Origin of the sequence: Streptomyces sp. NPDC005863, assembly GCF_042871345.1 — a bacterium.
GTDB lineage: Bacteria > Actinomycetota > Actinomycetes > Streptomycetales > Streptomycetaceae > Streptomyces.
Genome location: NZ_JBIAII010000012.1, coordinates 166776 through 223381, shown reverse-complemented (window position 1 = coordinate 223381; position 56606 = coordinate 166776). Strand labels below are relative to the sequence as shown.

General features: G+C 72.6%; 50 protein-coding genes and 2 pseudogenes (2 of these 52 cut by a window edge). 17 read left to right on the top strand and 35 right to left on the bottom strand.

Annotation, left to right across the window (positions count from 1 at the left end; genetic code table 11):
* From ACFYO9_RS32890 to ACFYO9_RS32855, 8 genes are all read right to left on the bottom strand, one after another.
* Positions 1–1573, bottom strand: partial view of an FAD-dependent oxidoreductase gene (locus ACFYO9_RS32890; RefSeq protein WP_358775647.1) — the 5' portion only. It extends 155 nt beyond the left edge of the window; the window shows 1573 of its 1728 coding nt (coding positions 1–1573); its start codon is at positions 1571–1573; its stop codon lies beyond the left edge, outside the window.
* A gap of 29 nt (positions 1574–1602) precedes the next feature.
* Positions 1603–2517 carry a diiron oxygenase gene (locus ACFYO9_RS32885; RefSeq protein ID WP_358775645.1) on the bottom strand — a complete coding sequence of 305 codons (915 nt, stop codon included), beginning with the start codon at positions 2515–2517 and terminating at the stop codon, positions 1603–1605.
* Between the two features lie 209 nt (positions 2518–2726).
* Positions 2727–3917: an MFS transporter gene (locus tag ACFYO9_RS32880; protein WP_358775644.1), complete on the bottom strand. Its 1191-nt coding sequence runs from the start codon at positions 3915–3917 to the stop codon at positions 2727–2729.
* The gene (locus ACFYO9_RS32875) at positions 3901–4503 is read right to left on the bottom strand and encodes a GNAT family N-acetyltransferase (RefSeq protein ID WP_358775642.1); all 603 of its coding nucleotides are present in this window, start codon (positions 4501–4503) and stop codon (positions 3901–3903) included. Before ACFYO9_RS32875 ends, ACFYO9_RS32880 begins: the two co-directional genes overlap by 17 nt.
* Positions 4500–5729: a type III PLP-dependent enzyme gene (locus ACFYO9_RS32870; protein WP_388666792.1), complete on the bottom strand. Its 1230-nt coding sequence runs from the start codon at positions 5727–5729 to the stop codon at positions 4500–4502. Before ACFYO9_RS32870 ends, ACFYO9_RS32875 begins: the two co-directional genes overlap by 4 nt.
* Positions 5730–5731: 2 nt before the next feature.
* Positions 5732–7051, bottom strand: a complete 1320-nt coding sequence (locus tag ACFYO9_RS32865; RefSeq protein ID WP_358775641.1) for a DUF6271 family protein — start codon at positions 7049–7051, stop codon at positions 5732–5734.
* Positions 7033–8073 carry a phytanoyl-CoA dioxygenase family protein gene (locus ACFYO9_RS32860; protein ID WP_355819742.1) on the bottom strand — a complete coding sequence of 347 codons (1041 nt, stop codon included), beginning with the start codon at positions 8071–8073 and terminating at the stop codon, positions 7033–7035. The genes ACFYO9_RS32865 and ACFYO9_RS32860 overlap by 19 nt, the downstream gene beginning before the upstream one ends.
* A 513-nt stretch (positions 8074–8586) precedes the next feature.
* Positions 8587–10065: an esterase gene (locus ACFYO9_RS32855; protein WP_358775638.1), complete on the bottom strand. Its 1479-nt coding sequence runs from the start codon at positions 10063–10065 to the stop codon at positions 8587–8589.
* Positions 10066–10453: 388 nt separating this feature from the next.
* Here ACFYO9_RS32855 and ACFYO9_RS32850 point away from each other — a divergent pair, with 388 nt between their 5' ends.
* Positions 10454–12262: a choice-of-anchor A family protein gene (locus ACFYO9_RS32850; protein WP_358775636.1), complete on the top strand. Its 1809-nt coding sequence runs from the start codon at positions 10454–10456 to the stop codon at positions 12260–12262.
* A gap of 50 nt (positions 12263–12312) precedes the next feature.
* On the opposite strand, the gene ACFYO9_RS32845 is transcribed toward ACFYO9_RS32850, so the two are convergent.
* Complete coding sequence (locus ACFYO9_RS32845) at positions 12313–12990, bottom strand: L,D-transpeptidase (RefSeq protein ID WP_358775634.1); 678 nt, start codon at positions 12988–12990, stop codon at positions 12313–12315.
* 131 nt (positions 12991–13121) lie between these two features.
* On the opposite strand from ACFYO9_RS32845, the gene ACFYO9_RS32840 reads away from it, so the two are divergent.
* Both ACFYO9_RS32840 and ACFYO9_RS32835 read left to right on the top strand, forming a co-directional pair.
* Entirely contained in the window at positions 13122–13532 is a 411-nt protein-coding gene (locus tag ACFYO9_RS32840) for a DUF779 domain-containing protein (RefSeq protein ID WP_358775632.1), read from the top strand.
* A gap of 47 nt (positions 13533–13579) precedes the next feature.
* On the top strand, positions 13580–14869 hold the full coding sequence (locus ACFYO9_RS32835) for a phosphodiester glycosidase family protein (protein WP_358775631.1): 1290 nt from the start codon (positions 13580–13582) through the stop codon (positions 14867–14869).
* A 35-nt stretch (positions 14870–14904) separates the two neighbouring features.
* Here the strand turns inward: ACFYO9_RS32835 and ACFYO9_RS32830 are convergent, their stop codons facing one another.
* From ACFYO9_RS32830 to ACFYO9_RS32775, 12 genes are all read right to left on the bottom strand, one after another.
* Positions 14905–16473 (bottom strand): hypothetical protein, encoded by a 1569-nt coding sequence (locus ACFYO9_RS32830; RefSeq protein ID WP_358775629.1) that lies wholly within the window; start codon positions 16471–16473, stop codon positions 14905–14907.
* Between the two features lie 80 nt (positions 16474–16553).
* A complete protein-coding gene (locus tag ACFYO9_RS32825; protein WP_355812679.1) occupies positions 16554–16748 on the bottom strand; it encodes a hypothetical protein in 195 nt (64 codons plus the stop codon).
* A gap of 140 nt (positions 16749–16888) precedes the next feature.
* Positions 16889–17749 carry a phosphatidylinositol-specific phospholipase C/glycerophosphodiester phosphodiesterase family protein gene (locus ACFYO9_RS32820; protein WP_358775627.1) on the bottom strand — a complete coding sequence of 287 codons (861 nt, stop codon included), beginning with the start codon at positions 17747–17749 and terminating at the stop codon, positions 16889–16891.
* A gap of 174 nt (positions 17750–17923) precedes the next feature.
* Positions 17924–18592, bottom strand: coding sequence for an ATP-binding cassette domain-containing protein (locus ACFYO9_RS32815; protein WP_358775625.1), 669 nt, complete (start codon positions 18590–18592; stop codon positions 17924–17926).
* Entirely contained in the window at positions 18585–19538 is a 954-nt protein-coding gene (locus ACFYO9_RS32810; RefSeq protein WP_358775675.1) for an ABC transporter ATP-binding protein, read from the bottom strand. Before ACFYO9_RS32810 ends, ACFYO9_RS32815 begins: the two co-directional genes overlap by 8 nt.
* A 44-nt stretch (positions 19539–19582) precedes the next feature.
* Complete coding sequence (locus tag ACFYO9_RS32805; RefSeq protein WP_358775673.1) at positions 19583–20476, bottom strand: ABC transporter permease; 894 nt, start codon at positions 20474–20476, stop codon at positions 19583–19585.
* A gap of 37 nt (positions 20477–20513) precedes the next feature.
* Entirely contained in the window at positions 20514–21479 is a 966-nt protein-coding gene (locus tag ACFYO9_RS32800; RefSeq protein ID WP_358775672.1) for an ABC transporter permease, read from the bottom strand.
* Between the two features lie 59 nt (positions 21480–21538).
* Positions 21539–23131: an ABC transporter substrate-binding protein gene (locus ACFYO9_RS32795; RefSeq protein ID WP_358775623.1), complete on the bottom strand. Its 1593-nt coding sequence runs from the start codon at positions 23129–23131 to the stop codon at positions 21539–21541.
* Positions 23132–23294: 163 nt separating this feature from the next.
* Positions 23295–24386: an acyl-CoA dehydrogenase family protein gene (locus tag ACFYO9_RS32790; protein WP_355812690.1), complete on the bottom strand. Its 1092-nt coding sequence runs from the start codon at positions 24384–24386 to the stop codon at positions 23295–23297.
* Positions 24383–25570, bottom strand: a complete 1188-nt coding sequence (locus tag ACFYO9_RS32785) for an acyl-CoA dehydrogenase family protein (RefSeq protein WP_358775621.1) — start codon at positions 25568–25570, stop codon at positions 24383–24385. Before ACFYO9_RS32785 ends, ACFYO9_RS32790 begins: the two co-directional genes overlap by 4 nt.
* Entirely contained in the window at positions 25567–26565 is a 999-nt protein-coding gene (locus tag ACFYO9_RS32780) for an NADPH:quinone oxidoreductase family protein (protein ID WP_358775619.1), read from the bottom strand. The genes ACFYO9_RS32785 and ACFYO9_RS32780 overlap by 4 nt, the downstream gene beginning before the upstream one ends.
* Before the next feature lie 89 nt (positions 26566–26654).
* Entirely contained in the window at positions 26655–27269 is a 615-nt protein-coding gene (locus ACFYO9_RS32775; RefSeq protein ID WP_358775617.1) for an XRE family transcriptional regulator, read from the bottom strand.
* A gap of 122 nt (positions 27270–27391) precedes the next feature.
* Here ACFYO9_RS32775 and ACFYO9_RS32770 point away from each other — a divergent pair, with 122 nt between their 5' ends.
* Together ACFYO9_RS32770 and ACFYO9_RS32765 are read left to right on the top strand one after the other, a co-directional pair.
* Positions 27392–28474, top strand: coding sequence for an NAD(P)/FAD-dependent oxidoreductase (locus ACFYO9_RS32770; RefSeq protein ID WP_358775615.1), 1083 nt, complete (start codon positions 27392–27394; stop codon positions 28472–28474).
* 43 nt (positions 28475–28517) lie between these two features.
* Positions 28518–29099, top strand: a complete 582-nt coding sequence (locus ACFYO9_RS32765; protein ID WP_358775613.1) for an AAA family ATPase — start codon at positions 28518–28520, stop codon at positions 29097–29099.
* Positions 29100–29111: 12 nt separating this feature from the next.
* Here the strand turns inward: ACFYO9_RS32765 and ACFYO9_RS32760 are convergent, their stop codons facing one another.
* A complete protein-coding gene (locus ACFYO9_RS32760; RefSeq protein ID WP_358775611.1) occupies positions 29112–30020 on the bottom strand; it encodes a LysR family transcriptional regulator in 909 nt (302 codons plus the stop codon).
* Positions 30021–30300: 280 nt separating this feature from the next.
* Here ACFYO9_RS32760 and ACFYO9_RS32755 point away from each other — a divergent pair, with 280 nt between their 5' ends.
* Positions 30301–31191, top strand: a complete 891-nt coding sequence (locus ACFYO9_RS32755) for an SDR family oxidoreductase (protein WP_358775609.1) — start codon at positions 30301–30303, stop codon at positions 31189–31191.
* A 137-nt stretch (positions 31192–31328) separates the two neighbouring features.
* Here the strand turns inward: ACFYO9_RS32755 and ACFYO9_RS32750 are convergent, their stop codons facing one another.
* The 4 genes and pseudogenes from ACFYO9_RS32750 to ACFYO9_RS32735 form a co-directional block, all read right to left on the bottom strand.
* Positions 31329–32162, bottom strand: a complete 834-nt coding sequence (locus tag ACFYO9_RS32750) for an enoyl-CoA hydratase/isomerase family protein (RefSeq protein ID WP_358775607.1) — start codon at positions 32160–32162, stop codon at positions 31329–31331.
* Between the two features lie 55 nt (positions 32163–32217).
* Positions 32218–32976: a PIG-L family deacetylase gene (locus ACFYO9_RS32745; protein WP_358707467.1), complete on the bottom strand. Its 759-nt coding sequence runs from the start codon at positions 32974–32976 to the stop codon at positions 32218–32220.
* Positions 32977–33104: 128 nt separating this feature from the next.
* Positions 33105–34406, bottom strand: a complete 1302-nt coding sequence (locus tag ACFYO9_RS32740; protein ID WP_358775605.1) for an alpha/beta fold hydrolase — start codon at positions 34404–34406, stop codon at positions 33105–33107.
* Between the two features lie 138 nt (positions 34407–34544).
* A pseudogene (locus ACFYO9_RS32735) lies at positions 34545–35228 on the bottom strand (substrate-binding domain-containing protein); the annotation flags it as partial.
* On the opposite strand from ACFYO9_RS32735, the pseudogene ACFYO9_RS32730 reads away from it, so the two are divergent.
* From ACFYO9_RS32730 to ACFYO9_RS32710, 5 genes and pseudogenes are all read left to right on the top strand, one after another.
* Positions 35121–36344, top strand: a pseudogene (locus ACFYO9_RS32730) (rhamnulokinase family protein); the annotation flags it as partial. The pseudogenes ACFYO9_RS32735 and ACFYO9_RS32730 overlap by 108 nt on opposite strands.
* A gap of 133 nt (positions 36345–36477) precedes the next feature.
* A complete protein-coding gene (locus ACFYO9_RS32725; protein WP_358775604.1) occupies positions 36478–37281 on the top strand; it encodes a (Fe-S)-binding protein in 804 nt (267 codons plus the stop codon).
* Positions 37278–38777, top strand: coding sequence for a LutB/LldF family L-lactate oxidation iron-sulfur protein (locus tag ACFYO9_RS32720; RefSeq protein WP_358775602.1), 1500 nt, complete (start codon positions 37278–37280; stop codon positions 38775–38777). Before ACFYO9_RS32725 ends, ACFYO9_RS32720 begins: the two co-directional genes overlap by 4 nt.
* Positions 38774–39421, top strand: a complete 648-nt coding sequence (locus ACFYO9_RS32715) for a lactate utilization protein C (RefSeq protein WP_358775600.1) — start codon at positions 38774–38776, stop codon at positions 39419–39421. Before ACFYO9_RS32720 ends, ACFYO9_RS32715 begins: the two co-directional genes overlap by 4 nt.
* Positions 39422–39443: 22 nt before the next feature.
* Positions 39444–40607, top strand: coding sequence for a betaine/proline/choline family ABC transporter ATP-binding protein (locus ACFYO9_RS32710; RefSeq protein ID WP_358775598.1), 1164 nt, complete (start codon positions 39444–39446; stop codon positions 40605–40607).
* A gap of 142 nt (positions 40608–40749) precedes the next feature.
* On the opposite strand, the gene ACFYO9_RS32705 is transcribed toward ACFYO9_RS32710, so the two are convergent.
* From ACFYO9_RS32705 to ACFYO9_RS32695, 3 genes are read right to left on the bottom strand one after another with little or no spacing between them, the layout of a single operon-like run.
* Positions 40750–41691: an ABC transporter substrate-binding protein gene (locus ACFYO9_RS32705; protein WP_358775597.1), complete on the bottom strand. Its 942-nt coding sequence runs from the start codon at positions 41689–41691 to the stop codon at positions 40750–40752.
* Positions 41688–42368: an ABC transporter permease subunit gene (locus tag ACFYO9_RS32700; protein ID WP_355812737.1), complete on the bottom strand. Its 681-nt coding sequence runs from the start codon at positions 42366–42368 to the stop codon at positions 41688–41690. Before ACFYO9_RS32700 ends, ACFYO9_RS32705 begins: the two co-directional genes overlap by 4 nt.
* A 16-nt stretch (positions 42369–42384) precedes the next feature.
* Complete coding sequence (locus tag ACFYO9_RS32695; protein ID WP_355812739.1) at positions 42385–43074, bottom strand: ABC transporter permease; 690 nt, start codon at positions 43072–43074, stop codon at positions 42385–42387.
* Positions 43075–43374: 300 nt separating this feature from the next.
* Here ACFYO9_RS32695 and ACFYO9_RS32690 point away from each other — a divergent pair, with 300 nt between their 5' ends.
* The 3 genes from ACFYO9_RS32690 to ACFYO9_RS32680 all read left to right on the top strand — a co-directional run bounded on the left by ACFYO9_RS32690 (position 43375) and on the right by ACFYO9_RS32680 (position 46852).
* On the top strand, positions 43375–44094 hold the full coding sequence (locus ACFYO9_RS32690) for a hypothetical protein (protein ID WP_358775595.1): 720 nt from the start codon (positions 43375–43377) through the stop codon (positions 44092–44094).
* A 159-nt stretch (positions 44095–44253) separates the two neighbouring features.
* Positions 44254–45450, top strand: a complete 1197-nt coding sequence (locus ACFYO9_RS32685) for an NAD(P)-binding domain-containing protein (RefSeq protein WP_358775593.1) — start codon at positions 44254–44256, stop codon at positions 45448–45450.
* A gap of 802 nt (positions 45451–46252) precedes the next feature.
* The gene (locus ACFYO9_RS32680; RefSeq protein WP_358775670.1) at positions 46253–46852 is read left to right on the top strand and encodes a DUF3105 domain-containing protein; all 600 of its coding nucleotides are present in this window, start codon (positions 46253–46255) and stop codon (positions 46850–46852) included.
* An 86-nt stretch (positions 46853–46938) separates the two neighbouring features.
* Here the strand turns inward: ACFYO9_RS32680 and ACFYO9_RS32675 are convergent, their stop codons facing one another.
* From ACFYO9_RS32675 to ACFYO9_RS32660, 4 genes are all read right to left on the bottom strand, one after another.
* Entirely contained in the window at positions 46939–48279 is a 1341-nt protein-coding gene (locus tag ACFYO9_RS32675; RefSeq protein ID WP_358775668.1) for an MFS transporter, read from the bottom strand.
* A gap of 5 nt (positions 48280–48284) precedes the next feature.
* Positions 48285–49472, bottom strand: coding sequence for a PLP-dependent cysteine synthase family protein (locus ACFYO9_RS32670; protein WP_358775592.1), 1188 nt, complete (start codon positions 49470–49472; stop codon positions 48285–48287).
* A gap of 290 nt (positions 49473–49762) precedes the next feature.
* On the bottom strand, positions 49763–50227 hold the full coding sequence (locus ACFYO9_RS32665; RefSeq protein ID WP_358775590.1) for a hypothetical protein: 465 nt from the start codon (positions 50225–50227) through the stop codon (positions 49763–49765).
* A 128-nt stretch (positions 50228–50355) separates the two neighbouring features.
* Complete coding sequence (locus tag ACFYO9_RS32660; RefSeq protein ID WP_358775588.1) at positions 50356–51210, bottom strand: helix-turn-helix transcriptional regulator; 855 nt, start codon at positions 51208–51210, stop codon at positions 50356–50358.
* 102 nt (positions 51211–51312) lie between these two features.
* On the opposite strand from ACFYO9_RS32660, the gene ACFYO9_RS32655 reads away from it, so the two are divergent.
* From ACFYO9_RS32655 to ACFYO9_RS32645, 3 genes are all read left to right on the top strand, one after another.
* A complete protein-coding gene (locus ACFYO9_RS32655; protein WP_358775586.1) occupies positions 51313–52176 on the top strand; it encodes an SDR family oxidoreductase in 864 nt (287 codons plus the stop codon).
* Between the two features lie 390 nt (positions 52177–52566).
* A complete protein-coding gene (locus ACFYO9_RS32650) occupies positions 52567–52941 on the top strand; it encodes a hypothetical protein (protein ID WP_355812761.1) in 375 nt (124 codons plus the stop codon).
* Positions 52942–53152: 211 nt separating this feature from the next.
* The gene (locus ACFYO9_RS32645) at positions 53153–54607 is read left to right on the top strand and encodes an amidase (protein ID WP_358775584.1); all 1455 of its coding nucleotides are present in this window, start codon (positions 53153–53155) and stop codon (positions 54605–54607) included.
* A gap of 72 nt (positions 54608–54679) precedes the next feature.
* On the opposite strand, the gene ACFYO9_RS32640 is transcribed toward ACFYO9_RS32645, so the two are convergent.
* Positions 54680–56155 carry an MFS transporter gene (locus ACFYO9_RS32640; protein WP_358775583.1) on the bottom strand — a complete coding sequence of 492 codons (1476 nt, stop codon included), beginning with the start codon at positions 56153–56155 and terminating at the stop codon, positions 54680–54682.
* A gap of 119 nt (positions 56156–56274) precedes the next feature.
* Positions 56275–56606: the 3' end of a GntR family transcriptional regulator gene (locus ACFYO9_RS32635; RefSeq protein WP_355812766.1), read on the bottom strand. The gene runs 490 nt beyond the window's last position; the window shows 332 of its 822 coding nt (coding positions 491–822); its start codon lies off the right edge, out of view; the stop codon is at positions 56275–56277.

Here is a 56606-nt window from a genome sequence, read left to right as displayed (position 1 = left end):
GGCGCCGGGCCAGCCGGTGGAAGGCCTTCGGGGCGTGCCGGGGCGCCGGAAGCGTGCCCGCGACCGCGTCGGCGAGCAGGGTGGAGACCGTCTCCGCGGCGCAGGTGCGGTTGGCGCCGATGCCGCCGGTGGGGCCGCGCTTGATCCAGCCCACGACGTAGGTGCCCGGCTGTCCGGCGACGCGGCCGCCCTCGTGGGGCACGGTGCCGTTGCTCTCGTCGAAGGGCAGCCCGGCGACGGGCACCCCGCGGTAGCCGATCGCGCGCAGCACGAGGCCCGCCGCCACCGTCCGCTCCCCGGTGCCCGCGGTCACCCGGACCGCCTCGACCCGTTCCGCGCCCAGGAGTTCGGCGGGTTCGCAGAAGAAGCGCAACACGATCCTCCGGCCCGGCACCGGCGGCTGTTCCCACTCCGGCCGGGAGCGCGGGACGCCGCGCAGGATGGCCGCCTTGTCGTGGGCGTCGGCGGCGTCGACGGCTTTCGCGACGCGCGGGTCGTGGTCGTCGACCGTCAGCTCCACGCCCGGCAGATGCTTCAGGGCCAGCAGCTCGGAGCGGGTGTACGCGGCGTCCTCGGGGCCGCGCCGGGCGAGCAGGACCACCTCGCGCACCGCGCTGTCGCGCAGGGCCCGCAGCGCGTGGTCGGCGATGTCGGTGCGGGCGAGGGTGTCCGGGTCGGCGAGCAGGATCCTGGCCACGTCGAGGGCGACGTTGCCGTTGCCGACGACGACGGCTCGCTCGGCCGACAGGTCGACGCCGTCCGCCGCCGCATCCGGGTGGGCGTTGTACCAGTTGACGAACGCGCTCGCGGAGGTGCTGCCGGGCAGCTCCTCCCCCGGTATCCCCAGGCGCCGGGCGGCCGATGCGCCGACGGCGTAGATCACCGCGTCGTGGTGGGCGGCGATCTCCTCCGGGGTGACGTCGGTGCCCACGTCCAGGCCGAGGTGCATCCGTACCCTCGGATGTCCGTGGAAGCGCGCGAACGTGTCGCCGACCTTCTTGGTCGCCGGGTGGTCAGGCGCAACGCCATAACGCACCAGGCCGCCCGCCACCGGCAGCCGGTCGATCAGCGTCACCTCGGCGCTGGTGTGCAGCAGCAGATCCTGCACGGCGTACATCCCGGCGGGCCCGGTGCCGACGACGGCGACCCTGAGCGGTGCGAAGTCCGCGGGCAGGACCCGGGGGAAGGACGGCTCGCCCCAGACGTGGAAGTTCGGCCCCTGCCGGGCGGGTTCGGACACCGACTCGGTTCCGGGCTCGGACTCGGACTCGGACTCGGACTCGGTCTCGGTCTCGCGGGCGTCGTCCGCCGTACCCGTATCGCCTTCGTAGTACGCCGCGTTGAGGGCGGCGTACTCCTTCTGTCCGGGCAGCAGGCTGTCGACCGGGAAGATCGCGTCGACGGGGCAGGCGTCCGCGCAGGCGCCGCAGGCGATGCACGTCTTCGGGTCGATGTGCAGCATCTCCGTGCTGCCGAACGCCCGCTCCTGCGGCGTGGGGTGGATGCAGTTGACCGGGCACACGGCGACGCACGTGGCGTCGCTGCAACAGGTCTGCGTGATGACGTAGGTCATGATCGTCGGCTCAGCTCGCTCGGATCGGCTCAGATGAGGTGGGCGCGCTTGTAGAACACCAGGGCCGGCTTGGTGAGCAGCCCGCACGAGGCGAGGAACTCCATGAGCCCCGAACAGCTGGACCGCATCATGGACTTGTGGTGCTCGTTGGCCTTCGCCTCGGCCAGCGCGCGCTCCTCGTCCAGTCCGGCGTTCGCGTACACCTTGCGGTTCACCATGCTGGTGACGATGACGTACGACGCGATGGCGATGACGAGGGCGTTGATCTGGCGCCGCGCCCGTCCGGCGCCCGCGAGCCGCTTGCGCGTCTGGTCGCGGGCGAACTTCATGTGCCGGGACTCCTCGACGACATGGATGTTGTTGATGGTGCGCACGAATGGCACGACCCGCTCGTCCCGCATCCAGTCGCGCTGCATCACGTCGAGGACCTCTTCGGCCACCAGGATCGCGGCGTACGCGGCCTCGCCGAAGGCGACCGACTTGAACGCCCTGCCCATTTCGACGGCCCACCGGCGCGGCCGGTAGGCGGGCGCCCCGAGCTTCTCGGCGCCCCGGGCGAACATGATGGAGTGGCGGCACTCCTCGGCGATCTCCGTGAGCGCCCACTGCACCTCGGCGCTGGTCGGATCCTTGGCGTAGACGTCGCGCAACACCATCTGCTGCAGGATCATCTCGAACCAGATGCCCGTGCTGGCCACCGACGCCGCCTCCTGGCGGGTCAGCTCCTTGCGCTGCGCCTCGGTCAGCTCCTGCCAGTAGGCGGTGCCGTAGAGCGTGCACCACTCGGGGCTCGCGCCGTGGTACTCGCGGTCCAGCGGCGTCTCCCAGTCGACCTCGGTGGCCGGGTCGTACGCCAGCACGGCGGCCGAGTCCAACAGCCGCCGGGCGATGTCGCCCTCCGGTGAACTGCCCTGTGTGCTCGGCCGAACAGTGCTGCTTGCCATGCTGCGGCTCCCTTGGCTCTCGAAGTCCGGGCAGCGGGCACGGCGCCGCGTCGCACGGCAGACCGCGACCCCCTTGTTAGACGGAATGTATAACAAGGGGGCCGGGCGCGCCTACCCTCGGGTAAGTACGAGATGCGGCAGTGCAGGTGGGGCGGATGAGACGGCGCGGACCGGCGGCCGGGACCGCGCGAGGGAGCCCGCGCGAAGGCTCAGCCGCTCGTCGTCGCGGGCCACCGGATCCGCGTACTGCACGCGGAGACGACGAGCGCCGACGCCGCGACGGCGGCAAGTCCCCACACCAGGCTGCTCGCGTGGGCGATGAAGCCGATGAGCGGCGGGCCGGCCAGCAGACCCGTGGTGCCCATGGCGGCGACGAGGGTCAGCGAGTCCGAGCCCTGTCCCGCCGCGGCCACATAGACGCACGGGGTGACGGCCGCGATGCCGAGGCCGACACAGGCGAAGCCGAGCAACGCCGGCACCAGACCTCCGCTGAGCAGGGCGAGCGCCAGGCCCGCCCCCGCCAGCACGCTCCCGGACAGGACGATCCGGCCGTCGCCCCAGCGGCTGCGCCAGCCGTCGGCGAAGAGGCGGGCGACGACCATCATGCCCGAGACCACGGCGATGCCGAGGGGCGCCAGCTCGGCGGAGGCGTCGGCCACGTCCTTGAGATAGAGGGCGGACCAGTCGTTCATGGCGCCCTCGGTCACCGTGCCGAAGGCCATGGCGACGCACATCCACAGCGTCATGCTGGACGGCACGGTCCACTTGCTCTTCGCCGGCGTGACCGTCTGCCGCTCCTCCCCCGCCTCGGCGGTCTCGTTCGCGGCGTCCGCCTTCTCGGCGAGTAGCCCCGTGCGCGCGTAGGCGACCAGCAGGAGCAGGAACGCCGCAGCCGCGCCGAAGTGCACGGCGACCGTCGACGTCACCGCGTTCATGCCGGAGGCGAGCAGCGCGGCGAGCAGCGAACCGCCGCTGAACGTGGCGTGCAGGCGGGCCATGGCGTTGCGCTCGTACCGGCTCTCCAGCTCGGCGCCCTGGGCGTTCATGGCGACGTTCAAAGCGCCGACGAGCACGCCGTCGACGCACATGACGAGCAGCGCGACGGGGTAGTTGGGCGCCCCGGCCAGGGCCAGCAGGAGCAGGGCCAGGCAGAGCGCCGACAGGAGCGCGAGGCGCTGCGAGCCGAGGCGCCGCATCAGCACCGCGACCACGGGGAACGACACGGCCGCGCCGATGCCCGCGGCCATCAGGAGCACGCCGACCTCCGCGTCGCTCAGGTCGAGGTCCGCCTTGATGGCCGGGATCCGCGACGCCCAGGTGGCGTACTGGAAGCCGAGCGAGCAGAACAGCGCCGCGATCGCCAACTGGCTCCGGTGAAAGGGATCACGCAACCTGAGCACTCGTATCAGTCCACTTCTCGGTGTCCGTCGATGGTTCTGTCCCGCTCCGCGCCCTGAGGTCCGTGTCTGCGTCCGCGCCCGCGCCCGCGGGGATCGCACGCGCCATGTAGACCGCCGTCGGGCCGTACCCGGCCGGCGGCGGGCCCCCGCGCCGGGCCACGAAGCCGCGGCCCGCCCAGAACGTCTCGCTGCCGCCGACCGCGATCAGGGAGATCCAGTCGTACCCGAGCGAGCGCGCCGTCGCGGTGAGGCGGCGCAGCAGGTGTCGCGCGAGGCCCCGGTGGCGCAGGTGTTCCGCGACGACGATGTCGTGCAGGTGCAGGTTGCCGGTGGGGCGGACCGGCCCCCGTTCGGTGCCGCGCAGCTCCGGGTACTCGCTCTCCGGATACGGCAGGGCCAGCAGGTAACCGGCCAACTGCCGCCCCACGTCCAGCGCGAAGCACGTACTCGGAGACGCCCGTACGCGGGACTCCAGCGCGGGCCGCCCCTCCGACAGGCCGAGCGGGCTGTAGGCCCGGGACTCCAGGGCCGTGATGGCGTCCCAGTCCCCTGCGGCGATGGGGCGCACCCGTATCTCCTCGGTCATGCGCCCTCGCCCCGGTCGTCGACGCAGACGTACGGCAGGGGGCCGAAGCCGTTGAAGCCCTGCGTCATGTAGCTGGTCGCGTAGGCCCCGCAGGAGAGCACCCAGACCGGGTCGCCGGAGGCGAGGTCGGCGGGCACCTGGACGAGGCCGTCCTCGTGGGAGTAGGCGTCGTCGCTGTCGCAGGTGGGCCCGGCGACGACGGCGGACACGGATGGGGCGCCGGGATGGGTGGGGAAGACCAGGCGGTACTGCAACTGGTCCATTTCGTAGAGGCCGTTGAACTTGCCGCAGCTGAGGTAGAGCCAGTGCCGGCGCTCTCCGTCGGGGCGGCCGCGTGCGGAGAGCCGGGAGACGTGGGCGCGGATCGCGCCGTGGTCGGCGACGAGGTGACGTCCCGGTTCCACGACGAAGCCGAGCCGGTGTCCGGGGATGGCACCGAGGCGGGCCATGCCCTCGCGGATCACGGTGAAGATCTTGTCCATCGGCGGGTCGAGGGGCCTGCCGTGCTTGTCGTGGTAGCCGCGGGCGGGCAGGCCGCCGCCGAGGTTGACGTGGTCCAGTCGGATCCCGCGCGCCGCGAGCGCGGTCAGCACGTCGGCGATGCGGTCGAAGGCGCCCTGCCAGGCGTCGGCCGTCATCTGCTGGGAGCCGACGTGCACGGAGAGACCGGCAGGTGTCAGACCCAGGTCGCGGGCGGTCTCGAGGATCGCGACGGCGTCCTCGGGCGAGCAGCCGTACTTGTTGCTGAGCCCCCACAGCGCGCCCTCGCCGGTGGTCGCGAGCCGGCAGAACACCCGGCTGCCCGGCGCGTGCACGGCGACGGCCCGCACGTCCTCCAGGCTGTCGGTCGCGAAGTCCCTGATGCCGAGCCGGAACGCGTCGGCGATGTTCCGGTCGGACTTGACGGTGTTGCCGTAGTGCATCCGCTCGATCGGCACGCCGGCCCGCAGCGCCTGCTCCACCTCGGCGGGTCCGGCCGCGTCGACGCCGCAGCCGCGCCGCGCCAGCAGGGTGAGCACCTCGTCGACGGGGCAGGCCTTCATGGCGAACCGGACGGCCACGCCCGGGAGTTCGCGGAGCAGCGCCTCGTAGCCCTCCTCGATGCCGGGGAGGTCGAAGATGATCCGGTCCTCGGGCGCGGCGGCCAGTGCGTCCAGGAGGCGGGCGCCGTCCTGCCAGGGCGCCGGGGTGTGGTGCGGCTGTTCCCTCTCGTGGGTCGTCGTCACGCTCACGCCGGGTGTCCCGCCGTCAGGGTGGGTCCCGCGTCCTTGCTCGCGCGCACCAGGGGCTGCCACGCCTCGGTGAGCAGGGCGAAGTCCTCGATGTCGCGGCGCGCCTCGTCGAGCAGGCGCTCGCGCCGGGTGGCGAGGTGGTCGGCGCAGTCGGCGTACCGGCCGCCGAGCGAGCGGTACGCGGCGTCGATCCGGTCCAGTCGACGGTGGTTTCCTGCCTGGTCGAGCAGGGCGCTCTCACGGGCGAACCCGGCGATGACGTCGGGGCGGACCTGCCCATGTTCGTCAAGCAGGGCTTCGCCGGCCGCGGTCATCCGGTCGTAGATGTGGTTGAAGTAGAGCATCGACAGGAAGAACTTCACGAAGCGCGTCTGGTACGCGAGGAAACCGGCGTCGGTCCTGCGTTCCGCGGTGTAGTAGTTGACGATGTTGCGGTTGTGCAGGACGCCGGGGAGCGCGGCGTCGTGGACCAGGTGGATGAGGAAGTAGTCGCTGCCGATGGTGTCGGTCGCGGGCGGCAGCGGCACGCTCTCCTGCACGCCGTGGAAGCTGATGTTGCACATGTCGACGCGCATCGGGTCGATGAGGCCGAGCGTCGTGTGGTCGCTCACGAAGGGCTCCGTGCCCGCGCCCCGGAACGAGTCCTCGACGAGGTCGCGCTTCTGGCTCTCGGACCAGTCGTCGGGTGCCCAGAGGCTGACCACGTCGTGGTACACGTCCGGGTCGAGCCGGCGGATCTCGCCGATGTCGACGGAGAGTTCGCCCACGAAGGAGCTCCCGACCATCGCCACCCGCCGGTGCGCGTGGCGCGGTGCGAGGGTGTTCTCGGTGACGCCGGGGGCGGCGTCGGCGGCGGGCCTGCCGAGCGAGTCGAGTTCGTGGTGGACAGGGAAGACGGGCTCGCCGTCGCGGGTCTGGTAGCGGCTGTCGGAGTCCCTGCGGTGGACGGACTCGCAGCCGAGGGCCGCGGCGACGAGGAAGGCGCGGTTGGTGCAGGCGCCGTAGGAGAGGCCGTCGGGGAGCATCAGGTCCAGCATCAGCTCCGGCTTGGCGACCTGGGCGGCGGCGATCACCCGGCGCAGGAAGGCGCGTTGCGCGGCCTCGTCCAGGTGGTGCACGACGACGCGCGGCACGTCGGGCAGCGCCTGTACGGCACGGGCGTGCGCGGCGAACGTGGCGGGGTCGGAGGAGTCGAGGATCAGCAGGTGGGCCTCGACGTCGAAGTGCCCGGCGGCGTAGGCCGCTTCCTCGCCGATCGCCGCGATGGTGTCCGGGCAGGCCCGGTTGGTGGGCAGCGTCAGGCAGATGCGGCGCATGCGGCTTCCTCGTTCCAGGACTTGAGGCCGAGCAGCTTGGCGCCGAGGTCGTTCAGGGCGGCGGTGCCGTAGCGGAGCGACTCGTGCTTGTGCGCGTCGCCGAGCAGCGTGGCGTTCCAGTCGGGCGTGCTCAGGTCGCGCCAGGAGTCGACGCGGGAGCGGCGCAGCTCCTCGTGGCCCTCCAGCGCGGGCATCATCGAGAGGTACTGGACCGCGCGGACGCCGTTCTCGGAGGTGTTGGGGGCGACGCCGTGCGCGAGCAGGCCGTTCCAGATCAGCAGGTCGCCGGCGCCCAGCTCCGGCCGTACGACGGGCATGTCGTCCCGGTCGATGGCGGGGCGGATGGGGTCGCGGCCGTCGGGCTGGAGGGCCTTCCACCGGTCGAAGCGGCGGAAGAGCTCGGGGCAGCACTGGAAGCCGCCGTGGTCCTCACGGGTGTCGTCCAGGGCGATGATCCCCTGGACGCGCTGGGGCAGCACGCCGAGCGTGGTGTCGACGTCCCAGTGCAGGTTGATGTCGAAGCCGCGTTCCGTGGGCGCGATCAGGGAACGGGAGCGGTTCTTGACGTTGGGCGGGTTGAGGTTGAGCCGGTCGAGCGTCACCCAGAGCTCTTCGCAGTCCCATACGTCCACGAACGCGTCGTAGACCCGCTGGGTCTGCCGGCTGTCCCAGATCAGCTGGTGGTGGTAAGCCTCGACGAAGCCGTAGACGTGCAGCTCGCGGTCGAGGTCGGAGCGGAACTCGCGCTCCTCGTACCAGGTCTCCGGGCGGCCCCGGTCGAGACCCTGGAACTCCCAGGCGAAGTCGAGCAGGTCCTTCGCGGCGTCGGCGGGTATCGCCTCCTTCACGACGACGTAGCCGTACGTCTGCCAGTGGGCGAAGTCCTCCTCCGAGAGGACGCGCAGGGGCCGGGTCTTGTGCAGGTCGCGCAGCTGGGTCTGCGCCAGGTACGTGTCGCCGTCGGCGCTGAAGTAGGGGACGTCGGAGGGGGCGCGATGGAGGTAGCGGTCGCTCGCTGGCATGTGGTGCTCCAAGGTTCGGTTCTGTCGTCCGGCGGCAGGACTCCACGCCGGGTCGGGCCACGGAGGGCCCGCCGGGGCAGCGCGTACTCACCCGCCCCCTGTCGAACTTGCGTACCACCAAAATGGACTAGACCAACTCTCCGTGTCAACAATTGAATTGGGCGCCTTGAGGGTCAAAAGGGCGATATTTACCCCGTGTTCACGCGCCCGCCATAAGGGGATTTGGCGAAGATTCCGCAGCTCAACTGCGGTCTACCGAAGGGTAGTTGGTCCAGACCAAAGGAAATCGTTGAGCGGTGAAGGACACCACGAAGAGCCGCCCGGCGCGGGGCGCCGGACGGTAGACATGGTTACGGAACGCACGTGCCCCCTGCCGCATGCGTACGGACCGCATGCGGCAGGGGGCACGTGCGTGGGCGGCCTCCGGACGCGGTGGCGAGCACGTTCCGCGATGATGCACGGAGCCGGCCGCTCGCCACCTTGCCCGGAGGTCTGCCCCTCAGGGCATCGGCGTCACTCGTCGATCGCCGCGCCGAACGCCGACCCGGTGGCCGGCGCCCCCAGCGAACCCGCGCCGTACGTCCACGAACCGGAGCCGGTCACGCCGCCCGACCCGGCGGAGAGGACCCACACCACGCCGTCCCCGGCGTTCTCACCGGGCGCGGCCGCGAGGAGCCCAAAGCGGCCGTCGCGGTTCGGGTCCGAGAGCCGCACCTGACCGCCCCACTTGTCGCCCTTCTCGGGCGCACCCGGGATGTCGGCGTCGTCCTGGTCCCACGACTTGGCGCCGGTGGCCGTCATGCCGTTCTCCGAGCCGTTCAGGACCCACACCGCGCCCGCGTCCGCGACCGTCCCGATGTCCTCGCCGGGAGCGCCGATCGCGACGTCCGCGAAGCCGTCGCCGTTCGTGTCCGCCACGGAGAGGTCGGCGCCCCAGCCGTCACCGCGCTCGGCGGTGCCGGGCACGCCGGCGGAGTCCTGCGTCCACCACTTGGCCTCCTCCAGCAGACCGTCCTCGGTGCCGTAGCGCACGCCGACCTGGCCGCCGGTCGTCGTCGCGCCGCCGTCGTCCGGGGAGGCCGGCTCGCCGGTCACCAGGTCGTCGTAGCCGTCGTTGTTGATGTCACCGGAGGCGGTCGCCGGGCCGCCCTTCAGGTCGTTCTTGTACGTGAGGCCGTCCGCGCCGCCCGCGAACTGCACGGACAGACCGCGCCCCGGGTCGTCGCCCCCGGTCAGACCGGAGACGACGAGGTCGGCGTAGCCGTCGTCGTCGTAGTCACCGGTGGTCAGCGACTTGGGCTGGAAACCCTCCGCCGCGGCGGAGGCGGCGAGCCGCTCGCCGGCCTGGCGGCGCAGCGGCGCCCGCTCGCCGGGCTGCGGCGCGGGCTCGTAGGCGAACAACTGCATGTGGTCGCGGTCCAGGACGGCGAGCTCGTCGCCCGGCGTGACGCCGGAGAGGTGCGCGGCGGCGAGGGCCGAGCCGAACTGCGCGCCCGCGGCGGGCTCCCCGGCCTGCAGCCAGTCGCTCGCGGCGCCGGAGAGGCCCGTCTTCGAGCCCCACAGGACGGCGACGCCGCCGGCGTCGGCCGTGGCGTCGAGATCCTCGCCGGGGATGCCGATGACCGCGTCGTCGAATCCGTCGCCGTCCAGGTCGCCGGTGGCGACGGCCCTGCCGAAGGCGTCGCCCGCCTCCGCCGCGCCGGAGACGCCGGCCGTCGACTGGCTGAACCGGGCGACGTTCGTGGTGCCGATGCCTCTGGTCGAGCCGTACTGGACCGTGACCAGTCCCGCGCCCTTGGCACCGCTCACCGTCGCACCGGGGGCGCCGACCAGCACGTCCTCGTACCCGTCGCCGTTGAAGTCGCTGTTGCGGTCGTCGGCGTGGGTTCCCCCAGGCGTGCCGGCGAGGGCGGAGGGGGCGGCGGCGATACCGGCCCCGGTCAGCAGAAGGAACGATGCCGCGGCGAGGGCGGCCGAACGGTTCTTGCGCACGAGCGGCTCCTGAGAATGAAGGTGGCCGGGCAGGCGCGGGGGGTGTCCGGAAAGGGCCCGTTCCTTGTCCGGCGCCCTGTTCGACACGGGATGCGGCACGAGGGTTGTACGACGTGCCCGAGCTCCTTGCGCGCCCGGACCACGTTGATGCGGGCGCTGTAGTCGCCGTACGTCATCTGCATGAGGGCGCGTGGTACGGGGCCGGGAAGCGGACGGGCCCGTCCCGGATGTCTGCGGGGCCCGTCCCGATGTCTGCGGGGCCCGTCCCGGATGGCGCAGTACTCGTCCTTTGCAGTGCTCTTCGTTCGAGGCGCGGACGGCTTCAGCGGTCGCGCCCGCCGATCGTGCGAGCCTCCTCGACGTCTCTGTGATCACGTGAGGAGCTGATGTGCGCGCAACCCTCCCTTCCCTCATCCCGTCCGGCATGAGGTATCTGTGTCTCCTCGGCGTCGTCGCGGGCGGCGGCCTGTCGGCCGTGCCCGCCGCCGCGCACTCCTCCCCGCACCCGGGGCACGCCCCGGCCGGGTCCTCCGTGGCCGCCGCCAAGCCCCTGCCGGGCGGGCTCGGCCCGTGTGTGCCGGGCACCTGCCCCGACGGCGGCTATCCGCCGGTCAACAACGACCGGATCAAGTACCGCGACAACGCCGTCAACATCTATGTCGGCGAGGACTTCCTCGTGCGCGGGCGGGCCTCGGAGGCCGAGGGCCGCGTGGTGGTCCTGGGCGACTTCGACCAGAACAAGACGGCCGGGGCCAGCAGCGTCTACAACGTCGGCGAGGCCGGCGTCGGCTCCCGGGTGGCGCCGCCCGTCGGCGCGGACTGGCTCACCACCGGTGGCGACGTCACCGTCGCGGGCGGGCAGCGGCTCCTCGCCGAGGGCGGCGTGGTGCGGCACGCGGGCGACACCTCCGGCAGGATCGCCGCCACCCTCCGCAAGGACCCCGACGCCGCCGACCCCTATGTCCCGCTGCGGGACGAGCTGACGGCCGCCAGCCGGTGCTACGCCCACCCCGACGGCGGCACCCGTACCCCCACGGGAACGGTCCGGCACGCGGGCGGCGAGACCCTGTTCCACGGCGACAACAGCCCGGACCTCCAGGTCTTCAACGTCGACTTCGATCTGATGGGCGGCAACGGCGGCCAGGAGGGCATCCGTTTCGAGGGGATCCCGGACGGCGCCACGGTCCTGGTCAACATCCTCGGCACCCACCGCACCATCAACACCTACAGCGGCACCATCGACGACAGCAGCGGGCTCAACAAGCTGCGCACCCGGCTGCTGTGGAACTTCCCCGACGCGACGTCGGTGGAGCTGAAGGGCACCGGCCAGTTCCAGGGCAGCATCCTGGTCGGCCACCAGAGCTCGAACACCACGGTCAGCGTGCCCGGCATCAACGGCCGCTTCTTCACCACCGGCTCGCTCACCCACACCAGCTCCGCCTCGGGCGGCGGCGGCCAGGAGTTCCACAACTACCCCTTCGACGGCGACCTGCCCGACTGCGCCACGGTCTCCACCTCGGGCCAGGTCAAGATCGTCAAGAAGGACGAGGCCAGCGGAGAGCCGCTCGCGGGCGCCGAGTTCGAACTGTGGCGGGAGACCAACGGCGACGACGGCCTGCAGACCGGCGGCGCCGACCCGGACACCGAGGTGGGCAGCCGGTGCGTCACCGAGGAGCCGGGCACGTGCGCGTCGAGCGTGCCGCTCGGCACGTACTACTGGCGCGAGACCAAGGCCCCGGCAGGCCACGTCCTGCCCGATCCGAACGTCTTCGGCCCCCTCGAACTGACCGCGGCCAACGCCGATGAGGGCGTGACGGTCACCGCCACCAACAAGAAGAAGCCGACCGTTGAGGAAGGCAGCGTCACCGTCGTCAAGAAGGACAAGAAGACGGGCAAGCCGCTGGCGGGCGCCGTCTTCCAGCTGTGGCGCGAGACCAACGGGCGCACGGGGCTCCAGACGTCCGGGGCGTCCCGCGACACCCTCGTCGACGCGGGCTGCGCCACGGACGGCCGGGGCCGGTGCGCGTACCGGGGCCTCGACCTCGGCTCGTACTACCTCAGGGAGACGGCCGTCCCCGACGGTTACGTCCTGCCGAGGAACAGGGTCAGCGGGCCGCACAAGGTGACCGCCGGCAACGCCGCCAAGGGCGTCACGGTGACGCTCACCAACCAGCGCGGCGGCGGCAAGAAGAAGTGACGCACGCGGCTGTGGGCCGCGTGATTTCCGCGCACCGGGTACGGGTGGTGTCAGCCGCCGGTACCCGGTTTCGTGCCCCAGAGGTAGAGGCGGTCGCCCTTCAACAGCAGGTCGTACAGGCGCCTCGCGTCGTTCATGGCGAGGTTGACGCAGCCGCCCGAGCCGGACGAGAACAGGTCCTTGCGGGTGCCGTGCAGGGCCTGACCGCCGTTGAAGAACTGGGCGTACGGCATCTCGACGTCGTAGAGCGTCGAGTAGTGGTCGCGGTGCTTCCAGTAGATGCGCTGCCAGCCCCGGCGGGTCTCCAGGCCGTCCCGGCCGGTGCGGATCGGCACCGGGTCGAACACCAGCCTGCGGCCGCTCTGGGACCACAGGATCTGCCGGGTGAGGTCCACACAGGTGATCCGGTACGGCCTGACGGGGCACGCCCGCCGGGCCGCGGGGTCACGCCGGATCCGGTCCGCGACGACCAGACGGTACGTCCGCAGGGTCGCCCGCCCGTCCGCCGGACGGATGCCGAGCCGCTCCTGGAGCCGGCGGATGGCCGCGCAGTCGGCGGGCGACTGGCGTCCGTCGACCGGCAGCCGCAGCTCCCGCTCCAGCTCGCGCTGGTAGGGCGCGGTGCCCGCGCGGCACGGCGGTTGCGGGCCGGCGGCAGAAGCTGCGGGTGCGTGCGGGGCGGGCACGGCCAGGGACAGGGCGGCGATCGACGAGAGGAGCCAGCGCATCGCCCCAGCTTCACCGCCGCGCGCCCGCGACCGGGGCGACACGGCACGACAAGCCCACGATTGGTCCATCGGGGATCCTGCGCCCCCGCCGTGCAACCCTGTTGCAACGTGGTTGGAGGAAGAGTGATCCCATGGACCGTCATGAGACCAAGGACAGCGGGGGTGTTGAGCCCGTCGTGGAGCTCACCCCGGCGGCCGCCCGGCTCCTGCGCCGGCTGCGCGAGCAGCACGGGCCGCTGATGTTCCACCAGTCCGGCGGCTGCTGCGACGGCAGCGCCCCCATGTGCTACCCGGACGGCGAGTTCCGCACCGGCGACTCCGACGTGCGCCTCGCGTCGCTGGCGGTCGAGGGGGTGGCCGAGCCCGTCGCGTTCTGGATGTCCCGGAGTCAGTACGCGGTGTGGAGCCACACCCGGCTGATCGTGGACGTCGTGCCGGGACGGGGCAGCGGCTTCTCGCTGGAGGCCCCGGAAGGCGTACGTTTCCTCATCCGTTCCCGGCTGGTCGGTGCGGAGCCACCGGCGTCTGGTGAACTCCTTTGACTGCTGGGACAGTTGGTCCGCCGATCGGTCGACAACAGGGGGTACCTGTGACACGTCGCACGCAACGGAACGGCCGGTTCAGAACGGCCTGCACCCTCATCACGACGCTCGGCACGCTGGCCGGCGCGGCTCTCCTCGGAGCGGCTCCGGCCGACGGCGCCGCCGGGAGCGCGCGAGGCCCGGCGGGCCGGAGCGCGCCGAGCCCGATCGCACCGGGCGTGGAGTACCGGTACTTCGACATCCCCACCGCGCGCGGCACGGCCCGCGCCCACGTCCTCGACGTGGATCTGCGCGACCCGCGCGCGAGCGTCGGGCTGCTCTACCCCGGCAAGGTCGCCGCGCGGGCGCCCGTCTCCGCGCTCGCGGACGGCGTCGGCGCCGTCGGCGGCATCAACGGCGACTTCTTCAACATCACCGAGACCCAGCACCCCGGTGTCGAGGCGACCGGGGCGCCGGTCGGCCCCGCCGTCGCGAATGGCCGCGCCCTCAAGGCCGCCGTGCCGAACGGGCAGCGCTTCGGTCCGGCGATGCCGCCGGGCGTGACCACCGAGGCCGTCCTCGGGGTCGGGACGGACCGCCGGGCGCGCCTGGACGACCTGGCCCTGGAGGGGCAGGTCCGCACCCCCGGGAGCAGCCTCCCGCTGGGCGGCCTCAACCAGTACGCGCTGCCGGTGGGATCGGTGGGCGCGTTCACCGACGACTGGGGCTCCGTCTCGCGGACGCGCGCGACCTGCGGCACCGACACCAGTCGCGGCGCGCCCTGCAGCACGGACACCCATGAGGTGACGGTCCGCGGCGGCCGGGTGGTGGCCTCGTCCGACACGCCGGGCACCGGGCCCATCGCGCGTGGCAGCACGGTCCTGGTCGGGCGCGAGGAGGGCGCGCAGCAGCTGCGCAAGCTCTCGACGGGCGACCGGGTCTCGGTCAGCCACCGCCTGGTGGCCGCCGCCTCGCACGTCCCCTTCCGCTTCGCGCTCGGCGGCTTCCCCGTGTTGCGGGGCGGTGTGCCGCTGCCCGGCCTGGACACCACCACCTCGGCGGTGCGCACGGCGGCCGGGATCTCCGACGACGGGCGCCGGCTGCTGCTCCTCTCGCTCGACGGGTCCCCGGAGTTCCGCACCGGCCTGACGGTCGCGGAAGTGACCGACACCCTGCGGGAGTTGGGCGCGCGGGACGGCTTCAGTCTGGACGGCGGCGGCTCCTCCACGCTGGTGTCGGCCACGTCCACGCTGGTCGCGCGGGCGCCGGGCGCCGATGCCGTGACGGTGCGCAACCACCCCAGCGGGGGTGCGGAGCGCCCGGTGCCCAACGGCATCGGCGTGTTCTCCCGGAAGTGAGAGGTGACCGGCCGGTCCCGTCGCGGGGCGGCCGGTCACTTCGTGTCGCGCACCGCGACAAGGCCGTTGAAGGCGCCCACGTAGGCGGTCCCGTCGGGGCCGAGCGTCACCGGCGCCCAGTTGTTGTCGTACGCGATGCCCGTGCCGGCGAGCCGCTTCCACCGCGTGCCGCCGGTACGGAAGTCGACCGCCGTCAGGTACCAGGCATCGATGCCGAGGCGGTTGGGCTCCTTGGTGTAGAAGTACAACAGGCCGTTGGCGGTGGAGAGTTTGGGCACCGTGGACGGCGAGCGTTCGCCGCTCTCCCAGACCGTGTCGCAGCCGCTGCCGTCCTCGCGCACGTCGATCCGGCTGACGCCGCCGACGACGCTGCGTCCGAAGGTGAGCGACGTGATGTTCTCGTAGCCGTAGTTGTTCTCGACGACCAGGCTGTCGCCCCAGGTGATCAGGGAGTTGTCGGTGGTGGAGGCCCCGGAGCCGAAGACGGGGACCTTGCAGACGAGCCGCTTGTCGGCGGGCACGTCGGTGCCGCGCCGGTAGACGAGGACGTTCATGCGGTCGTCGGCATTGTCGGTGATCGCCACGTAGTCGTCGTTCTTGCCGAAGAGGTCGGGCGTGGTGCCGGAACCCTGGTTCACCGAGCCGGGCTTGGTGCCGCTGCCCCGGTCGTACGTCTGGCGCCAGATCGCCTTCGGCGTGCCGTCCGGCCCCGCCCGGAAGCTGTAGAGGGCGTGGTCGGAGACGATGGAGACGCCGTCATCGGCGACGGAGAAGGAGTTCTGGATCTCCTCGCCGTCGAGCCGGACGGAGCGGATGTCACCGCTCTTCGGGTCGACGGTGCCGATGCGGCCCTGCCGGGTCACCCACCAGACGCGGCCCTCCCAGTCGGGCATCACGGAGGTGACCGGATCGCACGTGCCGCTCGGGTAGAGGTTGGTCCAGCTGACGCAGTCGTGTGGGACGTGTGCCGTGAGGTCCCACTCCTTGTCGACGACAAAACGCCAACTCCCGTCCGCCGCCTGCTCGTGCGCGAGCCGGACGATGTGCTGGCGGGAGTCGGCGAGGACGAGCCGGTCCTCGTTGTCGAGGTAGGAGTATGCGCCGCCCGAGGTGTCCTTGAAGATCCTGGAGAAGTCGAGCCGGGTGATGGCCTCGATCGTGGAGGGCCGTTGCGGGAGCTTGTACTCGGCGAGGGTGTCCAGCGTCGTCGGGTCGAGCAGCTTGACCAGGAAGCCGGTGAAGGTGCCGCAGACGGTGACGATGCGCCCGGCGCGGTCGAAGGTGACGGTGGCGCACTCGCCGCCCAGCGCGGCCATCTTCTCGCTGTCGACCGCGGGCCGCTGCCCGAGCGGCCCGTTCCAGGGGTACGTTCCGCTGCCCGCCGCGTCGGCGTGCATGCCGCTGCGGCCGTTGGCGGCGAGGTACGGGTGCTGGGGCGGTGGGGTGCCGGGCAGCGGGCGGGCGTCGGCGGGCGCGCCCTCGTAACTCTCGACGAGCCGGTGGCCGGGGGCGTTGGGGATCTCGTCGGCGTACGCGGGGACCGTGAGGGAGACGGTCAGAGCCACGGCGCTGACGGGAACGAGGCGGCGCAGTCTGCTGGGCATGCGCCGAAGCTAGAGCGGGGCCCGGCAAGTGTCCATGAAACGGCGTCAGTTGTTCATGAAGACGCAAAGAACGCCATCGGTCATGGCTGGATGCCGCTGACGATGCCCGCGGTGGCGGTCAGTCCCTCGCGGATGGTGGGGGCCATGCTGGTGCTCGCCAGGTAGAAGCCCAGCAGGGCGCAGACGATGGCGTGCGAGATCTTCAGTGCTCCGTTGCGCAGGAAGACCACCGCAAGGATCAGGAGCAGCAGTACGACTGAGATCGAAATGGCCACGGGAGTACCTCCTCCGCCACGCGACACCGCGGGCTCACGGCCGTCAGTGTGGCGTAGCGGAGGGTGCGTCCGGGCATCTGACCTGTGCTCCGAACGGGTGCTCCTTGTTGTGGTGTTGGCTGTGGTGTTGCTCGGCGGGGTCAGCGGCCGTGCGCGTCGAGGAACCCTTCGAGGCCGGCCAGGTCGTCGGTGTTGAGGTGATCGACACCGGCGGCGAGCAGCTCGCCCCAGACCGCGTCGCGCTGGGGTCCCGGCAGGTCCGGGGTCGCCCAGAACCGGACGCGCTGTCCGTGCGCGTGGGCCCCGGAGACGATGCCGCGCAGCTTGGCCCGTTCGGCGGAGGGCATCGGGCCCGTACCCGCCCAGCTGAAGTTGAGGGACCAGTTGTCGCTGATCAGCGGGATGAGCGAGGCGGGCGCCGGGGTGCCGAGGTCGGTGAGCCGGCCGTCGTAGAAGGCGTACCGGACGCGCTGCGCCTCCATCGGGACGCGCGCCGCGCGGTCACCGGAGACGACGGCGGTGAGGGCGCCGCGGCGCACCTTCCCGTGGACGTACGTGGTGAACAGGTGCCGGTAGGGCCGCAGATGCTCGTGGAGCGCGGTGTACGTGACCGCGCCCTCGGTCTTGATGTCGATGAGCAGCTGGAAGGGGGTGCGGTGGTAACCCCGGTACACGGAGCCGTGGTTGGCGCGCACGCGGGCGGCCAGCGGGTCCAGGTAGAGGGATTCGAGGGTGCGGGTGGGGTCGAGGTCGACCGGGTCATGGGCGACGAGCAGCTGTCCCTCGACGAGGTAGATGTCGGCCTCGACACTGTGGAAGCGGTGGTCGAGCGCGTCGAGGAGGGGCCGCGGGTGGTCGTAGTCGTTGTGGGCGTGGGCGCGGAGCAGCGGCCGGGGCTGGTGACCGCGGTGGCTCGCGTGCGCGTAGGCGGGCGTCACCATGCCACCGGCGAGGGCGGCGCCGAGGGTGGTGAGGGCTCTGCGACGGGTGATGAGGGCCATGTTTGCCTCCCGGGAAGACGGGTGGGTGCGCCGCCGGAGTGCGACGGCGCGGGGAACGACGACGGGCGGGACCCAGTGAGTATGAGGCCCCACCGGCACGGGGAGACCCTGCCCGTAAGGGAGTTGGCGCTATCGACGCCGTGCGTTCACGTCCGCCCGGGGTGGGGCAGCCTGCTACCCGGTAATGGGGGCCGTCAGGTCGTCCCAGTGTGCCGTGCGGTCGCACCACCGCTCCAGCAGGACGCGGTCGTGGCCGACCGCGAGCAGGCCCGCGCCGCGCTCGGCCCGGTACTCCTCCACGACGTGGACCAGGGCCGCCGTCGTCGAGGCGTCCAGCATCGCCGTCATCTCGTCGCAGATCAGCCAGCGCGGGCGCAGCACCAACGCGCGGGCCAGGCAGGCGCGTTGCAGCTGGCCGTCGCTGACCTCGTGCGGGCGGCGGCCCAGGAGGTCAGCGCCGAGGCCGACGCGGGCCGCGAGCTCCGGGACCAGTGCGGCCCCGTCGGCGCCGCGGCCGACGGCCCGCAGCGGTTCCGCGATCAGCGCCGTGAGGGTCAGCCGCGGGTCCGCGGAGAGCCGGGGCTGCTGGAAGACGACGCCGAACGCGGTCCGCTGCGCGCGGGGCGCCCGGTGGCGCCAGCCGGCGGCGGCCTCGCCGTCGATGACGACCTGCCCGGCGTCGGGGCGGTGCAGCAGCGCGGCGACCCGCGCCAGCGTGGACTTGCCGCAGCCGCTGGGGCCGAGCAGCCCGACGGAATCGCCGGGCGCGAGGGTGAGGTCGACGCCGCGCACGACGGGCGCGCGCCGGTCGTAACCGGCCGTGATGGAGCGCAGTTCAAGCACGGGGCGCCTCCAGCACGTCCGCGTGAGGGTGGTGGCAGGCCGTGCCGCCCGTGAGCGCGGGCAGCGCCCGGCACGCCTCGTCCGCGCGGTCGCAGCGGGCCGCGAACGCGCACCCCTCGGGGAGCGCGGACAGTTCGGGCGGCATGCCGGGGACGGACGTGAACTCCCGCTCGGGCAGGGCGTTCAGGAGCCCGCGGGCGTACGGGTGGCGGGGGCCCGGAGCGCCGAAGAAGGCCGCGGCGTCGGTGAGTTCGACGATGCGTCCCGCGTACATGACGGCGACGCGGTCGGCGATCCGTTCGGCGGCGGCCAGGTCGTGGGTGATCAGGAGCAGCGCGCGGTCGTCGCCGACGTGCCGGCGCAGCTCGTCCACCGTGCGGTCCACGAGGTCGCGGTCGAGGCCGGTCGTCGGTTCGTCGGCGAGCAGCAGCGGTGCGTCGCCGATGAGGGCGAGCGCGGTGGCGGCGCGCTGCGCGAGTCCGCCGGACAGCTCGTGGGGGTAGCGGTCGAGGTGCCCCGCGGGGAACGCGGCGCGCTCGGCGGCCGCCTCCGCCGCGGCCCGCAGGTGTGGCCGTCGCACTCCCGCGAGTTCGCGCAGCGTCTCCTCCAGTTGGGAGCGCACCGTGCGGACCGGCGTGAGGTGGGCGGCGGGGCTCTGCGGGACGAGGCCGACGCGCCGGCCCCGCACGGTACGGGCCAGGGTGCGCTCGTCGGCGGTGAGGAGGTCGACGCGATCGGCCGTAAAGGGGTCGACGCCGTCGTCGGTGTCGGCGGCCGGGAGGAGTGCGCTGCCGGCGGTCTCCGCGTTCTCCGGGAGCAGACCGAGCAGCGCGGAGGCGAGCACGGACTTGCCGCAGCCGCTCTCGCCGACCAGGGCGAGGCACTCCCCCGCCGCGAGGTCGAAGGTGGCGTCGGTGACCGCGCTGACGTGGGTGCCGCCGCGCATGCGGAAGCGTACGGAGAGACCCTGCACGGAGAGGACGGGGACCGTCACAGCATGAGCTCCGATCGGCGCCGGGGATTGATCCGCTCCCGCCAGGCGCCCGCGAGGCCCGCGATCGCCAGGGTGGGCACGATGATGAAGAGGCCGGGGAAGAGCGTCGGCCACCAGTCGCCGGCGAGCAGCGAACCGCGCGCGCTCTGCACGAGCGTGCCGAGGCTGGCCTGGTGGGTGGGGAGTCCGAGGCCGAGGAAGGAGAGCGCCGACTCGTGCCAGATGGCGTGCGGCACCATCAGGACGGCGGCGAGCCCGGCCTGCGGCAGGACGCCGGGCAGCAGGTGGCGCACGGCGACGCGCAGCCGCGAGGCGCCGCCGGATATCGCCGCGTCGACGTAGGGCCGCGCGCGCAGCGAGAGCACCTCGGCGCGCACGATGCGAGCGGTGGACAGCCAGTGGGTCAGCGCCACGGAGACGACGACCGGCCAGACGCCCGGCCGGAACATGGCGACGATGAAGATGCCGAGCAGCAGATGCGGCACGGAGGAGAAGACGTCGACGAGCCGCATCACGAGCCGGTCCACCCACCCTCCGGAGGCGGCCGCGAGGGCGCCGACCGCCGTGCCGATGACGGTGGCGACGACGGCCGCGACGACCCCCACGAGCAGCGAGACGCGCAGTCCGTAGACACAGCGCAGCAGCAGGTCGCGCCCGACGTCGTCGGTGCCGAAGGGGTGTGCGAGTGACGGCGGCCGCAGCTTCGAGGCCAGGTCGACGGCCTGCTCGTCGAGGTGGCCGAGGGGCGGTACGACGAGCACGGCGAGGACGACCGCGGCGACGAGAACCGCGGAGGTACGCACCCGCCACGCGCGCGTGGAGCGACGCACACCGCCCCGGGCCCGCCAGACGACGTCGGTCGTCCCAGGCGTCCCGGCCGTCCCCTTCATCCCGGTCGTCCCATCCGAACCGGTCGTCCCGGTGGTCTCAGCCATCGAATCCCACCCTCGGGTCGGCGAGGCCGTACAGGAGATCGGCCACGAGGTTGCCGAGCAGCACCGCCGCCGTGGCGAGTGCGGTCAGCGCGGCGAGCAGCGGAAAGTCCACGGCGGTGGCGGCCTGCACGGTGGCCGCGGCGATGCCGGGCCAGCTGAAGACGGTCTCCACCAGGAGCGCTCCGGTGATCAGTTCGGGTACGCGGGAGCCGATGAGCGTGAGCACGGGGAGCATGCCGGAGCGCAGCGCGTGCCCGAGGAGCACGGTGCGTTCGGCGAGGCCACGCGCGCGTGCGCCGCGTACGGGGTCGTCGCCCAGCGCGTCGCCGACCCCTTGTCGCACGTAGAGCACGAACCAGGGCAGCTGCGAGATGGCCAGGACGCCCGCGGGCAGCACCAGATGGCTCGCGACCTGTCCGGCGGTCACCGTCGAGCTGGCCGTGTCGGTCAGACCGCCGGAGGGCAGCACGCCGAGTTTCAGCGCGAACAGCCAGACGGCGAGCAGGCCGAGCCAGAACGGCGGCGCGGCCTCCAGCGTGTACGCGAGGGACGTCACGGCGCGGTCGACCCAGCCGCCGGGACGGCGGGCGGCGAGGACCCCGAGCGCCGTACCGAGCAGGATCGCCACGAGGAACGCGGTCGCGGCGAGCAGCACGGACCAGCCGACCCGCTCGCCGATGACGTCGGCGACGGGCTGCCGCAGCGTGCTGGAGTCCCCGAAGTCGCCGGAGAGGGCGGAGGTCAGCCACTCCCACCAGCGGGCGGCCAGCGGCCGGTCGACGCCGAGGTTGGCGCGCAGCTGGTCGAGGTTCTCCTGCGAGGCGGTGAGCCCGGCGGTGCCCGCGTACGCCTTGACGGGGTCGAAGGGCGAGGCGGCGGCGACGGCGAAGACGCCGAAGGTGACGACGAGCAGCACGGGCACGGCGAACAGGGCGCGCCGGCCCGCGAGCCGGGCCATCGGCCCCCAGGGGAGGCGACGGCGCGTCGTCTCCCCCGGGGCCTTGGTCGTCGCGGGTGTCACTTCTTCGGCTGCCAGTCCTCGACGTTCCACCAGGGGCCGGACGCCAGGCCGTGGTCGTGCGGCTCGATCTGGGTGGTCAGGTCGCCGAACTTCTTGTCCACGACGTAGAGGTGGTCGATGTGGGTGAGGAAGGTGTAGCCGGGGTTCTTCACCAGCTCGCGCTGGATGGTGTCGTAGGCGGCCTGGCGCTCGGCGTGGTCGCCGCTCTTGCGGGCGTCCTCCAGGGCCTTGTCGATCTTGGGGTTGTCGTAGTGCGCCATGTTGTTGAAGCCGTCGCCCGCGAGGGAGGACTTCAGGAGCGTGTACTGGTCGAAGTCCGGGTCGGCCGGGGAGCCGCCGCCGGCGAGGACGGCGTCCTTGGGCATGCGGGGCTCGATGACCTCCCACGTACCGGACTGCACCTCGACCTTGATGCCGAGCTTCTTGGCGTCGGAGGCGTAGGCGAGGGCGTGGTCCTGGCGGAGCTTGTCGCCGGAGAGGTACCAGAGCGGAAAGGCCGCCGTGACGCCGTCCTTCTCGCGGATGCCGTCCTTGCCCGGCTTCCAGCCCGCATCGTCGAGGATCTTCTTCGCCTTGGCCGCGTCGAACTTGCGCTCGGTGCCCTTGGTGAACCAGGGGCTGTCGGTCGGGACGGGCCCGTAGGCCTCCTTGCCCTCGCCGTAGAGGATCGAGTCGACCATCGCCTTCCGGTCGACGCCGACGTCGAGCGCGCGGCGCACGGCGGTGTCGCCCGCGACCTTGTTGCCGGTGGGCAGGGTCACCACGCGGTAGTCGAAGGTCTTGGCGGCGTAGCTCTTCTTGCCGCTGTCGTTCTTGTACTTCTTCGCCAGGTTGGGCGGCAGGATCGCGCCGTCGAGCTCACCGGCGTCGAGCCGGGTGGCGCGGATGTCGTCGTCCTTGATGATCGCCATGGTGAAGTTCTTGACCTTGGGCGCGCCGCCCCAGTAGCCGGGGTTGGCCTTGAAGGTCAGCTTCTCGCCCTTGGACCACTTGACCAGCTCGTACGGTCCCGTGCCGATCGGCTTGGTGGTGAAGGCGCCGGTGTTCACGTCCTGCTTCGCCGCGATGTGCTCGGGCGCGATGGGCAGCACGGTCCGCTCGGCGAACGGCGCGTAGGGGTACTTCAGGTGGAAGACGACGGTGTCGTCGTCCTTCGCCTCGACGCTCTTGACCGCGTCGAGCTCGGTCTTGGAGGCGTTGTTGGTCTTCTTGTCGAGGATCGTCTCGTACGTGAAGACGACGTCCTTGGCCGAGAAGGGCTTGCCGTCGCTGAACTTGACGCCCTTGCGCAGCTCGTACGTGTAGGTCTTGCCGTCGTCGGCGACCTTGGGCAGCGCGGCGGCGAGGGCCGGCTTGAGCTTCATGTCGGCGTCGTGGGTGAGCAGCCCGTCGAAGATCTTCGAGTTGCCGTCCTTGCCGTAGCCGAGGAGCGGGCTGAGGGTCTCCGGCTCGTAGGCGATGCCGACGACCGCCGAGTCCTTCGCGCCGCCGCCGTCGCCGTCGCCCGGCGCCGAGCAGGCGGAGGCGGCGAGCGCCAGCGCGGCCGCCGTCGCCACCGCGCCCGCGCCCCGTGTCGATCGGGCCGTCATGCTCCACACCCCTACTGAAGATCATCTGTTATTGCGAACAGTTCGCAATTATGCACCACGTAATGGGTACGTAAAACGTGCAGCCCGCACCTGGTAGGTGCGGGCTGCATCGACTTTCGCGGCGGGATCGCTCGGTGGGATCACGCTCGGTGTGGCGGGTGGGTCAGGGGGCCTGGAGGTCGACCAGGGCGGCCAGCTCCTCGCGGTGGCGTCCTGCCGTTCCGTAGGCGATCGAGTCCGCCTTGGCGCGCTTGAGGTAGAGGTGGACGGGGTGCTCCCAGGTCATGCCGATGCCGCCGTGCAACTGCAGCGCCTCCTCGGCCGCGCGGACCGCCACGGGGGCGGCGTAGGCCTGGGCGAGGGCGGCCGCGACGGCGGGGTCGTCGCCGCCCCGCGCCAGCACGTCGGCCGCGTGGCGCGCGGCGGCCCGGGTGTTGACCACCTCGACCCACAGCTGGGCGAGCCGGTGCTTGAGCGCCTGGAACGAGCCCACCGGCCGGTTGAACTGGTGGCGCTCCTTGGTGTGGCGCACCGTCTCGGTCAAGCACCATTCGGCGAGACCGAGTTGTTCCGAGGCGAGCAGCCCCGCGCCGGCCCGCAGCCCGCGGGTGACCGCCCGCTCGGCGTGCGGGGCGAGCTCACGCGCGCGGGCGCCGTCGAAGCTGACGGCGGCGAGCGCACGCGTCGGGTCGAGGGAGGTCTGCGCTTCCACGGTGACGCCGCGATCCGTGGCGTCGACCGCGAAGAGGCCAGAGGCCGTGGGGACGAGGAACACGTCCGCCGCCCCGGCGTCCGCCACACCGCTCACCCGGCCGCGCAGGGCGCCGCCCTCCTCCCGTACGTCGAACGCCTCCTGCCCGGGAGCGCACGACAGCGGGAGTGCGAGTACGCCCACGGTGCGGCCGGAGGCGAGCGCGCCGAGCAACTCGCGCGCCGCGTCGCCCTCGCACGCGAGCAGCGCCTCGGTCGCCACCACGGCACTGGTCAGATACGGCACGGGCGCGACGGCCCGCCCCAACTCCTCCAGGACGACGGCGGCCTCGCGGTGCGAGGCGCCCTGCCCGCCGAGCTCCTCCGGGACCAGCAGGCCCGCCAGGCCCATCCCGTCGGCGAGGGTCTTCCACAGTTCGCGGTCGTGCGGCTCGGCGGCTTCCGTGCGGGCGATGACGCTCGCGGGGTCGCACCGGTCGGCGAGCAGCGCCCGCACGGCCGAGCGCAGCGCCTCTTCCTCTTCGGCATACAGCAGGTCGCTCATCGCGCGAGGTCCTTCCAGGCGACGTCCTTGTCGGTGCGCGGCTCGGCGGGCAGGCCGAGGACGCGCTCGGCGACGATGTTCAGCAGGACCTCGCTGGTCCCGCCCTCGATGCTGTTGCCCTTGGAGCGCAGATAGCGGTAGCCCGCGTCGCGGCCGGTGAAGTCGACGAGCTCGGGCCTGCGCATCGTCCAGTCGTCGTACAACAGCCCCTCCTCGCCGAGGAGTTCGACCTCAAGGCCGCTGATCTCCTGGTTGAGGCGGGCGAACCCGAGCTTCATGCCGGAGCCCTCGGGGCCGGGCTGCCCGGCGACGAGCTGCTGGCGCAGCCGCTCTCCGGTGAGCCGGGCGACCTCCGCCTCGACCCAGAGCTTCAGCAGGCGCTGGTGGAGGTCGTGGGTGCGCAGTTCGGGCCGCTCGCGCCAGGTCTTGGTGACCGTGCCGATCATGCCGCCCTCGCGCGGGATGCGCATGCCGCCGATGGACACGCGCTCGTTCATGAGGGTGGTCTGGGCGACCTTCCAGCCGTCGCCGACCTCGCCGAGGCGGTGGGCGTCGGGGATGCGTACGTCGCTGAGGAACACCTCGTTGAACTCGGCCTCGCCGGTGATCTGGCGCAGCGGCCGCACCTCGACGCCGGGGTCGGTCATGTCGCACACGAAGTACGTGATGCCGCGGTGCTTGGGGACGTCCGGGTCGGTGCGGGCGATGAGGATGGCCCAGCGGGCGCTGTGCGCGCTGGAGGTCCACACCTTCTGGCCGTTGACGATCCAGTCGCCGGTCGTCTCGTCGCGGACGGCGCGGGTGCCGAGCGCGGCGAGGTCGGAGCCGGCGCCGGGCTCGCTGAAGAGCTGGCACCACACCTCGTCGCCGGTCCACAGCGGGCGCAGGAAGCGGCGCTTCTGCTCGTCGGTGCCGAAGCCGAGGACGGTCGGCGCGGCCATGCCGAGGCCGATGCCGATGCGCCGCGGGTCGTTGTCGGGGGCGTCCGCGGCCTCCAGTACGGCGTCCACGACGGCCTGCAGCGAGCGCGGCGCGCCGAGCCCGCCGAGGCCCTCGGGGTAGTGGACCCAGGCGAGGCCCGCGTCGAAGCGGGCCTTGAGGAATTCGGCGCGGTCCGTCGTGGCGGGCGGGTGCGCGGCGAGCAACTCCTCGGTGTGGAAGCGCAGTTCGGCTGCGTCGGTCATGCGGCACCTCCGTGCGGAAGGACTCCGTGCGCAAGAACTCCGTGCGGGAGGACGACGACACGGCCGGTCGTGACGCCGTCGGCGACGCGCTGCACGGCGGAGGCGGCGCCGGCCATCGGAACGCGCTCGCTCACCAGCGGCTTGATGGCGCCCTTGGCCGCGAGGTCGGACAGCTCCTCGTGACAGCGCAGGATGAGGCTCGGGTCCTTCGTCTTGTACAGGCCCCAATGCAGGCCCACGATCGAGTAGTTCTTCACCAGGGCGTGGTTGAGCGCGGGCGAGGGGATGGCGCCGCTGGCGAAGCCGATGACGACGATGCGGCCCTCGAAGGCCACGCACTTCGCGGACTTGGTGTAGGCGTCGCCGCCCACCGGGTCGTAGATCACGTCGGCGCCGCGGCCGCCGGTCGCCTCCTTGACGGCGCCGATCACGTCGTCCGTGCGCCGGTCGAGGACCAGGTCGCAGCCGAGCTCGCGCGCGACCGCGGCCTTGTCCGCGCCGCCGACGACGCCGATGACCTTGGCGCCCGCCGCCTTGCCGAGCTGGACCGCGGCGCTGCCGACGCCGCCGGCCGCGGCGTGCACCAGCAGGGTCTCGCCCGCCTGCAGGTGCGCGCGGCGGTGCAGGGCGAACCAGCCGGTCTGGTAGCCGATGTGCAGCGCGGCGGCCTCGGCGTCGTCCAGCGCGTCCGGGGCGGGCAGCAGCGCCGCGGCCTCCGCGACCGCGTACCCGGCGAGACCGCCGTACGGCAGCACCGGGTTGGCGATCACGCGCCGCCCGTCCTCGGTCTCGCCGCAGATCTCCAGGCCCGGCGTGAACGGCAGCGGCGGCCGCACCTGGTACTGGCCCCGGCAGAGCAGCGCGTCCGGGAAGTTGATGTTCGCGGCACGCACCTTCAGCAGCACCTGCCCCTCGCCGAGCGCGGGGCGGTCCACCTCGGCGAGGCGCATCACCTCGCCCGGCTCGCCGTTCTCGTGCACTTGCCATGCCTGCATGCGGGGCCTCCACGGGGGCTGTCGTAGACCGGGCTCGTCCGCATACTAAGCGGTCGCTTGCCCCTAAGGGAACAGTCCCGGCCCACCGCTCAGCCGGCGTCTCCCTTACGGGTGGGCCGTGCCCGTACGTGCATGCGCTCGCCCTGTGGCCCGAAGAGACTGATGAACTCCGCGCCCGTCTCGCTCGTGGCCCCGAACCAGTGCGGGACCCGGGTGTCGAACTCCGCCGCCTCGCCGGGTCCGAGCACCACGTCGTGGTCCCCGAGGATCAGGCGGAGCTTCCCCGAGAGCACGTACAGCCACTCGTACCCCTCATGGGTCTGCGGGTCCGGGGCCGCCGTGACGCGGGCGGGCTCCACCACCTTGTACGCCTGGAGTCCGCCGGGCTGCCGGGTCAGCGGCAGCATGGTCCGGCCGTGCCGGACGATCGGCTTGGCCCGCACGCGCGGGTCGCCCACCGGCGGCGCGCCGACCAGTTCGTCCAGCGGGACCTGGTGGGCGCGGGCGATCGGCAGGAGGAGTTCGAGGCTCGGCCTGCGATGGCCGGATTCCAGCCGGGACAGCGTGCTGACGGAGATGCCGGTGGCGGCGGACAGGCCGGCGAGGGTGGCGCCGCGCTCCTTGCGGATGCGGCGCAGCCGGGGGCCGACCTCCGTGAGGACCTGGTCCATCGACTCCGCTGCGCCCGTCTCATCGTCTGTCATGCCCCCATGATGCAGGATTTTGCGGTTACGGCAAGGGAACTTGTCGTAACCGCACGACGGGGTGAGAGTCGGGAGACGTGAAAGGTCCCCGCGACCGACGGACGGACGAGAGGCGAAGAGCGATGAGCGAGACGAGGAACGAGGCCGGCACACCCCGCGAGGGACACGCCGGTGGACAGGACCAGACGTACGACGTGGTGGTCATCGGCGGCGGCGCGGCGGGTCTGAGCTCGGCGCTCGCGCTCGGCCGGTCCCGTCGGAGCGTCCTGGTGGTCGACTCCGGCGAGCCGCGCAACGCCCCCGCCGCCCATATGCAGGGCTACCTTTCGCGGGACGGCATGCCGCCGGCCGAGTTCCTCGCCGAGGGGCGCCAGGAGCTGCGGCGGTACGGGGTGCGGCTGCTGAGCGGGGAGGTGTCTGAGGTGACGCCGGACGGCACGGGAGAGTTCGACGTCACCCTGGCGGGCGGCGGGACGGTGCACGCGCGGCGGGTCGTCGTGGCGACGGGTCTGAGGGACGAACTGCCCGACGTGCCGGGCATCGCCGACCGCTGGGGCCGTGACGTGCTGCACTGTCCGTACTGCCACGGCTGGGAGGTGCGGGACCAGCCCTTCGGCGTGCTCGCCCCGGACCCCTTCGCCAGTCATCAGGCGCTGCTCGTCACCCAATGGTCGAAGGACGTGACGCTGTTCCTGCACACCGTGCGCGAGCTCCCCGACGCGGAGTGGGCGCGCCTCGCGGCCGCCGGCGTGCGGGTCGTCGAGGGCGAGGTCGCGGGTGTGACGGTCGAGGACGACCGGCTCACGGGCGTACGCCTCGCCGACGGACGGCACTTCGCCCGCTCGGCCCTCTTCGTTGCCCCGCGCCCGGTACCGCGCGGCGGCCTGCTGCTTGCGCTCGGCGCCGAGTTCCGGGAGACACCGTTCGGCCCCTTCCCGACGGTCGACGAGACGGGCCGCACGAGCGTGCCGGGCATCTGGGCGACCGGCAACGCGGCCCACCCCATGGGACAGGTGATCAACGCGACGAGCGCGGGCTACCTCGCGGGGACGGCGATCAACGCGGAACTCGTCATGACGGACATCGAGCGAACGGCAACAAGCCGCCGATCAGGCGTCTTCACCCCGGAGACGGAGGCGGCGGTGACGGCGGGGCGGGTGAGGGCGGGCTCGCACGGCTTGAACGACGTGGGAGTTCCCCGCTGACCCCGGAAAGCCTCGCGCGGCAGCACCATGTGATCATCCCTGCATGGCAGTTGGCCGCATCATCTTCCTCAACGGCACGTCCAGCTCGGGCAAGTCGAGCATCGCCCGCGAACTGCTCGACATCCTGGACGACGGCGTCTACTTCCACCTGGCCGTGGACAGCTTCAACGCCATGCGCACCAAGCGGTCCCTGTCGGAGAAAGATTTGGACGCCGCTCTGCGCAGGACGCGGATGAGCTTCCATCGGTCGATCGCCGCGATGGCGGAGGTCGGCAACCACGTCGTCGTCGACCACGTCCTCAGTGAACCCTGGCGACTGGTCGACTGCCTCACCGTGCTCCGCCCGGAGAGCGTGCTGTTCGTCGGCGTCCGGTGCTCGCTCGACGAACTCGTCCGCCGCGAAGCCGCCCGCGGCGACCGCCCCGCGGGCCTCGCCGCGCTTCAGTACGACCTGGTGCACCGGCACGGCGACTACGACCTGGAGTGCGACACCAGCACGACGAGTCCCGCCGAATGCGCCGCACTCATCAAGGAGTTCATCCCGACCCGGCCGACCCCCACCGTCTTCACGCGCCTCCGCGCCCGATACCCGGCGGAAGACCTCGCATCCGCTCCGTCCCCGTAGGCGTACCCCGTCTCACGTCGCCCGCTCGCCGAAGGTCACTGCGCAGTGTTGCTCCACCGTGTTCGCGAAGGCGCGGGACAGGGGGGACAGGGCGTTCCAGCGGCGTACCGCCCAGCCGGTCCACAGAGTGGGGAGGTCCGGGATCGGGATGAGACGCAGGTCGGGGTGGGCCGGGCCGTGCCAGGCGGGCAGGTCGGGGACGATGGCGTGGCCGAGGCCCAGTTCGGCCAGGAGGATCGCGGTGTCCCAGTCGGCGACGCTGGTGTCCGACGTCGGCGCCGTGCCGGACCCGGCGAGCCAGGCGTCCAGGCGGGAGCGGGACGTGGCGTTCTCGGGCAGGGCGATCAGGCTGATGCCCGCCAAGTCCCCCGTGTCGACATGTGACTTGGCGGCCAGAGGGTCGCCCGCGGCGACGGCGAGTACCCACGGGAGCTCGACGACCGGACGCTGCTCGATGCCGCGCACGGGCTCGCCCAGCGTGATCCAGGCGAGGTCGAGGCCGCCGGCGAGCAGCGCGTCGAAGCAACTGCGGCTGGAGTGGGTGGTCTGGAACTCCAGGCTGACGTCGGGGTGGTGACGCCGGAAGTCGACCACGGCACCGGACATGAAGTGGCGGACCGTGGTGGACCCGGTGGTGATGCGCACCGAACCCGCCTCGCCGTGCACCACTTCGCGCAGCCGGCGCAGCGCGTGGTCGATGTCACCGAGTCCGCCTGCCGCGGCGGTCTGCAGGAGCTGCCCCGCCGGCGTGGGCACGACACCGCGCGGGTGGCGCTCCAGGAGGGCGATGCCGGTCTCCCGCTCCAGGCGCTTGATGTGCTGACTCACCGCGGACTGGGTGCAGGTGAGTTCGCGTGCGACGGCGCTCAGACTGCCGGTGCGGCAGACGGCGACGAAGACGCGGAGGTCGTCGAGGGTCATGGGAGGTGAAACTACCGCCCGGGAGCGAAGGCTGAGCTTGGGAGTGGGCAAGGTAACCCTAGGATTGACTTGATGGTCTCCTCGGCGGGACGATCTCCTCGGGCCCAGGGCGGCAACCCGGCCGAGCCCCGGCAACCGGTCCGGACGGTGGCGGGGAGTGCGCCGGGTGCCGACCCTCCCCCCCATCTTGGCCCCGCCGCGGTCCCACCCGTCACGCCTCCGAAAGTTCGCAGCGCGCGGGGCCTGGAGGTTTCACCCCGTACGAGGTATCGATGCGCCCATGGCGAACGACGAGGGCCTGCCCGGATTGCCGCCGCCTCCCCCGCGGGGCGCGTCCGCGCTGCCGCCCGGCACGTACGACGGCACCGTCGTCCTGGTCACGGGCGGCGGGACGGGCCTCGGCAAGGCCGTCGCGGCGGAGTTCGCGCGCCTCGGCGCCGACCTCGTGATCGCGAGCCGCCAGGCGGACCGGCTCCTGGCCGCGCGCGACGAACTGGCCGAGCTGGGCGGGCGCGTGACCACCGTGGTCTGCGACATCCGGGACGCCGACCGCGTCGCCGAGGCCTTCGACGCGGCGCAGGCGGCGTACGGCCTGCCGGGCGTACTGGTCAACAACGCCGCCGCCAACTTCCCCGTGCCCGCGGAGGACATGTCCCCGAACGCCTGGCGCGCGGTCGTCGACATCACCCTCACCGGCACGTTCCTGATGACGCGCGAGTTCGCCCGCCGCCACCTCGCGGCTGGCACGCCCGGCTCCGTGATCGATGTCGGCGCGTCGTACGCCTGGACGGGCGGCCCCGGATTCGCCCACAGCGCGGCGGCCAAGGCCGGCGTGAAGAGCCTGGTGGAGACGCTCGCCGTGGAGTGGGGCCCGTACGGCATCCAGGTCAACGGCCTGGTGCCGGGCCTGATGCCGCACGACGACATGACCGCGGACATCCGCGGCAACCTCGACCGCGCCCGGGACCTGGCCGGCCGCCAGCCCGCCCTGCGCACCGGGCACCCCCGCGAACTGGGCTGGGCCGCCACCTTCTTGGCCTCGCCGTACGCCCGCTTCATCACCGGCCACACGCTGGTGGTGGACGGCGCCAACTGGCAGCGCAGGGGTCTGGTCAGCCCGCCGGTGGTGCCGGTGCGGGAGCAGATGGGGAGGGGCCCGTACGAGGGGTGAGCCTCGTGCACCCGAGGGGCGCGGCCCCCTCCCGCGCCCGAAAAGCGCCTACCCTCTCGCGCCCGACCCCTCGCACCTCCGAGGCACGCCGCCCCCTCGCTCGAGTAGGACCGCCGCCCGCGAAGCCCCGCCCCTACCTACTTCCCCTCGAACACCGCCGCCCGCCCCGCCCCCTTCGCGCCGTACCCCTCCCGCGCGTCCTCCGACGTGAGCGTGATCGCCGCGTTCATCGCGACGCGGTCCAGCGCCCCCGCCATCCCCGCGTCGGCGAACGCGTCGACGCCCCGCTTGATGCCCCGCACGGCGAGCGGCCCGTTCGCGGCGATCTCCGCCGCAAGGGCCCTGGAGACCGCCCCCAATTCCCCTCCCGGCACCACCTGTTGGACGAGCCGCAACCGCTCCGCCGTGGCCGCGTCGATGCGGCGGCCGGTGAGCGCGAGCAGCTTGGCCCAGCCCGCGCCCGCCTCCCGGGCGATGCGCAGATCGCCGCCCGCGTCCACGGCGACCCCCAGCGTCGCCTCGGGCAGCGCGAAGACCGCGTCGTCCGCCGCGATCCGCACGTCGGCCATGAGCGCGAGCTCGAAACCGAAGCCCAGGCAGTACCCCTGCACCACCGCCACGACCGGCTGCGGAAGCTCCGCGAACGCCCGGAAGCGCTCATGGACCCAGCGCATGCCCTCGTAGTAGTTGTGGGCGCGTTCCGCTCCCGAGCGGCCCGTGATCGCGCCGCCCGGCGCCGTGATGTCGATGCCCGCGCAGAACGCCCGCCCCTCGGCGCGCAGCAGCACCGCCCTGATGGAGTCGTCGAACCGGATCCGGTCGGCGAACAGGCCCAGTTGCCGCGTCGACTCCCAGCTCCACGCGTTGAGTTTGCCCGGACGGCAGAGGGTGAGGATGCCGAGCCCGTCCTCGACGTCGAGGCGCAGCCGCTCCGTACCCTCCGGGATGTCCGTACCGATGGTGTCGATCATCCGCGCTCCCCTGCACCCGGCGCTCCTGATGGGCCGTCAGGTTACGGGCGCGGGCTCACCGACTGAAGACCTGGAACCCCACCGCCGGCTTCCCGCCGAAGCGTGGCGCGAGGGCCTGCGCGTTGCCCATCAGGAACGTACGGCAGTACTTCTCGGGGTCCTCGTCCGTCAACACCTCGATGTAGGTGCGGTGTTCGAGGAGCGAGGCCACCGAGCGCTCCAGGCCGGCCGTGGCGTCCGCCGCGTGCGTGGGCGTCGCCGAACCGGCGACGGCGACCCACCGCACGCCGTTCCAGGGTTCGAGCCCCTGCTCCGCGATCAGCTCCGGGAAGATCCAGCGGTTGCCCGCGTCCGCCGCGGCGTCCAGCGTGGCCCGGCCCACCGCCACGTGGTCGGGGGTGTTCCAGGCGACACCGCCCCAGGTGTCGCGGAAGTTGAGCGTGATGACGAGCTCGGGGCGGTGCCTGCGGATCGCGGCGGCGATGTCACGACGCAGCCCCGTGCCGTATTCGACGACGCCGTCCTTGTGGTCGAGGAACTCCACCGTCTCCACGCCGACGACGGCCGCGCTGGCCCGCTGCTCCCGCTCGCGCAGCGGAGCACAGGTCGCGGGGTCGATCGTGTCGATGCCCGCCTCGCCGCGGGTCGCGAGGAGGTACGAGACCTCGCGGCCGCCGTCCGTCCAGCCGGCGATCGCCGCCGCGCACCCGTACTCCAGGTCGTCCGGGTGGGCGACGACGGCGAGCGCACGCTGCCAGTCCTCAGGCATCGGGGCGAGCTGGTCGGAGGTCGTGGCTGCTGTCTGCTCGGTCATGGTGGGCAGCTTAACTCCGGGGTCCGACAACGAGTCGGGCGAAACCCACCGGGTCCGGCGGGTGCCGCACAAGAGCCGCCCCGGCCCCCTCAAGGAGCTCCCAAGAAGCCCCCCTCATGAGGAGCCCCTCAGGCCTCGCCGCGCACCAGCGCGAGCATCCGGTCGAGGACACGCGGCCCGCTCACGCGCAGACCGTCGTGCTCGTACTCGTCGGTGACCCAGGTCCGCAGGCCCCGGATGGCGCGGGCGGTGCGCAGGGAGTGCTCCGTGTCGACGTACAGGTCGTCGTGGTAGATCGTCGCGGCCACCGGCACCTCGTTGGCGGCGAGGCGTTCGGTGTCGTACAGGCGCGGCCAGTCGGTGCGCTCCGCGATCAGCTCCGCGGTCTCGCGCAAGGGCCGCAGCGCCGGATCGCCGTCGAACATCCAGCGCTGCACGGCCTCGCCGGTGAACAGCACCGGTGCGTCGCCCGCCAGCGCCTTCTCCGCGTCGAACCGCGGGAACTCGGCGCGCATCCGCTCGGCCGACCAGGCGGTGGGCCGCCCGTCCCGCCCGTAGATCGACTCGTGCAGGACGGCGAAGAGCGGCACGCGCGCGTGCGAGAGGGCGGCTTGGACGTCCTCCCGGAAGGCGTCGGAGAGGGCCGGCCCGGACGCCGTCGTCACGAAGGCGTCCTCCAGGAGGTAGTGCAGGCGGTGGCTGCCGTCGCCGGAGCCGAGCAGCATGCCGAGGGACTGGAAGGCGGGGACGGTGAGCCGGTAGCCGTTGTCGAGGACCGGCTCGTGCTCGGCGATGTGGGCGGCGATGCGGCGGGCCCGCTCGACGTCCTGCGGGTAACGGGCATAGTGCGCGGCGGACTTGCGCGCCATGCGCGGGTAGGCGGCGCGGTAGACGTCGTCCGCGTGGCCGTCGAGCGTGGGCAGGCCGCCGGTGATGATGGCGGCGGACAGGCCCTCGGGCGCGGCCGACAGGTAGTGCGTGGCGCAGAAGCCGCCGAAGCTCTGCCCGAGGACGGTCCAGGGGGCGCCGCCCGTCACCTCGGGGCGGATCGCCTCGCAGTCGCGGACGATGGAGTCCGCGCGGAAGCGCGCGAGGTAGTCGGCCTGTTCGCGGGGGCCGCCGCGCAGCGGCAGGGTCTGCCGGGTGGCGGGCGTGGAGTTGCCGGTGCCGCGCTGGTCGAGGAGGAGGACGCGGAAGTCCTCCAACGCGCGGCCGAGCCATGACTCCGTGCCGTGGAAGCGGGTCGCCGGGCAGCCGGGGCCGCCCTGCAGATAGACGAGCCAGGGCCGGTCGGCGCCGTCTCGGGAGGCCGACACCGCCTCACGGGCGAAGAGCTCGATGCGCTCCCCCGCCGGATCGTCGTGGTCGAGCGGCACGCTGAAGCGGCGGTCGGTGAAGACGACTCCCGGCTGGCGGTACGTGACGGTCAAGGCTGCTCCTGGGCGCTGCGTCGGACGGGACACGGACGAGGTTCGGATCGGTGAGCGGATCTTCCGCCCCGGTCCAGGACACGCCCCAGTCCAGCACACGGTCCGGGCCGGTCGTCCCCGGGGCCGCCGAAGCTCCGGTCAGCGCGGCGCCAGGGTGGAGCGCCGGACCACCAGCTCGGGCACGAGCACCACCCGCCGGTGTTCGTGCGCGTCGCCGGCGGCCCCTGCGGTGTCCGGCCGTGTCCGGGTCTCCTCCAGGAGGAGCTCGGCGGCCATCGCCCCCATGGTGACGGCGGGCTGGCGCACCGAGGTGAGCGGTACGACCGCGGCGGCCGCGAACTCGATGTCGTCGTAGCCGACGATCGCCACGTCCTCGGGGACGCGCACCCCGGCCGCGTACATCGCCTGGAGGACTCCGAGCGCGAGCAGGTCGTTGGCGCAGAAGACGGCCGTGGGCCGCTCGGTCAGGCCGAGGACGCGGGCGCCCGCGTCGCGCCCCGCGGCGACGTCGAGGCGCTCGGTGGGCAGCTCGCGCATCGCCGAGGAGTCCAGACCCGCCTCGGCGAGGGCCTGGAGCGCGCCGACGCGGCGGTCCTTGACCTGGTTCAGGCCGGGCGGGCCGCTCACGTACGCGATGGAGCGGTGTCCCGCGTCGAGGAGGTGGCGCACGGCGAGCGCGCCGCCCATGACGTCGTCCACGGAGACCGAGCACTCGGTGGCGCCTTCGGCGACCCGGTCTACGAGGACGAACGGAATGCCGTGCCGGCGGAAGGCGTCGATGTTGCGTCCGGTCGCGTCGGCGGGCGTCAGCAGGTGTGGTCGCGCATGCCGGCCGCCGAGTTGTACGCGGCGACGGGCCTGCAGTACGCCCCCTTCAATACCCTGTACCAGCTGACCGCCGCCACCGGGAGCGCTCAACTCGCAGCCGAGCGACACGCGTTGCTGATTCCGGACCTGATCGCGTACTGGCTCACCGGCACGCTCGGCACCGAGCTGACCAACGCCTCCACCACCCAACTCGTCGACCCCCGTACCAGGGACTGGTCGCACGGGGTGGCCGACCGGCTCGGCGTGGACGTCGGACTGTTCCCGCCCCTGCGCCGGCCGGGCGACCCGGCCGGGTTGCTGCTGCCCCACGTCCTGGCGGACACAGAACTCTCCGGCCTGGTTCCGGTGACGGCGGTGGCCTCGCACGACACCGCGTCCGCCGTGGCCGCGGTGCCCGCGGCGGACGGCGCCGACTTCGCCTATCTGTGCACCGGCACCTGGTCCCTGGCCGGCGTCGAACTGGACGCGCCGGTGCTGACGGAGGAGAGTCGCGAGGCCAACTTCACCAATGAGTTGGGCATCGACGGCACCGTCCGGTATCTGCGCAACATCATGGGTCTCTGGCTCCTCCAGGAGTGTCTGCGCGCGTGGGGCGACCCCGACCTCGGGCCGCTGCTTGTCGCGGCCGCCGAGGTCGCGCCGCTGCGTTCGGTGGTGGACGCGGGCGCACCGGAGTTCCTGGCGCCCGGCCGGATGCCTGAGCGCATAGCGCAGGCCTGCCGTGTGTCGGGGCAGCCGGTGCCCGCCACCCCGGCGGAAACCACCCGCTGTGTCCTGGACTCACTGGCGCTCGCCCATCGGCGTGCCCTGGCGGACGCCCGGCGCCTGACCGGACGGGCCATCGACGTCGTGCACCTGGTCGGCGGGGGCGCCCGCAACGCCCTGCTGTGCCAACTCACCGCGGACGCCTGCGGGGTGCCGCTGCTCGCGGGCCCGGCGGAAGCGGCGGCGCTCGGCAACGTCCTGGTGCAGGCCCGCGCCCACGGCCTGGTCGGCAGCCGGGCCGAGGCCCGCGCCCTGGTGGCCCACGCCCTGCCACCGACGCGCTACGAGCCCCGTGGCGACACCACCCCCTGGCAGGCCGCCCAGGAACGGCTCGGCACGAGATGAGAGGGGGGCGGCACTGGGGAAGGGGGCCATACGTCGCGAGCGGCGCAACTCGACCTGCGTGCCCACGACTCCCGCAACCCCGCACGCGCGCGTACGCTGCATCCATCCGATGATCGACAAGGAGGAACCCGCGATGCGAGTCGCCCTGTTCCTGACCTGTGTCAACGACACGCTCTATCCGGACACGGGCCGTGCAGTGGTGAAACTGCTGACCAGGCTGGGAGTTGACGTCGACTTCCCGATGGCGCAGACCTGCTGCGGGCAGGCGCACTACAACACCGGTTACCGGCATCAGGCGGAGCCGCTGGCCCGGCACTTCTCCGATGTCTTCGGGTCGGACGCGTACGACGCCGTGGTGACGCCGTCCGGCTCGTGCGGGGCGATGGTGCGCGAGCTGTATCCGCGGATGGGCGAGCGGGCGGCGGCCGATGGCCGCGGCGAGGACCTCGCGCGCACCCTCGCACCGGTGGTGGCGAAGACGTACGAGCTCACGGAGTTCCTGGTGGACGTCCTCGGTGTCACCGACGTCGGCGCGTACTACCCGCACAAGGTCACCTACCACCCGACCTGTCACGGCCTGCGCGCGCTCGGTCTCGGCGACCGGCCCACCCGGCTGCTGCGGGCGGTGAAGGGTCTCGACCTGGTGGAGCTGCCGGGCGCCGAGGAGTGCTGCGGCTTCGGCGGCACCTTCGCGGTGAAGAACTCCGATGTCTCGGCCGCGATGGGCGCCGACAAGGCGCGCCACGCCGAGTCGACCGGCGCCGAGGTGCTCTGCGCGGCGGACAACTCCTGCCTGATGCACATCGGCGGCACGATGGCCCGGCTGCACACGACGGTACGTCCCGTGCACATCGCGGAGATCCTGGCGAGCACGGAGAGCGAACCCGTCCACGCGGAACCAGGCCCCGTGCACGCTGGAAAGGAGGCCCGGTCATGAACGGCGGCACCTTCGTCGGCATGCCCGCCTTCCCGCAGGCCGCGCGCGAGGCGGTCGGCGACACGACCCTGCGGGCCAACCTCCGGCACGCCACGCACACCATCCGCGACAAGCGGGCCCGCGCCGTCGCCGAGCTGTCCGACTGGGACGAGCTGCGCGCGGCCGGCAAGGACATCAAGGACCACACCCTGCGCCATCTCGACCGCTATCTGGTGCAGCTGGAGGAGTCGGTCGTACGGGCCGGCGGCACCGTGCACTGGGCGGCCGACGCCGACGAGGCGAACCGAATCGTCGCGGAGTTGGTCAAGGCCACGGGCGAGACGGAGGTCGTCAAGGTCAAGTCGATGGCCACCCAGGAGATCGGCCTCAACGAAGCCCTGGAGGCCGAGGGCATCCGCGCCTACGAGACCGACCTCGCCGAGCTCATCGTGCAGCTCGGCAGGGATCACCCCTCGCACATCCTGGTGCCGGCCATCCACCGCAACCGCGGCGAGATCCGTGACATCTTCGAGAAGGAGATGGGGAGTTGGGGCCGGCCGGCCCCGGCGGGGCTCTCCGACGCACCGGCCGAGCTCGCCGAGGCGGCCCGGCTGCACCTGCGGGAGAAGTTCCTGCGCGCCAAGGTCGGCGTCTCCGGGGCGAACTTCATGGTCGCCGAGACCGGCACGATGGTCGTCGTGGAGTCGGAGGGCAACGGCCGGATGTGCCTCACCCTCCCCGAGACGCTGATCTCCGTCGTCGGCATCGAGAAGGTCGTCCCGTCCTGGCGCGACCTGGAGGTCTTCCTGCAGACCCTGCCCCGTTCCTCGACGGCCGAGCGCATGAACCCGTACACGTCGATGTGGACGGGCACGATGGACTCCGCGACGGCGGACGGTCCGAGCACCTTCCACCTGGTCCTGCTCGACAACGGCCGCACCGACACCCTCGCCGACGAGGTGGGCCGGCAGGCCCTGCGCTGCATCCGCTGCTCGGCGTGTCTCAATGTGTGCCCGGTGTACGAACGGGCGGGCGGGCACGCGTACGGCTCGGTCTATCCGGGCCCGATCGGCGCGATCCTCAGCCCGCAGCTGCGGGGCACCCAGAGCGAGATCGACGCCTCCCTGCCGTACGCGTCCTCGCTCTGCGGGGCCTGCTACGACGTGTGTCCCGTCGCCATCGACATCCCCGAGGTCCTCGTTCATCTGCGGGAGCGCGTCGTCCAGGGCGGCGAGGCGACCCGCGACGGGAACAGGGTGAGGCTGAAGCCCGCCAAGGGGCATGCGGCGGAGCGGGCGGCGATGCGTGCGGCGGGGCTGGCGTTCGCGCGGCCCGGTGCGCTGCGCGCGGGCCAGCGCCTCGCGTCGCGCACCCGCCGCTTCCATCCGCGCACCCTGCCGGGGCCCGGGCAGGCGTGGAGCGCGACCCGCGAGCTGCCGAAGGTGCCGGCGGAGCCGTTCCGCGACTGGTGGCAGCGGACGAACGGCGGCAAGGACGACGGGGAGGGCGGCAAGTGAGCAGCAGGGACCGGATCCTGGGCCGGGTGCGGCGGGCGCTCGCCGACGTGCCGGCCGGCGACGCCCCGTACGAGAGCGCGGTGGACCGCGGGTACGCGCGCGGGCACGGCGTCCGCAGCACCGAGGAGACCGTCGATCTGCTCGCGGAGAACCTGGCGGACTACCGCGCGATCGTGCACCGCGCCACCCGCGAGGAGCTCCCGACGACGCTCATGCGACTGCTGGCGGAGAGCGGTGCCCAGACGGTGCTCGTGCCGCCGCAGCTGCCGCACGGCTGGATGGCCGAGGCGGATCCGGTGCTGCTCCACGACCGCGCCGCGCTCACGACCGAGCAGCTCGACCGGGTCGACGGCGTGGTCACCGGCTGCGCCGTGGCCATCGCCGAGACCGGCACGCTCGTGCTCGACGGCTCCCCCGACCAGGGGCGCCGCCGCATCACGCTCGTCCCCGACCACCACATCTGTGTCGTACGCGTCCCCGACCAGGTCGTCTCCTCCGTGCCGCAGGCGCTCGAACGGCTGGACCCGGCCCGGCCGCTCACCTGGATCTCCGGCCCCTCCGCGACCAGCGACATCGAGCTGGACCGGGTCGAGGGGGTCCACGGACCGCGCACCCTGGAGGTGGTGTTGATGAGCGGAGAGTGACGGGCGCGGCTAGCGTGAGGACATGATCCGGTTCGAGCAGGTGACCAAGCGTTACCCGGACGGCACGATGGCCGTGGACGACCTCTCCCTGGAGGTCGCCGAGGGCGAACTGGTCACGCTCGTCGGCCCCTCCGGCTGCGGCAAGACCACGACGATGATGATGGTGAACCGCCTCATCGAGCCGACGTCGGGCCGCATCTTCGTGAACGGCGAGAACATCGCCGACGTGGACCCGGTCAAGCTGCGCCGCCGCATCGGATACGTCATCCAGCAGGTCGGCCTCTTCCCGCACCGGACGATCCTCGACAACACGGCGACCGTGCCCGCCCTCATCGGCTGGAAGAAGGCGAAGGCCAGGGCGCGGGCGGCCGAGTTGCTCGATCTGGTGGGCCTGGACCCGAAGACGTTCGGTTCCCGCTACCCCGAGCAGCTCTCCGGCGGCCAGCGCCAACGCGTCGGCGTGGCCAGGGCGCTGGCGGCCGACCCGCCGGTGCTCCTGATGGACGAGCCGTTCGGCGCCGTCGACCCGGTGGTGCGCGAGCAGTTGCAGGACGAGTTCCTGCGGATGCAGGCGGCGGTGCGCAAGACGGTGCTCCTGGTGACGCACGACATCGAGGAGGCCGTCCGGCTCGGCGACCGCATCGCGGTGTACGGGCAGGGGCGGATCGAGCAGTTCGACACGCCGGGCGCGGTGCTGGGGGCGCCCGAGACGCCGTACGTCGCGGAGTTCGTGGGCGCCGACCGGGGGCTGAAGCGGCTCTCCGTCACCGAGATCCAGACCGACGACCTGGAAGCGCCGCCCATCGCCCGCCTCGACGAGCCCGCAGCGCAGGCCGCGGCCCGGATGCGTGAGGAGGAGGCGCGCTGGGCGGTCGTCCTGGACGCGGACGGCGATCTGCACGGCTGGGTCGGCCTCGACGAGGTGGCGCTGGCCGGCACGGGTGGCACCGTCGGCGACCTGGCGCACCGCATGAACTCCTGGGTGCCGGTCGGCGCACCGCTCAAGCAGGCCTTCGGCGTGATGCTGCAGCACGACGCGGGGTGGGTCGCCGTGCTGGACGGCGCCCGCTTCCTCGGTGTCCTCACCCCGGCCAAGCTGCACGAGGCGCTGCGGCGTTCGGTGGACGCGGATGCGCAGGGGGTCGCTCGGGATGAGGTGGAGTTCGACTCGGTCGCCGATGCGTAGGCGCTGTCGCTTGGCCTGGGCGGAGTGGGGGGGGTGGGGGCGGGGGCGGGGGTGCTTTTTGTCTGCTGGTCGGTGGGGGCTGGGCGCGCAGTTCCCCGCGCCCCTTAGTGGCCCCTGGCGGGGCCTCCCGGGGCCCACTGGGTTATAGGAGGTTCTTCTTCTCCAGGTACGTTCTTGCTACGTCTTGGGGGAGGCGGCGCCAGCTGTCCACCTGTTCGTTCAGGGAGGCCAGGTCCTGGGTGGTCAGGACGGGGTTGAGGCGGCCGAGGGCGTTGGCCACGCCTTTGCTGCCTGCTCGGGAGCGGTTGACCACGGGGACGATGTAATCGGCGTTCTGCAGGTGCTTGTCGTCCTTCAGGAGCACCAGGCCGAAGTCGTCGAGGGTCGCGTCCGTCGAGGTGGTGAGCACCATCTGGTCCTGCCCGCCCTGCACGGCCTTCTTGGCCTGGGTCGTGCCGACGCCCTTGGGGTCCACTCCGGTGATGTCGATCCCGTACACCTTCTTCAGACCCGGCGCGCAGTAGGGGCGCTTCACGCACTCGTCGCCCGCGGCGAGGCGCACCTTGAGTCCTGCCTTTCCGAGGTCGCTGAGGGTCTTGAGCTTGTGCCCGCGGGCGTAGGAGGCGGCGACGGCGAAGGCGTTCTGGTCGACGGCCTTGCCGGGGTCGAGGACCGTGAGGCCGCGTGGCGTGGCCAGGCGACGCAGGGCCCGCATCGTCGCGTCGAGGTCGGGCGAGCCCGCGGGTTCCGCGTCGGCGCCGTTCTTCTTGGCGTTGAGCCAGTCCGCGAAGGTCGCCGCGTACTCGGGGACGACGTCGATCTGACCGGACTCCAGCGCAGGCTCGTACAGCTCGCGGTTGGCGACGGAGAGGATCTTCGTGCTGTACCCGGCCTTGTTCAGGAGCAGCGCGTACATCTGGGCGATCAGGTCGGATTCGGTGAACCCCGCGGAGCCGACGACGAGATGCTTGCTGTCGCCGGGCGGCGCCGTGACCTCGCCCTGGTCCTCCAGCGAGGGCCCGGTCGCGCACCCGGAGAGCAGGGCGAGGAGGGCGGCCGCGGCCGCGCCGGTGCGCCGCCTCATCCGGCGCTCCCGCGGCCGCGCGCCCAGGCGGGCCCGAGCCGTTCGGCCACCTCGAAGACGCCCTCGACGAGCAGCGCGAACACGGCCACGAGGACGGCGCCCGCCACGACCTGCGGCGTGCTCGCCAGATTGAAGCCCGCCGTGATGATCCGGCCGAGGCCGCCGCCGCCCGCGAGCGCGGCGATGGTGGCGGTGGCGACGAGTTGCACGGCGGCGATGCGGACCCCGCTGAGCACCAGCGGGAGCGCCAGCGGCAGTTCGACCCGCCACAGCATCTGCCGTCCGGTCATCCCCATGCCGCGCGCGGCCTGTACGACGCTGCGGTCGACGCCGCGCATGCCCACGTACGCGTTGGTGAGCAGCGGCGGTACGGCGAACAGCACGAGCGCGACGACGGTCGGCCCCTCGCCCCACTTGCCCAGCGGGGTGAGGAGGAGCAGGACGAGGACGGCGAAGGTCGGTACCGCGCGCCCGACGTTGGAGATGTTCACGGCGAGCGCACCGCCCTTGCCGAGATGGCCGAGGACGAGCGCGACGGGCAGTGCGATGAGACAGCTCAGCACCAGGCAGACGACGGTGAGGACGAGGTGCTGGGTGAGCCGGTGCCAGATGCCGTCGTCGCCGGCCCAGTGCGCGGAGTCGGTGAGCCACGCCCAGGCGTCGCCGAGTGTCTTCATGAGCGGGGCGCCTCCGTCATGAGCGGGCCGCCTTGGTCGCTCGTTCCCAGGGGGTGAGGACGCGCTGCACGCCGAGCAGCAGCAGGTCGGCGGCGACGGCGATGATGACGCACAGCACGGACGCGGTGAGGACCTGTGCCTTGAAGTAGGTGTTCATGCCCGTGTAGATGAGGTTGCCGAGCCCGCCGAAGCCGACGATCGCGCCGATGGTCACGAGGGAGACCGCGGAGACCGTGGCGATGCGCAGCCCGGCCATCGCGGCGGGCAGCGCGAGCGGCAGTTCGACCGTGAGCAGGAGGCGGATGGGGCCGTAGCCCATGCCGCGGGCGGCCTGCCGGGTGTCGTCGGGGACGGCGCGCAGGCCGGCGAGGATGTTCCGTACGAGCAGGGTGAGCGAGTAGAGGACCAGGCCCGCGACGACGAGCGAGGCGGAGAGCCCGTACACCGGGAGCAGCAGCGAGAACATCGCGAGCGACGGGATGGTGTACAGGACGGTGGTGAGCGCGAGGACGGGGCCAGCGGCCCACCCCCAGCGGCGCGCCACCACGGCCAGCGGCACGGCGACGACCAGCGCGATCAGCACGGAGACTGCGGTCAGCTGCAGATGCTGGACGACCGCGTCGAGCAGGATCTGGCGGCGGGTGCTCAGATACTCACCGCAGATCCACTCGTTGCGCGCGAGGCAGTCGTCGGGGGGCGCGGTCACCTGTCCATTCAAGGCCGGGGCGGCGGGGCGCGGCGCGTTCTGATGGCCCGTACGGGTCCGGAGGGGGCAGTCGCGTAAAGAGCTGGGGGCAGGGGTCGCGTACGGGGTCGGCGGCGGGGTCCCCCGCGTGACTGCGACCCGCCGGGCCGTCAACTCCCCTTCGTTCGGCCCCCTTTCTCACCCCACCCCGCCCGCACCGGGGTGACAGTCGGCGGGGCGACGCCGCATGATGGGTGCGTCATGAAGACTTCGGGAGCGGTGGCACCTCGTCCTCGACCACGCGGCGGCCACGGGGCGGCCGTGCGGTCGAGGGCCGTGGCGCGGGCGTCCGTGGCGCAGGCCACGGCGTTCTCCGTCATGGGCGCCCTCCTCGCCGTCGCCTCGTACCACTTCGTCGTCGGTCCGACGCCGTCGTGGGACGTACGGGCGGTCGCCGCCGTCATCCTGTGCTGCGCGGCGCTGTCCCGCGGCGCCGCAGCTCGCAGCGACTCCTCCGTCCGGAGCGGTACCGCTGCCCGCCGCGACTCCGCCGTCCGGAGCGGTGCCGCTGTCCGGAGCGACTCCGCCGTCCCGCCGCCCGGCTCTTCGCCCGCGCCCCGGAGCGCGCGCAGGCCCCGCGTGACCCTCGCCGGGCGGGTCGCGGCCCGCCGGTGGACCCGCCGGGTGGTCCTCGCCGGTCGACCGGCAACGCAGGCCCCCGCGCACCAGCCCCCGGACGCCCTTCGCCGCCTCCTCAGCCACGCCACAGGTCTCACCAGGCACGACGCAGCACTCGGGAGCCACCGGGCACTTCGCCGGACGCGTGACTCCCTGTCCCGGATCCTGCGGATGCTGCGCCTGCTGTGCGTCCTCCTGGCACGCGTCCTGCGCCCGGCCCGCACGCCCCGCGCGGTCCCGCTCCCCCGGCCGGTACCGGCCCCGCGCCCCGGTCGACCGGCCCGCGCGATCTCCCCCTCCCTCCTCCTCGCGGACGCCGTCGTACGGCGCGGCCCGCCGGCCCGTCCGCCGCTCACCGTCTGATCCGTGCCGAGGCGCGTGCCCGTGAGGCCGTGCGTGCGCCGGGTCATGTGGACGGGAGCGGTTCCGGTACGCCCGATTCCGCCATCTTCTCCAGCTGATTCCGGCGCGCCCCGAGCCGTGCCCACAGCGCCGCGCGGGGTGGTGCCAGGAGGGACCCCCATGTCCAAGACCGTCGTCATCATCGGCGCGGGCCCGTACGGCCTGTCCGCCGCCGCACACCTGCGGGCGCGCGGCCTGCCCGTCCGTGTCTTCGGCGCCCCCGTCGCGAGCTGGTCCCGGCGCATGCCCGCCGGCATGCTGCTGCGGACCACGGCCGCCGCCTCGGCACTCGCGACGCCACGCGAGGGCTTCACGCTCCGCGACTACTGCCGCGATGCGGGCGAGCGGTGGATCGACGCCGAGGACCAGGTGCCCGTCGGTCTGTTCATGCGGTACGGCGGGTGGTTCCGGGAGCGGTTGGTGCCGCGTGTCGAGGACGAGCGGGTGGCCGCGGTCGACCGGCTCGCGGACGGGTTCCGGGTCAAGCTGTCGTCGGGCGAGGTGGTGCGGGCGGGTGCCGTGGTCGTGGCCACCGGCCTCACCGGCTTCGCCCATCTGCCGGCGCCCCTCGCGGCGGCGGCGTCCGGCGGCCCTTCGGCCCTCGGCCTCATCTCCCACAGCTCGCAGCAGACCGACCCGCGCACTTTCGCCGGGCGCACGGTGACCGTCGTCGGTGCCGGGCAGTCCGCGCTGGAGAGCGCCGCGCTGCTGCATGAGGCGGGCGCCGACGTGCAGGTGCTGGCGCGCGGCGCGGGGGTCCGGTTCGAGGCGCCGCCGTCCGGCCGCCCGCACTGGCAGCCGGACACGCCGGCGGGCCGTTCGTGGTCCCTGTACGGCCTCACCCGCCATCCGGCCGCGTTCCGGCGGCTGCCGCCCGCCGCGCGGCTCCGGCTCGCCGAACGGACCTCGCGGCCGCGCGGGGCCTGGTGGCTCAAGGATCGCTTCGAGGGCAGAGTCCCGGTTCTCGCGGAACAGCGGATCACGGCGGCGGAGACGTACGGGGGCGGGATCGCCCTGCGCACGGTGACACAGGACGGGCGTACGCACACGGTCGAGTCCGAACACGTCCTGGCCGCCACCGGTTTCCGGGTCCAGCTGGAGGCCCTGGACTTCCTCTCCCCCGAGCTCCGTGCCGACCTGATACGCATCGGCGGATTCCCGGTCCTGGACAAGGGGTTCTCCTCCAGCGTGCCGGGCCTGTACTTCACGGGGCCGTCGGCTGCCGCGTCCTTCGGTCCCGCGCTGCGCCTCGTGACCGGCACCCGGTTCGCGGGCCCGCGCCTCTCGAAATCGGTGGCGGCGTGCTGTGACGAGTGACCGTGCGGAAATGGAATGGGCGGAATGGAGTGGCGCTCGGAGTACTTCATCCGCGTCGAGCTCGCGGCGCGGGAGGCCGGCCGGGGTGCCCTCGGCCCGGCGGCCGACCCTCGCTACGATGCGCTGCGATGAGACATACGCAGTGGACCGGAGCCGCTCGGCACGCCTGGTGCCGCGCCGTGTCGGCCGCCGCGTTCGTATCGCTTGTCGCCGCGCTGTTGATGTGTCTCGGCGCCACGGCGTCCCATGAAGCCCGCCCGAACGCGGGCGCGCCAGCGGGTGCGGGCACGGGCTCCGTCTACTCGGACTCGGATGAAGCATTCGCCGCTTGCACGGCCCCCCTCGACGACTCCGACTGCCCGCCCGCCGACCGGTGTTGCGCGTCCCTCACCCACGGCGTACGGGCCGCACCGAAGCCGGCCGGCGCGTCGCCGGTGGCCGGCGCACCGTACGTACCCCGTCCCCGGGCGCAGTCGGCGACGGGCCCGGCGTCCGAGCCCCCCTCGGACCGCGGCTCGACCGATCTCCACATGCTCCAGGTGCAGCGGATCTAGGCGGATCCCGGCAGGGCGGCCCATGTACGGGGCCGGCCCTCGCCTCACGGCATCCACCGGACCGCAGGCACCGCCGCGCCCAGCGGCGGGGACAAGGAACACCCATGGCCAAGGCCAAGTCCCGCAAGACGACCGACAGATCGAGCAGCACATCGGCGAGCACGTCGACCACCAACTCCCCCAAGGGGCCGGGCAACAGACCGAGCAAGAAGGCGGCCGCCGCCGAACGGCAGGCCCGGGTCGAAGCGATGCGCCGCGCCGAGCAGGCGCGCGAGCGACGGAACCGCGTCATCACCGTCACGGCCGGCACGGTGATCGTCGCCGCGCTCATCGGCTTCGGCGCGCACGCGATCGACAGCGCCAACGACAAGGAGGCGCAGAACTCCGCGGCCGCCAAGAAGTCCGTGCGGGGCGAGACGACGTGGGACGCGAAAAAGCTGGGGCGCGACCACGTGGCCAAGAGCGTCGCCTACCCGATGACGCCACCGGTCGGCGGTGACCACCACCAGGCGTGGATGACCTGCGACGCCAGCGTCTACGAGCAGGAGATACCGAACGAGAACGCGGTGCACTCCCTCGAACACGGCGCGGTCTGGGTCACGTACAACGACAAGGCGCCCGACGCCGACGTCAAGAGGCTGGGTGACAAGGTCGCCACGACTCCGTACAGCCTGATGAGTCCGGTCGCGAAGCAGCGGAGCCCGCTCATGCTGTCGGCCTGGGGTCACCAGCTGACCGTCGACAGCGCGGCGGATCCACGGGTCGCGGAGTTCTTCAGCAAGTACGTGCAGGGGGCGCAGACGCCCGAGCCCGGGGCTGCCTGCACGGGAGGCGTCGACTCGGCGTGACCGCTGCCCGGGTCGGCCGGCGCGCAGGGGGTGCCGTGCACCACCGCGCGCCGGCCGACCCGACTCCAATCCTCAGTGACTGGCCGTCAGACCACCGCCGACAGTTGCACCTTGGGCGCCGAAGCGGACAGTCGCCCTGCCCGGTGCAGTCCGTACAGGGATGCCGAGCAGCCGAGGCCGAGGAGGAGCAGCGCGAGCCAGGGAAGCGCCGGCATGCCCGCCTCCCGCGCCGCGTCGAGGGCGGCCCCCGTCAGCAGGTTGCCGACCGTGATGCCCACCCCGCAGATGGTGTTGTAGAGGCCGTAGTGGGTGGCGCCGAGGCGGTCCCCCGACAGCCGGACGATGGTGTCCATCTCGAAGGGGTACGCGATCATCGTGCCCAGCGCGAGCAGCAGCGCCGCCAGCGTGGGCGGGACCGCGGCGTACAACCACCGCCCCGCTCCCCCGCCGGGCTCCGGCACCGCGGTCACCGCGAGCAGCGGTACGAAGGCGGTTCCCATGCTCAACAGGCCCCAGGCGAGGGCCTGTCCGGGCGCCATCCGTTCCTTGCACCAGGCCGTCACTCGGGTCTGCCCGAGGATGGTGGCGAGTCCGGACATCGCGAAGAGCAGCGCCACCGCGACCGTACCGAACTCCCCGTCGCCGCCCACCCGTCGTACCTCCAGGGGCAGAGCCAGATAGACCTGGAAGGTGAGGACGTACGAGCCGATCATCGCGGACGAGAAGAGCAGGAAGGCGCGGTTGCGTACGATGCCACGCCACTGGGCTAGGACGCCGGCGCCGGGGCAGCCCGGCGCCCGGTCCACCGCGTCGTTCCCCCTGCGCGCGGGGAGGGCTCGGATCTGCACCACGCTGAGCAGCGCGAAGACGGCGGCGGAGGCGAGACAGGTCACCCGGAAGTCGACCCCGGTGAGCAGCATCCCCACCAACGGGCCCAGCAGGATGCCGGCTTGGTAGAAGACGTTGAACAAGGCGAAGGCCTCGACGCGGCGCTCCCCCGCGTCGGCGGCGAGATACGCCCGCACCGCCGGGTTGAACAGGGCCCCCGCAAAACCGGTGGCCGCCGAGGCGACGAGCAGCGCCGGCACCGAGTCGACGAGCCCGAGCGTGGCGAAGCCGACGGTGCGCAGGACGCACCCGGCGACGATCAGCGGCTTGTAGCCGAGCCGGTCGGCGAGGGTGCCGCCGACGAGGAACATGCCCTGCTGGCTGAAGTTCCGTACGCCGAGCACGAGTCCGACCAGCCAGCCGGCGAGACCGAGCGTGCCGGAGAGGTGCTGGGCGAGATACGGCATCAGCATGTAGAAGCCGAGGTTGATGGTGAACTGGTTGGCCAGGAGCAGTTGGATGCTGCGGTCGTAGGAGCGGTATTGCGCGAGGGTGGTCCGGCTGGTCCTCGCCACCTTCGCCGACTTCATCGGATTCATCGGCTTCATCGGATTCCGCCACCCTCCGCCAACGAGGCCGCACCGCTGGCCTGTTGCGGCCGCACGGGCGCCGGATCGTGCACAGTGGCGCAACGCGTCCAGCGGGTGACCTCCCTTTCGTCCGGCCGGTCGAGTACGTCGGGTTCGGGGGCCGGCGCGTGGCCCAGCAGACCGCGCTCGGCGCAGTACGCGTCGTCGTACACCGTCTCCAGATAGCGCTGGGGGCCGTCGGGGAAGACCGCGACGATCCGCGCATCCTGTGGGAGCGTCCGCGCGAGCCAGCCCGCCACCAGCGCGACCGCCCCGACGCTCCAGCCGCCGGTCGCGTGGTGGGAGGTCGCCAACTGGCGGCAGGCCCACACGGATTCGGCGGGGGCGACCCAGTGCACCTCGCCGAAGTCGTCGTAGGCGACGTTGCGCGGGTAGATGCTGGAGCCCAGACCGCGCATGATCCGGGGCCGGGCGGGCTGCCCGAAGATGGTCGAGCCGACGGTGTCCACGGCGACCAGCCGCAGTCCGGGGCAGAGTTGCCGCAGGACGCGGAAGATGCCCGCGGAGTGCCCGCCGGTGCCGACGCTGCAGACCAGGACGTCGATATGGCCCAGTTGGGCGGCGAGTTCGAGGGCGAGAGGGGTGTACGCAGTGACGTTGTCGGGGTTGCCGTACTGGTCGGGAGACCACGCATCCGGGTGTTCCGCGAGGAGTTCGGCGACGCGGTCGCGGCGGGCCTGCTGCCAGCCGCCCACGGGGTGGGGCTCGGGAACGGTGTCGACACGCACGCCGTACGCGGTGAGCAGTCGGGTCATGGACGGTTCGAGTCCGGGGTCGGTGACGAGGGTGACCGGGTGCCCGTGGACGGTTCCGGCCAGGGCGAGACCGAGGCCGAGGGTGCCGCTGGTGGACTCGACGATGCGGGCTCCGGGCCGCAACGCGCCCCGTGCCCTGGCCCGTTCGACCATGTGGAGTCCGGCTCGGTCCTTGATGCCGCCGGGGTTGAACCCCTCCAGCTTGGCCCAGAAACCGCGGCCGGGCGGGGCGAAGGGCCGCGAGACGTGCAGGACGGGGGTGTTTCCGACGAGGCCGGGGAGGGTGGCGGTGGCTGGGTTGGGTTCGTACGTGATCGAGGGGTGGGGCGTGATCGGAGGGTGGGGCGTGATCGAGGGGTGGGACCTGATCGGGGGGTGGGGGTGCATGCTGGGCTACTCGCTCTCGTTCAGCGGGTGGACGTGGACGCGCCAGAGAGGTGGGCGCGTCGGGAGAAGGCGGGGGCGGAAGGTCCACGGCACGCATGTCCCGGCACGACGAGCGGCCGGAGCCTGCCGTGAACGCACGACGAAAGGCGCCGACGGAGTGCGTTGACAGAAAGCGCCGACGCAAGGCATCGACGGAAGGCGCTGACGTAAGGCGCTGGCGTGCGGCGCTGGCGTAAGGCGCTGGCGGCAGTCGTCGGTGAGACGCGGACCGGTTCGGAGAACCCCTCGGCCTAGATGCGCAGAATCGTGGAGTCGGCCGCGTGCGCTATCGGGACCACGAAGTCCCGGCCCGCGATCCGGTGGGCGGCGTGCGTCGAGGCCGGCGTGCCGGGCCGCCACCGTGAACCCAGCGGCGAGAGGCACGGCAGGTCCACGTCGGGCCCCTGCGGAGGCTGGCCCAGCGCGCACTCCTCGACGGTGTGCTGCTGACGGTGGTCATGACGCGAGCCTCCGGGCGCCCCGGCCCAAACGGGGGCATCGGCAGCCGGGCCATCCGATGAGGCAACGCGTACCACCGCACCGGCCCCCGGCATGCCGACACCGCCGAACCCGGTGAGGTGACGACTCGTCGTCTCTGGGCTGGCCACATGCACGAACACCAGACCGAAGAGAAAGAACCCCAGCCCCACCACCCGCCACAGCACCGCCACCGAGCGGTTCCGCCGGGCACCGGAGGGAGACCAGGCCGTCATCACGCCGCGATCCTAGCCCGCCGGACCGACCCCGACCTGCCACGACCCGGCGACACGGCGACACGGGGCGCGCGCCTCCCCGGAGCCCGTTCAGCCGGCCCCTGTCCCAAGCTCACCGCCCCCCCCAGCGATCAGCCCTCGGCCTTCCCGCCGCGCCGGGCCGTCGCCGTCGCCGTCGCCGCCAGTGAGCCGAGCAGCGCGAGCGCCTCGCCGCTGGGGGAGCCCGGGTCCGCGTGGTGGACGACCAGTTCCTGCCCCGGGGCCGAGCGCACGTCGAAGGTCTGCATGGTCAGTGTCAGCGGGCCGACGTCGCGGTGCTCGAAGGACTTGCGTTCCAGCGCCTTGCCGCGGGCGTCGTGGTGCTTCCACAGTTCGACGAACTCGGGGCTGGTGTCCAGGAGTTCGCCGAGAACCTGACGTATCCGAGGATCGTTCGGCGCAACGCCGAGACCGAGCCGGAAGCCGGCCACGGAGTTGCGCGCGACGTCGTGCCAGTCGCGGTAGAAGGTGCGGGCCGCCGGGTCGGTGAAGACGACGTGCATGAGGTTGTGCGAGTGGGTCCAGCCATGGAAGAGCGCGTCGGCGATGGCGTTGGACGCCAGGACGTCGTACGCACGGTTGTAGACGATCGCCGGATTGTGCGGCCAGGCGTCCATGAGCGCCAGCAGGCTCGGCTCGACCCGGTCGGGCGCGGTCGCGGACCTCGCGCGGGGACCGAGTCCCGCGAGCCGGAACAGATGGTGACGGCCGTCCTCGTCCAGGCGCAGGGCCGCCGCCAGCGCGTCGAGCACCTGGGCGGAGGGCGTCCGTTCCCGGCCCTGCTCCAGACGTACGTAGTAGTCGGCACTGACCCCGGCCAGCAGGGCGACCTCCTCGCGCCGCAGGCCCGGCACCCGTCGGTGCCCGGTGACGGGAAGGTTCACGTCGGCCGGAGTGACGCGGGCGCGCCGGGCGCTGAGGTAGGCGCCGAGTTCGGTGCTTGGCATGGCGCCAGGGTAGGACGCGCCCCGGCCGCTCTGCCTGGGTGCGCCGCACCCAGGAGGACCTCACCTCTCCCCCCGACGCCCCGGCGGGGCCAGCCTCGACGCATGACCACACACGGCGTCACCTCACCCGACACGGCCCCACACGGCGTGACCTCACCCGACACGACCACACAGGGCACGACCCCACACGGCCTGATCACGCGGCAACCCGACCCCGTCGAGCCCGCCCCCTCCCGCAAGGTCGTCCTCGTCACCGGCGCGAGCAGCGGCATCGGAGAGGCCGTCGCCGCACACCTGGCGGCGCAGGGGCACGTGGTGGTGGCCGGCGCCCGGCGCACCGACCGGCTGGAGGCGCTGGCTGAGCGCACCACCGAGGCCGCCCGCCGCTCCGGAGGCCTCCTGCAGCCGGCGCGGCTGGACGTGACGGACCGCGCGGACACGGCGGCCTTCGTACGGGAGGCCCGCGACCGCCACGGCCGCGTCGACGTCCTCGTCAACAACGCCGGCGTCATGCCGCTGTCCCGCCTCGACTCCCTCCTCGTCGACGAGTGGGACCGGATGATCGACGTGAACGTGCGCGGTCTGCTGCACGGCATCGCCGCCGCGCTGCCCGTGTTCTCCGCGCAGGGCTCGGGACACTTCGTGACCGTCGCGAGCATCGGCGCCCACGAGGTGGTGCCCACGGGGTCCGTCTACTGCGCCACCAAGTACGCCGCCTGGGCGATCACGGAGGGCCTGCGCCAGGAGTCCGACCCCTCGATCCGGGTGACGACCGTCTCGCCCGGCGTCGTCGACTCCGCGCTCGCCGACTCCATCACCGACCCGGCCGCCGCCGAGGCCATGCGCGGCTACCGCGCCCATGCGATCAGCCCCGACGCGATCGCCTCCGCCGTCTCATACGCCCTCGCGCAGCCGCCCGAGGTCGACATCAACGAAATCGTCGTACGCCCCGCACGCCAACGCTGAACCCCACCGCGCACCGGGTCTTTCGCGCTCAGGCGCACCATGGCTGCCCGAGGCGGCAATCGTGGTCAATGAAAAGCTAGTGCCGCGTGCAATTCCTGGCATCCCGCGCACGGTTGGTCCCCTGGTAAACCTGGGCGGTAGTCAGATTTGCCCGCTGATGCGCTGGTTGGGGCCACAGGTCAAACCACCGGTTGACGCGTGAATGTTCCCGGCCCCCGTAGCGTCCTGCCTCGACCGCACAGCTCATCTACGCACAGGGGGAAACACATGCGCACCATCCCGAACGCAGGGCTCGCGGCAGCGGGCGTGTCAGTTGCCGTGGGGCTGTTGCTGGCCGCTCAGCCCGCCAGTGCCGCTCCGACCGGGGACAACTCGCCAGCAAAGCAGCCGGTGTTCAGCACCATCCAGGTCGGAACGGCCGGGCAGGCCGGAGTGACCGGAGCGCGGGACTGCAGGGTGACGTCGCCGTGGGGCCACGTCGGCTACCTCAAGTGCGGCTCCCACGCCCAGGCCGCCGACTGGGACGGCAACGGCACGGTCGACGAAGTGTTCGGCGTGACCGGCAACCGCCACATCTGGCACGACTGGAAGAACGCCGGCAAGTGGGTGGAGATGCCGAACTCGGGTCGTGCCGACGACACTTACGACTGGGGGTGGAGCCACAACGGCACCCGGCGGGCCATCGACGTCAAGGTCGGCAGCTCCCAGGTGTGGCGGTCGGAGTTCTACTCCAGCAAGTGGCACACCTGGACCAGGGTCCGCTGACCAGCGGCGTCTGAACGTCTGACGGCCGGGCCCGACCCTGCCCGCCCCGGGGGCGTGTCCGACGGGTTGCCTCTCCCGTCGGACACGCCCCTTGCCTCAGCCACCGGCCGGTCCGGGGGTAGCGCGCCGCTCCACGTCCGGTTCACGGCCCCAGCCTGTTGTGGAAAGCGACATTTGGTGCCCTCTCCGAGGGGTCGGTACGTTCGCGTGCATGGACTCGAACCTTTCGACGGCCGAGGAACTCATGGCCGCGCTGCGCGCCGGTGACGTGACCTCGGTAGAGCTGACCGACGAGGCGATCGCCCGTATCGAACGGGACGACAAAGAGATCAACTCCGTCTGCGTGCCGGACTTCGACCGTGCGCGGGAGGCCGCACACGCCGCCGACCGGGCACGGGCCCGCGGCGAGGACCGGCCGCTGCTCGGCCTCCCGATGACGGTCAAGGAGTCGTACGACGTCGCGGGGCTTCCCACGACCTGGGGCATGCCGCAGCACCGGGACCACATGCCGGCCGAGGACGCGGTCCAGGTGTCACGCGTCAAGGCCGCGGGCGCGGTCGTGCTCGGCAAGACCAACGTCCCGCTGGGGCTGCAGGACATCCAGAGCTTCAACGAGATCTACGGCACCACCAACAACCCCTGGGACCACACCCGCACATCGGGCGGATCCTCAGGCGGCTCCGCCGCGGCCCTCGCCGCCGGATTCGGTGCGCTCTCCCTCGGCTCCGACCTCGCCGGATCGTTGCGTACCCCCGCCAGTTTCTGTGGCGTCTACTCCCACAAGCCGACGCTCGGACTGGCGGCGATCCGCGGCATGGTCCCGCCGGCCACGCCCACCCTGCCGCCCGAGCCGGACCTCGCCGTCGTCGGCCCGATGGCGCGCAGCGCGCGCGACCTCTCGCTCCTGCTCGACGTCATGGCCGGACCGGACCCGCTCACCCTCGGCCTCTCCCACACCGTGGCGCTGCCGCCCGCGCGCCACGAGCGGCTCAGCGACTTCAGGGTCCTGGTCCTCGACGACCACCCGCTGCTTCCCTCCGGGTCCGCGGTACGGGCGGGCGTGCGCAGGGTGGCCGACGGCCTCGCCGAGGGCGGCGCCCGGGTCGAGTGGCACAGCCCGCTCCTCCCCGACCTCACCGAGGCCGCGACGCTCTACATGCATCTGCTGTTCTCCGGCTCCACGGCCCGCTTCCCCTTGGAGACGTACGAGCAACTACGCGCGTACGTAAGTGAATTGAGCCCCGACGACCACAGTCTCACCGCGTCGCGGCTGCGCGGCATGGTGTTCAGCCACCGCGACTGGATGGAGGCGAACGCCCTCCGCGAGGCCCACCGCCACGGCTGGCGGCAGCTGTTCGCGGAGTTCGACGCGGTGGTGTGTCCCGTCACGCCGACCCCCGCGTTCCCGCACGACCACGACCCCGATCTCCTGGGGCGCCGGATCGACATCGACGGTGCCGAGTACCCGTACTTCGACCAACTGGCCTGGGCCGGTCTTGCGACCATGCCGGGCCTCCCCGCCACCGCGGTTCCGACGGGCCCGTCCCCGGCGGGGCTCCCGGTGGGAGTGCAGCTCATCGGCCCGATGCACGAGGACCGCACGCCGTTGCGGCTGGCGGAGCTGCTGGAACAGCAGATCGGCGGCTTCCAGGCTCCTCCCCGGTAGGAGCGGGGGGGGCTCGGGGGTGGGCGCCGTACGGGACCCTTCCGTCACCGCCACCGCCACGCCACCGTCACCTCACCCGCCCCGCCGACCCTCCGTCCGGGCCCCGCGGCGCGGGTACCAGGCGACCACCAGCGCGCCCACCGCCACCACCAGAACGGCGAGCACCCGCATCGACGTGTCCAGGGCGGTGGTGAAGTCCGTGAGGACGGCGTGCCGCAGGCCCGGCGCGCTCAACCCCTGCTCCATCAGGCGCTGTTCGGCGGCGGGAACGGTGGTCGGCACACCGGGCCCGCCCCGCAGCACCTCCGGGAGGCCCGCGGTGAACACGCCGGCCACCACGCTGCCACTGACCGCCACGCCCAGCGCACTGCCCAACTCCCGCGCCAGGCTCTGCAACCCCGAGCCCACCCCGGCCCGGTGCGGGGGCAGCGCGGACATCATGCCGTGCGACAGCAGCGGCGTGGCCAGGCCGCACCCGGCCGCGGTGAGCGTCGCCCCGAGCGCGTACAAGGAGTACGGGGTGCTCGGGCCGACCAGCGACACCGTGCCCAGACCGGCCGCCAGCACCGTGAGCCCCGCCCCGAGGGTGGCCCGCGGGCCGGTGCGCCGTTCGAGCGCGACCGCGCAGCGCGGCGCGAGCAGCAAGGCTCCCGCCATCGGCAGCAACCGCACCCCCGCCCCGAGCGGCGAGTAGCCCTTGGCGTACTGCAGATACTGCCCGTTGACGTAGAACAGGCCGAACATCCCGACGAACACAAGCGCCATGCCGACGGCACCCGCCCGCACCGCCGGGACCGTGAACAACCGCGGGTCCAGCATCGGGTGTTCACGCCGCAACTCCCAGCAGACCCAGCCCGCCAGCAACACCGCCGCCGCGCCGAACCCGCCCAGCACGCGCACGCTGCACCAGCCGGCCTGCGGCCCGGAGACGATGCCCGACAGGAGCGCGAGGAAGCCGACCGTCAGCAGCCCCGCGGACACCGCCGACACCGGCCGGTCGAGCCGTGGCGGCGCCGGAGCGAACGCCACCACCAGCGCGAGTGCCACCAGCGACAACGGCACCACGCACCAGAACAGCGCACGCCACGAACCGATTTGCAGCGCCGCGCCACCACCGACGTTGCCCAGCACTGCCGCCAGACCCGTCATCGACGCCCACACCGCCACGAGTCGTGGCCGACGGTGCGCAGGCGCGCCGCCCACCATCAGCGCAAGGGTCGTCGGCAGCACCGCTGCGGCTCCTGCGCCGCTGACGATCCGGCCCGCGATCACCGTGCCGATCCCCGGCGCCACGGCGCAGAGCGCACATCCGGCGGTGAACAGGCCCATGCCCGCGGCCAGTACGCGTTTGCGGCCGAGGCGGTCGGCGAGCGCGCCGCCCGGGATCAGCAGACAGGCGAAGACCACCACGTAACCGTCGACCACCCACATCACCGACTCCGCCGAGGGACGCAGCGGGCTGCGCGACAGGGCGGGGATGGCGAGGTTCACCGCGGAGACCATGCCCACCACGAGGGTGACGCACAGACACATCACGACGACCGTCAATGGTCCTGGGCCTTCGGTGTGTTGAGGGTTTCGGGGATGCTGGTGGGCTTGCGGATTTCGGTCTTCACGTACAGGGGGTCCGCATGTCGACGACCCGTCCTTGGTCCTGAACCCAGGTTTCACCGTTCACCTCCGTCCGTCGCGCGCACGAGTTCCGCGTGGAACGCCAGGCGGTCGCCGCGGATCCGCAGGAACTCCAGGTCCACCGGGCGCCCGTCGGGCATTCTGCTCAGCCGTTCCACGGTGAACAGCGCCGAGCCCGGTGGGATGTCGAGCAGCGCGCACGTGTGCGGATCACCGCCCACCGCGTGCACGGTGACGCTCGCCGAGCCGAGGGGCTCGCCCGTGGACTGCTCGATGAGTCCGAACAGGTCCCGGCCGGCCAGGTCCGCGGTCAGCAGCGGCTCCCCGATGTCCGCGGCCAGGTAGGTCAGGTCGAGGGACAGCGGTA

What these genes read in the sequence shown, in the direction of transcription:
- ACFYO9_RS32660 (WP_358775588.1), bottom strand. Translation starts at nt 51,210, where the DNA reads ATGCCAAGCACCGAACTCGGCGCCTACCTCAGCGCCCGGCGCGCCCGC.
- ACFYO9_RS32700 (WP_355812737.1), bottom strand. Translation starts at nt 42,368, where the DNA reads ATGAAGACACTCGGCGACGCCTGGGCGTGGCTCACCGACTCCGCGCAC.
- ACFYO9_RS32655 (WP_358775586.1), top strand. Translation starts at nt 51,313, where the DNA reads ATGACCACACACGGCGTCACCTCACCCGACACGGCCCCACACGGCGTG.
- ACFYO9_RS32710 (WP_358775598.1), top strand. Translation starts at nt 39,444, where the DNA reads ATGATCCGGTTCGAGCAGGTGACCAAGCGTTACCCGGACGGCACGATG.
- ACFYO9_RS32705 (WP_358775597.1), bottom strand. Translation starts at nt 41,691, where the DNA reads ATGAGGCGGCGCACCGGCGCGGCCGCGGCCGCCCTCCTCGCCCTGCTC.
- ACFYO9_RS32830 (WP_358775629.1), bottom strand. Translation starts at nt 16,473, where the DNA reads ATGCCCAGCAGACTGCGCCGCCTCGTTCCCGTCAGCGCCGTGGCTCTG.
- ACFYO9_RS32820 (WP_358775627.1), bottom strand. Translation starts at nt 17,749, where the DNA reads ATGGCCCTCATCACCCGTCGCAGAGCCCTCACCACCCTCGGCGCCGCC.
- ACFYO9_RS32805 (WP_358775673.1), bottom strand. Translation starts at nt 20,476, where the DNA reads ATGAAGGGGACGGCCGGGACGCCTGGGACGACCGACGTCGTCTGGCGG.
- ACFYO9_RS32785 (WP_358775621.1), bottom strand. Translation starts at nt 25,570, where the DNA reads ATGACCGACGCAGCCGAACTGCGCTTCCACACCGAGGAGTTGCTCGCC.
- ACFYO9_RS32795 (WP_358775623.1), bottom strand. Translation starts at nt 23,131, where the DNA reads ATGACGGCCCGATCGACACGGGGCGCGGGCGCGGTGGCGACGGCGGCC.
- ACFYO9_RS32775 (WP_358775617.1), bottom strand. Translation starts at nt 27,269, where the DNA reads ATGACAGACGATGAGACGGGCGCAGCGGAGTCGATGGACCAGGTCCTC.
- ACFYO9_RS32875 (WP_358775642.1), bottom strand. Translation starts at nt 4,503, where the DNA reads ATGACCGAGGAGATACGGGTGCGCCCCATCGCCGCAGGGGACTGGGAC.
- ACFYO9_RS32670 (WP_358775592.1), bottom strand. Translation starts at nt 49,472, where the DNA reads ATGCACCCCCACCCCCCGATCAGGTCCCACCCCTCGATCACGCCCCAC.
- ACFYO9_RS32865 (WP_358775641.1), bottom strand. Translation starts at nt 7,051, where the DNA reads ATGCGCCGCATCTGCCTGACGCTGCCCACCAACCGGGCCTGCCCGGAC.
- ACFYO9_RS32860 (WP_355819742.1), bottom strand. Translation starts at nt 8,073, where the DNA reads ATGCCAGCGAGCGACCGCTACCTCCATCGCGCCCCCTCCGACGTCCCC.
- ACFYO9_RS32760 (WP_358775611.1), bottom strand. Translation starts at nt 30,020, where the DNA reads ATGACCCTCGACGACCTCCGCGTCTTCGTCGCCGTCTGCCGCACCGGC.
- ACFYO9_RS32685 (WP_358775593.1), top strand. Translation starts at nt 44,254, where the DNA reads ATGTCCAAGACCGTCGTCATCATCGGCGCGGGCCCGTACGGCCTGTCC.
- ACFYO9_RS32790 (WP_355812690.1), bottom strand. Translation starts at nt 24,386, where the DNA reads ATGAGCGACCTGCTGTATGCCGAAGAGGAAGAGGCGCTGCGCTCGGCC.
- ACFYO9_RS32745 (WP_358707467.1), bottom strand. Translation starts at nt 32,976, where the DNA reads ATGACCGAGCAGACAGCAGCCACGACCTCCGACCAGCTCGCCCCGATG.
- ACFYO9_RS32680 (WP_358775670.1), top strand. Translation starts at nt 46,253, where the DNA reads ATGCGCCGCGCCGAGCAGGCGCGCGAGCGACGGAACCGCGTCATCACC.
- ACFYO9_RS32885 (WP_358775645.1), bottom strand. Translation starts at nt 2,517, where the DNA reads ATGGCAAGCAGCACTGTTCGGCCGAGCACACAGGGCAGTTCACCGGAG.
- ACFYO9_RS32750 (WP_358775607.1), bottom strand. Translation starts at nt 32,162, where the DNA reads ATGATCGACACCATCGGTACGGACATCCCGGAGGGTACGGAGCGGCTG.
- ACFYO9_RS32780 (WP_358775619.1), bottom strand. Translation starts at nt 26,565, where the DNA reads ATGCAGGCATGGCAAGTGCACGAGAACGGCGAGCCGGGCGAGGTGATG.
- ACFYO9_RS32765 (WP_358775613.1), top strand. Translation starts at nt 28,518, where the DNA reads ATGGCAGTTGGCCGCATCATCTTCCTCAACGGCACGTCCAGCTCGGGC.
- ACFYO9_RS32720 (WP_358775602.1), top strand. Translation starts at nt 37,278, where the DNA reads ATGAACGGCGGCACCTTCGTCGGCATGCCCGCCTTCCCGCAGGCCGCG.
- ACFYO9_RS32845 (WP_358775634.1), bottom strand. Translation starts at nt 12,990, where the DNA reads ATGCGCTGGCTCCTCTCGTCGATCGCCGCCCTGTCCCTGGCCGTGCCC.
- ACFYO9_RS32810 (WP_358775675.1), bottom strand. Translation starts at nt 19,538, where the DNA reads ATGCGCGGCGGCACCCACGTCAGCGCGGTCACCGACGCCACCTTCGAC.
- ACFYO9_RS32770 (WP_358775615.1), top strand. Translation starts at nt 27,392, where the DNA reads ATGAGCGAGACGAGGAACGAGGCCGGCACACCCCGCGAGGGACACGCC.
- ACFYO9_RS32675 (WP_358775668.1), bottom strand. Translation starts at nt 48,279, where the DNA reads ATGAATCCGATGAAGTCGGCGAAGGTGGCGAGGACCAGCCGGACCACC.
- ACFYO9_RS32840 (WP_358775632.1), top strand. Translation starts at nt 13,122, where the DNA reads ATGGACCGTCATGAGACCAAGGACAGCGGGGGTGTTGAGCCCGTCGTG.
- ACFYO9_RS32645 (WP_358775584.1), top strand. Translation starts at nt 53,153, where the DNA reads ATGGACTCGAACCTTTCGACGGCCGAGGAACTCATGGCCGCGCTGCGC.
- ACFYO9_RS32800 (WP_358775672.1), bottom strand. Translation starts at nt 21,479, where the DNA reads ATGGCCCGGCTCGCGGGCCGGCGCGCCCTGTTCGCCGTGCCCGTGCTG.
- ACFYO9_RS32755 (WP_358775609.1), top strand. Translation starts at nt 30,301, where the DNA reads ATGGCGAACGACGAGGGCCTGCCCGGATTGCCGCCGCCTCCCCCGCGG.
- ACFYO9_RS32725 (WP_358775604.1), top strand. Translation starts at nt 36,478, where the DNA reads ATGCGAGTCGCCCTGTTCCTGACCTGTGTCAACGACACGCTCTATCCG.